This window comes from Evansella vedderi, assembly GCF_030813435.1.
Classification (GTDB): Bacteria; Bacillota; Bacilli; order Bacillales; family Salisediminibacteriaceae; genus Evansella; species Evansella vedderi.
Genome location: NZ_JAUSUG010000020.1, coordinates 1 through 57,671 on the forward strand (window position 1 = coordinate 1; position 57,671 = coordinate 57,671).

A 57,671-nucleotide genomic window follows, 5' to 3' on the forward strand; every position below is an offset into this window, starting at 1 on the left:
CACCCGTTCCCATGCCGAACACGGTAGTTAAGCTCTCCAGCGCCGATGGTAGTTGGGGGTTTCCCCCTGTGAGAGTAGGACGTTGCTGGGCTTTTTCTATGCGACATCATTGATGTCGCATATATGGGGCCTTAGCTCAGCTACGAGCTAAGCTTCCCAGAAAATACTACGAGTTGTTTCGACGCACGCATAAGTATCATTGAATAAGCTTGTAGAGGAAGAAACAGGGGCTTCGGAGGGAAGCATCGTCCGTAAGCTTCATGAAATTTCATCATTGAGTATACTTCGGGGCCTTAGCTCAGCTGGGAGAGCGCCTGCCTTGCACGCAGGAGGTCAGCGGTTCGATCCCGCTAGGCTCCACCATATATCTATTTAATATCTATAATTTAATTTTTGGCGGTGTAGCTCAGCTGGCTAGAGCGTACGGTTCATACCCGTGAGGTCGGGGGTTCGATCCCCTCCGCCGCTACCAAAGTTTTTAATGGACCCTTAGCTCAGTTGGTTAGAGCAATGAGCGAAACTTCACCGAGTATGCTACGAATTGTCCCGACGGATATAGCATCGAAGCGAAGCTAGAAGAGGAAGGGACAACAGGTTGCAACTTAATTAGAATACAGTAAAAAATGTATAAATTAAAATAATTTGGACCCTTAGCTCAGTTGGTTAGAGCAACCGGCTCATAACCGGTTGGTCGTAGGTTCGAGTCCTACAGGGTCCACCATAGAGAAATGCGGAGGAATACCCAAGTCCGGCTGAAGGGATCGGTCTTGAAAACCGACAGGGGTGTCAAAGCCCGCGGGGGTTCGAATCCCTCTTCCTCCGCCATTATATAAATATAATGATATGTAATAGACCTATTATGGAGGAGTAGCTCAGCTACGAGCATAACTTCGTCGAATAAACTACGAGTTGTTTCGACGCATTGACATCGAAGCTAAGCTAGAAGAGGAAGAAACAGGGACTTCTTCGAATAATCTTCACCAACACATCGGAGGATTAGCTCAGCTGGGAGAGCACCTGCCTTACAAGCAGGGGGTCGGCGGTTCGAGCCCGTCATCCTCCACCATCAGTTAAATATCGTCGCGGGGTGGAGCAGTCTGGTAGCTCGTCGGGCTCATAACCCGAAGGTCGGTGGTTCAAATCCGCCCCCCGCAACCAAACCGTAAACATCCTCGAGTAATCTTCAGTGTAGGTTTTGCGACGAGGAGCTACTGCACCGCAGGAGCAAATTCAAAGTAAGAATCAGAAAACATTCTTTATAATGGCTCGGTAGCTCAGTCGGTAGAGCAATGGACTGAAAATCCATGTGTCGGCGGTTCGATTCCGTCCCGAGCCACCATTGATTTAGCGAGTGGAGGGGTAGCGAAGTGGCTAAACGCGGCGGACTGTAAATCCGCTCCCTCAGGGTTCGGCGGTTCGAATCCGTCCCCCTCCACCATTTCTAACTAATATGGCGGTTGTGGCGAAGTGGTTAACGCACCGGATTGTGGTTCCGGCATTCGTGGGTTCGATTCCCATCAGCCGCCCCATAAAAAATTGGGCTATAGCCAAGCGGTAAGGCAACGGATTTTGATTCCGTCATGCGTAGGTTCGAATCCTACTAGCCCAGCCATTATGCGGGAGTAGTTCAGTGGTAGAACACCACCTTGCCAAGGTGGGGGTCGCGAGTTCGAATCTCGTCTTCCGCTCCAGAAAAGAAAAGACTTGGCGGCATAGCCAAGTGGTAAGGCAAGGGTCTGCAAAACCCTCATTCCCCGGTTCAAATCCGGGTGCCGCCTCCAATAGAATATTTATTAAAGTCCTTTATACCCTTGCCGGGGTGGTGGAATTGGCAGACACACAGGACTTAAAATCCTGCGGTAGGTGACTACCGTGCCGGTTCAAGTCCGGCCCTCGGCACCAAAACAACATCCTGAAAATACTTCTTCGCAGTTTTGTGACGAATAATCACAGGAGCACTATTGCGACGAGTAATCGCAGGAGCACTATTGCGACGAGTAATCGCAGGAGCACTAATAAATAATTGCGCCCGTAGCTCAATTGGATAGAGCGTTTGACTACGGATCAAGAGGTTAGGGGTTCGACTCCTCTCGGGCGCGCCATATAACGGGAAGTGGCTCAGCTTGGTAGAGCACCTGGTTTGGGACCAGGGGGTCGCAGGTTCAAATCCTGTCTTCCCGACCATCTTTTAAAGTAATATGCGGGTGTAGTTTAGTGGTAAAACCTCAGCCACGAGCGTTACATCTTGAGTTGGCTTCGAGTTGTCTCGACGGATACACTACGAAGGAAAGCTAGTAGAGGAAGAGACATGTAAGGTTCAAAGTTGAAATTTAAAACAAAGTTTGAATTATAATCGTATGCGGGTGTAGTTTAGTGGTAAAACCTCAGCCTTCCAAGCTGATGTCGTGAGTTCGATTCTCATCACCCGCTCCATCCATTCAATAGAATGGACAAGCCATTTATGAAAGAATCATAGATGGGCCTGTAGCTCAGCTGGTTAGAGCGCACGCCTGATAAGCGTGAGGTCGGTGGTTCGAGTCCACTCAGGCCCACCAGTAATATTCCACAGTAGCTCAGTTGGTAGAGCAATCGGCTGTTAACCGATCGGTCGCAGGTTCGAGTCCTGCCTGTGGAGCCATAAATGGCCCGTTGGTCAAGTGGTTAAGACACCGCCCTTTCACGGCGGTAACACGGGTTCGAATCCCGTACGGGTCACCAACAACGGAGGATTAGCTCAGCTGGGAGAGCACCTGCCTTACAAGCAGGGGGTCGGCGGTTCGAGCCCGTCATCCTCCACCATATGCTGGCCTAGCTCAATTGGTAGAGCAACTGACTTGTAATCAGTAGGTTGGGGGTTCAAGTCCTCTGGCCAGCACCAAAGCTACATCACTGAGATTCTTCTTTGCAGCTTTGCGACGAGTAAACGAAGTGACGCAGGAGCATAACTACATGAATAATCATCGTAGAATTAACTACGAGCCATTAGCTCAGTTGGTAGAGCATCTGACTTTTAATCAGAGGGTCGAAGGTTCGAGTCCTTCATGGCTCACCATTATATGCGGGTGTGGCGGAATTGGCAGACGCGCTAGACTTAGGATCTAGTGTCTTATGACGTGGGGGTTCGACTCCCTTCACCCGCACCAATTCTTTGAAATAAAAACACCAAGAAACTGCATCAATGAATCAGCCTCGTGCGCCCTTAGCTCAGTAGGATAGAGCAACAGTTTCCTAAACTGTAGGTCGGAGGTTCGAATCCTCTAGGGTGCGCCAGTTTTTTAGAATGTAAAGGTTTGGAAAAATACATATTTTACATCTAAGATCAATATAAATATTGGTCTTTTTTTGTTATATATAAACAAAGTAAGGAAGTTGCGTAGAATTTGACTTAGGGCATAAAAAAAGTTATAATTTATTTAATAAAGGGGTGATAGTTTTGAAAAATCATCATGCTGATTCGCTTCAGTTGCTAGACTCTTTCGAAAGTTATCTCCGTAACAAAGGAAGATCGGAGAATACAATTAAAACCTACTATGGTGTTCTCCAATCATTTTTTTCTTGGATAGAAAAGGAAGGAAAAGCTTTAGATTCTCTTAGTAATCAAGAGGTGGAGAGTTATATTCATTACCTAGAGAATGAAAACAAGAGTACTTCTACCATAAAGAAAGTTATAAATACTATAAATACATTTGCTAAATTCCTGGGTATGCCTGAATTAATGAATGGTATTCAGGTCAAAGAAGAGAAGACTACTTCTTTTCAACCGGATTATTTAGTTGATGATGAGGTAAATGACTTTTTGAAAAAAATAGAGGATAGTGGTAACAAACGTAATATCGCTATTGCTTATACTATATTGAATACAGGGATACGTGTTTCAGAACTTTGTTCCCTAAATAAAAATAATGTGGTGTTAAACAGTAATCATCAAACGGGGCAGTTGGTGGTGGGGGATAGAACGATTCCCGTACCAATGTCCTTAGCGGTTCATTTGAAAAATTATTTAAAGGTTAGGTCTGATAAGGAGGATGCTCTATTTGTCTCTAATTATCAAAAGCGTATTTCCCCACGTACTGTCCAGCATATGTTACAGCAGTATGGAGTTCACCCACATAAATTGAGGCATACTTTTTGTTATCAATTAATTAAAAAAGGGTTAGACCCCTCCGTAGTTGCACAGCTGGCAGGTTATTCAGATATTAATATGATAAAACAATTTATTAAGTTTGAAGCAGTTAAGAATCAGGAAGGTCAACAGGGAGAGTATGCGTAGGAAAAAAGGAAAGGTGCGATTGCACCTTTCCTTTTTTGACTTTTAAAATAGTACCAAAGCACTTATTGTTGCGACTATTAGACCTGCAATTACTGGTAGAAAGCTTTTTCGAACTAGTTCTAATACAGAAATTTTGGCAAACCCGGCAATAGCAATAATTGGTGACCATGCAACAAGTGTACCGCCACCAACCCATATGGCTCCAATCTGTCCAATAGAAGCAAGTGTAGCTGGATCCACCCCTACGGAGGAAGCTAAGGCTTCTGATAACGAGCCAATTAAAGGAAGGGCCGAAAACCCTGAACCATCAAGCCCGGAAATCATCCCTAATATTAAGATACCGAAGGCTGTGATTAAAGCGTTATCTGGAATAGCTCCTTGACTAGCTTCTACTAGATCAAATAAGAAGGCTGGGGCGTACTCTGGATCTGTTCCAAAGACTTGGGCTGACAATTCTCCACTTCCAACAAAGAAAAAGCCTGCAACAGGAATAACTAATCCCATCACTTTAAAGGCGAAAACGAAACCATTAACAATATGGTCACTAACTTCCTGCAACGTTTTTCGATAATTCTGGAAGACCGAAATGGTGAGTATGAGGATAATGGCCGTTCCTCCAACTAACGAAGCCCCTGCCCCATCCTCAATCGCAGGAATGAAATTGGAAAAAGTCGCAACTACCACATAAGTGACGATAACTAAAAAGACGGAAGGTACAAGAAAAGCGAAAAGCTGACTAAATCTTCCTTTCTTTACTTCAAGGTCATCGGCATTTATTTTTAAGTCTTTTCCACCACTGTTTTCCCAATCTACTAAGTTTTTCTGAGCAGGTACCTTAATGGACTTTCTAACCATAAAATAGGCGATGGTTAAGGAGACCATACCTGCAATAAGGGATAATATTAATGTTTGTTCTCCAATAACACTGGCTTCTAATCCACTACTAGAAGCTGTTAAACCTGGTGCTACTCCCAATATAAAATCGGATGAAAGTGCCATACCGTGTCCGGCAAGGGAAATAGCAATTGCTGATCCAATTGGTGGCAGACCAGCTTTAATAGCTACTGGAATTAAGAGTGCACCTATAAGTGGAACAGCAGGTGCTGGCCAAAAGAATAGAGATAAGAAGTAGGTGATAAACACTAGGATCCAAAAGGATAAATGGCCATTCTTCATAACCTTTTGGAATGGTAATACCATTTGTTCATCAGCACCTATAGACTTAATAGACCGGAGGAGGGCAGTCATTATGGCGATGATTAAAAAGATGTCAAACAGCTCGGTGGCTGCAGTTAAACTTGCATTAAATATAGCATGGACCCCACCCAGGAATGACCCTGTATAGGCCAATGCTACAAAAAAACTCATAACTAACGCTGGAACTACCACATTCTGTCTAAGTAACATAGTCAAAATAATGAGGGAAATTCCAACTAAATATAACCAGTGGGCTAACGTAAGTTCCATTATTCTAACTCCTTTTGCAAGAAATGTAGAAATCAATAAGCATCGTATGCGAATGGCTAGGCCAACGTGTAAATGAACTAGTACGATTGATGATGGAAGTTTTTTTAAATAAAATAAGGCTGTTTTTGTAAGCTTTGTTGCTTATTTTAAAGCTTGGAGAAGCGGAAAGCGTCCGTCTGTAGCGTATCCAAGCAATAGTTTAGTCTTCTAATAAACAATTTTTAAAAAGACAAGTAAAAAACGAACCAATCAACAAAATGATTGGTTCGTTATTATTTAAATTACTTTTTGCAGATAACGATCTGCTGCAGAAATATTCAATTCATGAATGGTGATCTCCGGTCTGCTGCCGACTCTTATATTAATTCCCGTTTGACCTAGTCCTTCGTTAATATAGAACACTTTACCTTCGTAACGGATAAGACCTTTAATTAAATTTAGTTTGACAAGCTTACCAAATTTCTTTAAATGGTAAGGTTTAGGATAGCAGATTTGCCCTCCGTGAAAATGACCGGATAACAAGTAATCAAAATCATAATCTTTCATTTGAAGAACGATATTTGGGTCGTGTGTGAGTACTAAACGAAAATGTTGATTATTGACCCCTTCATACGCTTTTTTAATATCATGTTTCTTCGAATGGTGATCATCGATACCAATTAGTTGAAGAGAGTAACCATGAATATCCACTAATGTGTTTTCATTCATCATTGTTGTAACACCATACTTCTCTAAAGTTTCCTTCAATCTTTCGAAAGGTTCTTTACGAAGTTTATAATCATGATTCCCAAATACGGCATATGTTCCATGGGTAGGATTTAGTTGTTGCAATACTTTTAAATATGGAATTAATTTACCAATTGTTTTGGGACGGTCAAGGAAATCTCCCGTTAAAGCTATTAGGTCAATTTTTTCATTCCTTAAAGTGTTATAAAGGTCGGCAGGAGTTATGGAAATATGCTCTAAGTGCAAATCGGATAATTGTAAGACACGAAGTGGGGGAGTTTGTGAATTGTCTGTAGCCTCTATTGGTAATGGTGTGATGGTATTTATGCTAATCTGACGAGTATTTCGGTTTGCTATATATATAAAGTAGTAAATAAATACTGCTATAATAAGCAAGAAATAAAGTATCATTATATTCGCCTCCTTTATGGCACTTATTTAGTATAAAGCCTATAGTAGTGGTGTGTAAAATGTAAATTATGGTGCTAATACTAAGGGGGACAAGATTTAAAAATCAGGGGCTAGCTAGGAGAGGTAGAGGATGTGGGAATTACTTATCGTAATGCTGGAGCGATTGGGTATTATCGTTGCCGTTGCGTTTATCATGACACGGTTTAAATTCATTCGCCATTTGATTGATAAGCGTGAAATTACTCGAGCACATAAGCTAAGTGTGATTATCATGTTTGGTTTATTTGGGATCCTCGGTACTTATACAGGGTTAACTGTAAATACGGAGCATGCTACGTATAGCAGGTGGGTTCTTGAATTGGGAGAAGGAGAGGCAATTGCTAATTCACGTGTGATAGGCATTGTCGTTGCAGGTCTTTTAGGAGGTTGGACCGTTGGACTTGGTGCAGGACTCATTGCAGGGGTTCACCGTTATTTACTAGGTGGTTTCACTGGTTTTTCTTGTGGACTTGCTGCAATAATTGCTGGATTGATAGCAGGCTATTTTTATAAAAGGAATCAAAATAATCGAATCATATCCTGGAAAACGGCTTTAGCAGTGGGAATGATTGCAGAGGCAGTGCAAATGATTATTATCCTTTTGATTGCCCGACCATTTGATCAGGCATTAACTCTTGTTCAAAACATTGGAGTACCAATGGTTATTGCAAATGGAATTGGTACAGCCATTTTTATTTTAATTATTAGAAATATTTTTTATGAAGAAGAGAAAATGGGTTCCATTCAAGCACAAAAGGCATTAAAGCTAGCAGATTTAACATTAAAATATTTGCGCAAAGGCTTAACGGAACAATCCGCTAAAGCAACTTGTGATATTTTGTTAAAAGAGACAAGGGTGGATGCTGTATCCTTAACGAATAGAGAAAGGATATTAGCTTTCAGTGGAATTGGTATGGGACATCATTTTGTGGACGAAGAAATTAAAACAGAGGCCACTAGAAGGGTACTGAAGCAAGGTGAACTTGTCATTGCAGAAGAAGGGGAAATTTTCTGTGGAACAAAAGAATGCCCTTTAAGTGCTGCAATTATTGCTCCGTTAAAAATCAAGGACGAGACCATCGGTACATTAAAGTTTTACTTTCAATCTGAAGAAGATATGACACAAACGACCATTGAGCTTAGTAAGGGGTTATCTACAATACTAAGTCATCAACTGGAGTTGTCAGAAGTAGACAAACATTTAGAATTGGCAAAGCAAGCAGAAATTAAAGCATTGCAGGCACAAGTTAGTCCGCACTTTTTATTTAATGCATTAAATACAATCGTAGCTTTAATTCGTACGGATCCCATGAAAGCTAGAAAATTACTTATTTCCCTTTCCCATTATTTTAGACAAAATTTAGCGGGGACAAATACAACGGAAACATCGCTTGAGGAAGAACTGAAGCATGTTCAGGCCTACTTACAAATTGAACAGGCACGTTTTTCAGATAAATTATCTGTAGAATATCTGGTAGAGGAAGAGGCTCTGCAGGCGAAGATTCCCCCTATGACATTACAGCCTATTGTTGAAAATGCCGTCAAGCATGGTATGAAACAATTACAAACAGACAGTGTTATCTCTATTAAAATTGAACGGGAAGGGGAGTCTGTTCACATTTCCATATCCGATAATGGTAAGGGAATGTCTAAAGAACGCCTGAAAGAACTTGGTAAAGAAAAAGTGAAGTCTGAGACTGGAACAGGGATTGGTTTATCCAATGTAATCCGTCGTCTACAAATGATGTATGGTGAGGATAGACAAATTAAAATAGAAAGTAAAGAAGGGGAAGGGACTACCATTTCCTTTTCCATCCCCTTGTAATAGAGGTGCAAACATAATGGAAACAAAAATTAGGACAGTGATAGTAGACGACGAACCACATGGTCGGGATGAGCTTAAGTTTTTACTTTCCGAATATAGAGAAATGGAGATAGTTGGTGAAGCAGAGTCAGGTGAAAAAGGGCTTGAGGTTATTATAAAAAAGGAACCAGATGTGGTATTCCTTGATATTGAAATGCCACAAATGTCTGGTATGGAGCTGGCTCAGTCTTTAAAAAATATGAAGAAGGTGCCCCTTATCATTTTTGCTACTGCTTACCCAGATTATGCTACTAAAGCCTTTCGGGTCCAAGCTTTAGATTATATTTTAAAGCCCTTTGACGAGGACCAATTAAAAGAAACAGTGGAGGTAGTAAAGGCAAGGTTAAATATTCAGGGAGCAGCTGGAAGGAGCGTAAGGAGAGGATCCAAGCTTGCTGTAGAGGATGATGGAAGAATCATCTATCTATCACCTAATGAAATAACCTATTTATTTCGTGAAGAGAGGGAAACCATTATCTGTACGAAAGACCGTCAATATAGGGCAAAGTTACCTATAAAGGATTTGGAAGTAAAATTAAATGGATATCCCTTTTTCAGGACACATAAAAGCTACTTAGTCAATCTTGAAAAGGTAGAGGAGCTTATTCCTTGGTTTAATGGTGCTTATCAAGTGAAGGTGGAAGGAAAAAAGGAAGAAATACCTGTGAGCAGAAACTATGTTAAAGAGCTTCGAGAACGTATGGAGTTATAAATCTTCATCTCATCCCCCTAAAATGTAGAGGAAAAAGCACAACATCTTAAACGAAAATACTGACATGTTAGGGGGATCTAACTACATGTTGTCACAGAATGGACACAATTAAGTACTTTAAATGTTAAAATGAAAGCGTGTTCAAAAAGTACTTTATGTAGAAAGAGGTGCACTTACTATGATTACATTTTTACTATCTATCGCACTATTAATTGTAGCATATTTCACTTATGGAAAACTTATTGAAAAGATTTTTGGAGTTAAAGAGGCTAGGCCTACACCGGCATATAGTATGAAGGACGGTGTAGACTATATTCCAATGGGAACAAATAGAAACTCTTTAATCCAGTTATTAAATATAGCAGGGGTTGGACCCATTTTCGGTCCGATCATGGGGGCACTTTATGGTCCTGTAGCATTTATATGGATTGTAGTAGGATGTATTTTTGCTGGAGCAGTTCATGATTATTTAACAGGTATGATTTCTATCCGCAATAAAGGGGCACACTTGCCTCAATTAGCTGGTAAGTTTTTAGGTAAAACGATGAAGCATATGGTAAATGCCATTGCCGTTCTTCTTTTACTCCTAGTTGGAACCGTTTTCGTAACGGCACCTGCTGGATTACTATTTAACTTAATGAATGGCTGGGTGGCATTAGGGGTTATTACAGGAGCAATTTTCGTTTACTATATCTTTGCAACATTACTTCCTGTTGACAAAATTATTGGAAGAGTTTACCCAATTTTAGGGGCACTATTAGTAATTAGTGCAATTGGTGTTGGTGTAATGCTGGTTGGTACAGGAGCTCCGATTCCTGAATTAACATTACAAAACATGCACCCTGCTGGAGCAGCAATTTTCCCATTATTGATGATTACCATTGCATGTGGTGCCATTTCCGGGTTTCATGCAACGCAATCACCAATTATCTCTAGAACCATGCAAAATGAGAGAAATGGTCGTAAAGTGTTTTACGGTATGATGATTGTAGAAGGTATTATCGCTATGATTTGGGCAGCAGCAGCTATGAGTCTTTTCTATGGAACAGATTTAAGCGAATTAATCGCAACTGGTGGTGCTGGTCTTGTTGTAAGTGAAGTTGCCTTTACTTTACTAGGTGCAATCGGTGGAACATTAGCGGTACTTGGGGTAATCGTTCTTCCAATTACTTCTGGTGACACTGCATTCCGATCCGCTCGAATGATCATTGCTGATTATATAAAATTACCACAATTGAAAGTAGCTAGTCGTTTATGGATTGCATTACCATTATTCGCGATTTCCTTTGTGTTAACAAATATGGACTTTACACTTCTTTGGAGATATTTCGGAGTGACAAATGCAGCTATTAGTGCCATTGCTTTATTCGTGGGAGCCATGTACTTGGCAATACAATATAAGTTTCACTGGGTGGCCTCTATTCCAGCGACATTTATGACAATGGTTTCCCTAACATTTATTCTTAATGCGCCGATTGGATTTGGTTTACCAATGATAACGTCTTACATTGGTGCAGCAGTTGGGACGATCATTATCCTTGTATTGTTTGCATATAAGGTAAAACTAAATCGTGCAGAAACTAATTTTAAAATTGATGAGGATGTTTCTAAAGCAGCGTAATAATTATTACGAGAATAACTATGGCTTGGTTCCGCTACTGGCGGACGCTCTCCGCTTCTCCAAGCTTTAAAAAAAGCATTAAAGTTAACGAAAACAGCCTAATAAAAAAAGGAGCCTGTGCCCAGATTGGGTGCAGGTTTTTTTGGAATAGTTACAAAAAATACCGCTTTCCTAAATAAGATAAAGTAGCCAACCTGTGTTACAATGAATATATTATAAATAATTCATTAATTATAGATGGATATGGCCGATATTTTCTACATTTATTTTTACATTTTCATGAACATTTTTTGAAAAAAAACTACTTATATTGGCATGTTCTCATATATAATTAAATCTATAACACTGAATTTGTAGTTCCAAGGGGTGATTAAACTGAGTAGTTATTATATTATCCTGCTTGCTTATATAATTGGGTCTATACCATTTGCATTGATTGTTGGTAAATTAAAGTACGGTGCAGACGTCCGGAACTTTGGTAGTGGTAATCTTGGTGCTTCCAACAGTGCCCTTGTTTTAGGAAAAAAAGCCGGTGCTCTCGTGTTATTTGGGGATGTGAGTAAAGGGGCATTAGCCATGTCACTTCCCATCATTTTTCAAGCGGAAGTAAATCCAGCTCTTTTAGGAATGGCAGTTGTATTAGGGCATTGTTTCCCAATCTTTGCTGGTTTTCGAGGTGGTAAAGCGGTTGCTCCAACGGCAGGAGCTCTTATTTTTTACAGTCCTTTACTGTTTCTGGTTGGATATTTGACATTCTTTTTCGTAATCTTATTAACAAAATACGTATTTATGGGATCTCTTTCCATTGGAGTGGTCCTAACGGCATATACAGCCTACACAGGTGAAATGGCCGTGGCGTTATTATTTGCAGCATTTTCATTATTTATGGTTTATTTACATCGAAAAAATATTATAAACTATTTTGCGAACAAAGAAGTGAAAATAACAGATAAAAGAATTAAAGATTACCAGGAAAAGATAAAAGAAGAGCTTTCAAGAGATATTGTAAAACAAGATTCAGGTGCTTAAAATAAACTTTTTACAGAGGGTGATTTCAAAGGATATGTTTTTTTCTTTGGAGTCACCCTCTTGTATTAATATATAATTTAACTTGAGGGGGAGATAATATGGGACAAGATCGAATTGCCGTACTATTGTATGGAACTCATCATTGGCGAAAGGGAATTTTGATAAAAGCCTTAGGTATGCTAGATACTAGGTTTTCTTATTTTAAAGATGTGCCAATAGATTGGATATCTAAGCTAAGTAATGAGGAAATACCAGTAATACATATTGAAAACCTAAGTGAAATAAACGAAATAGGAGAGAAATTACCTTATAAAGTAATAAGGGTTTTTATATGGGAGCCAATAGAGGTATTGGAAAAGAGATTGGATAAGCTTTATCCAGATGACCCAGAAGTAGTAAAGCATCATATGGAAAAGGCAAAAGAGGAATTACTACATTTAAGTCAAGAAAATATAAGCAATCTTTTTGATCAAGTAGTACAAGATGATAAGTCACCAGTGGATACTGGACTGGAATTAATTTACAACCTAGAGGAGCGTTCAGGCTTTCAAGACGACTTAATAACATTTAACGCTTATATCCACAGGTTATAGAATCAGTTTTATAGTTATGTTAAGACATGGAAATGACCTTGCCTTTTATACAACTAGAAACGGACTAGTGTGTAATTATTCTTCAAAATACGAATAGTCAAGGGAGAGGGTGAAATGAAAGGAAAAGGGCTTTCTATTATACTCTTTTTTATTATCGTGTTAGGTTGTACCCCCGATGATCAAGATACTGTGAAAAATATTATTGAAGGGAAAAATATAGGAGCTAGCTATTCTATGAATCTCTTAACCATCTTTGTAGAAGATAATGTAGCTGGTGACAACTTAATTAGAGTTAATCCAATCCGTTTTGACGCGTCTGAATACGAAGTAGAAGCTTATAAAATAATTGTCACAAAGGAAACAAAGATTATTCTGGATGAAACTGGGGAGGAAATTTCATTTACTGATTCCAATTTAGCTTCTAAGCGTGTAAATTCCGTAGAAGTTAAGGTAGAGGAGGATTTTACAAGGGAGGTTTCTCATAATCGGCATAACTACATTACGTTTGATAGGGGATTCCTCCCAATCTATCGAGCGAAAGAAATACGTATTTTACCAAACCCTGTCGAAAATTTTCTGTATTTTATGACAACTTTTATTCCTTACCCACATGAAGATGGGTACGCTGTTTTTCTTGCTGGTGATCCTAATAGTGAGGAAGTGCAATTCTTTGATTTTTATCAAGCAAATCAAGCCTTAAATACTTTCCAAACATCCTCCAGAAGGATTAGTTTAATTAATAGTAATCAATATATGATACACAGCAATGATCTTGGCAGAGGGGCTACATTACAATATTTAATTGATGAGTTTGAGCTTCCGGAGGAATATTCTGCACAGCATTTATATTTTGTATTTAACCATGGTGGTTTAGTAACTCATACGACGGATTGGGAGGAAGTGCTTCAGTACTTTCAAGCTAAGTACATATATAATTAATATTAATAGCGATTTTTATCCCCCTTTTCCGTCCTTACTCCCTGAATCTGTTATAATTAATCGGGAGTAGTAAAGGGGGATATTATATGACAACTAGATTTTCCCTACAAGAAGTTATCCTAATTTTTACCGTAACCATAGCTTGTCTAATGGTTGCTATTTCTTTTGATTGGCCTCTTTTTCTTGCAATGATTCCAGGACTTCTTTTACTTTCCTACACAGGAATGAAACATGGATATAAAGGAAGGGACTTTCTCCAATCTTCAATGGAGGGATTAAGGAGAAACAGGAACGTTGCATGGTTATTATTTTACATTGGAATACTGCTGCCAACCTGGCATTTCTCCAATACGATAAATGATGTAAATGCCCTTTTCCTTTCTTTCATATCTCCCGCGTTCTTTTTTACAATAGCGTTTCTAATTGCTGTGATGATGTCTATGATTGTTGGTTCTGCTATTGCTACATTAAGTATCGTTGGAGTTCCAATGATGGCAGCAGGGGAACAGCTGGGGTTACCAGTTGCAGTGGTTGCAGGTGCTCTAGTATCAGGTGGATTTGTTGGAGATCGTTCCTCACCTATTTCCAGCTCCTTTCAGCTTTTACGAATGTCCACGGAAATAGACACCCGCACTCATTTTCGAACGATAGCTCCAACGATGATAGCTGGGATTATTATTACATCTACGCTATTTCTTGTTTTAGACTTTATCATTCCAAAAAGTAATTCCGCCCCTATTACTACGTTCCCTTCTCAAGATTTACAGTTTGGATCTATATTAATATCCTTGTTGCCACCACTAGTGCTTCTATTAATGATCCTTTTAGGGCAAGAAATGAAGTTATCCTTTACGCTGGGCATCGGAACAGGGGTTATTATTCTATTGGTACGTGGGATTGGAATAAGTGAATGGTTGGAAGGTCTTATTTATGGAGTTGCCTCCTTAAATGGTGTTCTAGATATGCTTCCATTTGTATTTTTTATCTTAATTGTTGGGGCCTATTGCCAGATCATGGAGGATACAAGAATGGCTCAACCTTACATAGAAAAGATTTTCACAAACAGGAATTCTTTAAAGAAAAATACAGCAAAATCCATAGGTGTAGCAGCGGGAATATCTTTGATTTCACCAAATCAATCGTTCCCAATCATTTTAACTGCCAGAACCCTTCTTCCTTTTTGGAATTTACACTTTTCGAAACAGCATTTGTCCCGGATCCTAGCAGATTCTACTGTAATGTTTGCTGGGCTAGTTCCATGGAGCTTATTGGCCATCCTTTGCAGTACAATTCTAGGGGTACCAGTACTTAGCTATGGGCCATTTGCCATTTTTCTTCTTGCTATGCCACTCATTACGTGGATTTATTCCACTGTTGTGACGGAGCGGGAGCCAATGAAAAAAGCAGGATAAATCAACGAGGAGAGATATTTATGGAAATAAAACATATTTTGATTGTCAGTCCCATGCACAAGGAGATAGAGGCCTTATTAAAAACAAAGAATGTACCGATGGATAAGGAATTTCGTTTCCACACGGAGGAAACAGTGACAGAACAAGACTATGATTGGGCTGATACCTTTGTTTCTTTCAAACGTCCAGCAAATTTTAGGTTCGGAAATATTAAGTGGGTTCACTCCTTTGGTGCTGGAGTAGATAAAATAATGAAGAATATTCAGTGGAAAGAAGATGTATTGTTAACAAGGACGATCTGTTCCTTCGGGGAAAAAATAAGTGAATACGCCTTAAGTCATTTATTAAGGGATCTTCAGAATCATGATAAATATACGGATATGCAAGAAAATAAAATATGGAAAGAAGTAGCTCCAATACCAATGAAGGAAAAAAAGGTCGTTGTTTTTGGTACAGGTGTGATTGGTCAAGAGGTTGCCAGAAGCCTTTCCTTTTTTGGTGTAAACGTGTATGGAGTATCCTTAAGTGGTAAACAAAAGGAGTATTTTAAAGAAGTTTATTCGTCTGAAGGGGAGGGTTATTATCAAGCGATATCCGCTGCTGACTATGTAATAAATACCATGCCTTTAACGAAAATAACGGAAGGTATCTTTAATCGAGCTTTCTTTAACGCTTTAGAAAATGCTTTTTTTATTAATGTAGGCCGTGGGGAATCGGTTGATAATGGGGCCCTTCTTGAAGCCTTGGACAAAGGGCGTGTAAGAAAGGCTGTTTTAGATGTATTTCCTGAGGAACCATTACCAAAAGAGGATGTCTTTTGGACTCACCCTAAAGTGATGGTGACACCACATATCTCTGCTCTCACAACAGCAGAAGATGGATTAGATTGCTTCTTAGATACATTAACAAATATAGAAAATGATAATGAAATTCCAAATTTAGTTGATTTAAAGAAGGGATTTTAATTTTACTAAAAGGGGAACGCTGCTTAAGCAGCGTTCCCCTTAGTGTTGTAATTATAGGATAAATAGCACTAACTACTTTTTAGATTCTAAAAATAAAGTTACAAACCATTAATCTTTTGTTTTTTATCAATAGGACTTATTTTGGGAGCATATATTTTAAAAAATATTTTAAACCTTTTTCAAAGAAGAGGTGATTATGTTGAATACCAAACCACTCTTTGACGTTATTGTTGTCGGTGCTGGTCCTGCAGGTAGTACTTTGTCAGCCCAATTAGGTAAAAAAGGTTTTAAAGTTCTTCTTTTAGATAAAGCAGAGTTCCCTAGGTATAAAGTTTGTGGAGGGGGGATAACGTTACGAGCAGCAAGTATGCTTCGTTTAGATGTAAAGTCTGTCATCCGTGATAAAATCACACAAATAGAATTTAAACATGATGGTAAGGACTCGCATTGTCATAAAAGTGATTTTCCATTTATTTATACAGTTATGAGAGACGAATTTGATAATTTACTTGTTAACGAGGCAATTAAAGCAGGAGTTCAATTCCTTCCGTCTACTCTTGTTCGTAAAGTGGAGCTTTTTAATGAAAAAGTATGCGTGTCCACTAATAAGGAAAGTTATTATGGTAAATTTGTTGTGGGTTCCGATGGTGTTAATAGCGTGGTTGCTAAACAACTAAATTTAATGAATGAACGTGAGGCTTTTCTGGCACTAGAATATGAGTTATTGACGAAACCGGAAGCTCTACAAAAGCATAAAGGAAAAATTTCTATTGATTATGGAATTGTTCCAGATGGTTATTCATGGATTTTTCCAAAAAATGAACATTTATCTGTTGGTATTATTGGAAATTCCAAGGATGGAAAGCTTTTGCAAAGAAAATTATCCGAATATATGGAAAGAGAACAACTTTCAGGATCGTTTTTAAGTCAAAAAGGTTTTTTCGTTTCAAAGGGAGGGAATAGTTTACAAATTACAAAAGGACGAGGGGCTTTGGTTGGTGATGCGGCAGGATTGGTTGACCCTCTTGCTGGAGAGGGGATTTATTATGCAATATGGAGCGCAAAAATCTTAGGTGAAGTCTTACAAATCAACTTGAAACATAATGAAAAAAATCTATTATTTTATCAAGAAAGAGTGGAACAAGAAATTAATGTTGAATTAAAATTACTACAAAGAATTTCTAAGCTTTTTTATTCCAATTCGTACTTCCTTCATAGACAGTTTGTAAAACGACCTGTATTCTTTAAACAATTTGTTCGTGTAACAGCTAATGAAATATCTTACTTGGATTATTATAAAAAATACCGGAAAAGAATTTGGTATTGGGAGACTATATCTCGGTTTATCTCACGGTTGAATCGATAAATGTTACTTTCTTTTTTCTTAGGCGGAACAACTAACTAATTGTGTTAGCTGTTCCGTCTATTTTTTTGGGATTTATGTACTTATTGTAATTTACAAAATCATAATTATTTATCTTGTGTAAATAATAACTTTATTAAAAAGATGTTAGGGGATGAGTGTTTTGGAGGTAAGTAAAATTGATTTTACAGCTGCGGAAATGGGCTACTTGTGGCATATATACCGTGCACAAGGGATGAATTACTGTATATTAACATATTTTGATTCTATTTGTGAGGATAATGAAATAAAGGAATTAATTAGAAGTAATATGGAGGTAAGCGAAAAGTATTTGAGGGAGATAGAGACCATTTTTAGCAAGAATGACTTCCCAATTCCTATTGGTTTTACTGTTGAATCAGATGTGAACTTTACGGGAGAACGTTTATATACTGATCCATTAATATTATTTTATCAGTGGTTTGTTGCAAAGGGGAACCTAAACTTTGGTTCTATTGCCATAAATACGATAGCTAGAGATGATGTGTTTTACTTTTTTGATGGCTATATATCCGATTCACTGAAGTTTCTTAATCATTCTCGAAGGTTATTACTTGAAAAAGGATTATGGATAAGAGCACCATATATTCCACAACCAACTAAAGTTGAATTTGTGAAAAAAGAAAGCTTTTTAAATGGCTGGTTTGGGGATACAAGACCATTGATAGGTGTTGAGATAGCTAGTCTCTTTTATAATATAATTACTAATACCCTTGGAGAAAGTTTTTTGACTAGTTTTATTCAAGTTACCGATAGGACAGATGTTAAAAATTATTTTATCAGGGGTAAGGAAATAGCAATGAAACATATGGAAATATTATCTAAGACCCTTAAGGAAGAGGAACTCCCAGCACCTTCCACATGGAATTCTGGAATTACAGCTTCCACAGCTGCTCCCTTTTCTGAAAAACTGATGTTAAGCTTAGTTACCTTTTTAAACTCGCAAGGTTTGAGTAATTATGGAATAGCAGCTTCCACGTCTGCAAGGACTGATATAGGAATCAACTTTAACCGTTTGGCAGCAGAGGTCGCCAAGTTTGCAGAAGATGGAACCTCTTTGTTGATAGAGAATGGATGGATGGAAGCCCCACCACATGCTCCGAAACGTAGAAAATAACTATATATAGCTAGGTTAAACCGTATTATATTTAACTCTTAGTAGGAGAAATATATACGGTTTTTTCCAGTGATGTTCTGAAGTGTGTTCATCCTGTGTTCATATTCTCATGTTAATTTTGTTGTAGATCCCTATGTAATTAAAATTTACACCATGGAGCATGAAAATATTAGTCTGCATTGGAATGAGTGAAGGTCCGTGAGGTTAACTGTCTCTTCCTCTGCAAGATTGTACTTTATAAAAGGATGAGGTTCGAAGGTTGGATGATAAAAATGTATTTATGTTTCTTAAAAAGTAATAAGAAGGGAGTGATACCTTTGACAAGAGTAAATGGAAAAAGAAAAGAAGGTGTTAAGGAAATAGTTAATAACCTTCAAAAGGAAGGGATCGATGCGGAAGTTTGTACTAGAATGGAGTCCGAGGAAGAGCAGGTGGAATCATGAAATCAATAAAAGTTCTAGTTATAGAGGATGATCCAAATATTTGTGATTTATTACAGCTGTATCTTTACAAAGAGGGCTACTCTGTTGTTACAGCATTAGATGGTGAAGAGGGACTGGCTCAGTACTATGATGAAAATCCAGATTTTATTATATTAGACATTATGCTTCCAAAGATGGATGGTTGGGAAGTGTGTAAAGAAATTAGAAAGGATCGTAACATTCCTATAATTATGATAACAGGAAAAGGGGAGAGTTACGATCGAATTAAGGGCCTTGATCTTGGGGCAGATGATTATATTGTTAAACCTTTTGACCCGAAAGAAGTTATTGCAAGAATGAAAGCCGTTTTGCGAAGGACAAACCTCAGCCATGATGGAATGGAAACAATTGAATTACAGAAGCTTGTTATTAATATGAAGGAATATAAGATCTATCGTAATGGAAATGAAATTACCCTTCCTCCTAAGGAATTGGAACTCTTACATTATCTAGTCTCACAGCCCAATCAAGTGTTTACTCGTCAACAATTGTTAGATCAAATTTGGGGATACGATTATGATGGAGACTATCGAACAATAGACGTTCATATAAAGAGAATTCGGGAAAAAATTGGGGAAGAATCTCCTTATTGGTCGTTAAAAACCATTAGAGGTGTTGGGTATAAATTTGAGGTGAATGTAAGTGCGTAAGCTTCAATTTCGTAGTCTTTTTAGTAAATTATTTTCTACCTATCTCGTTATTCTTTTTATTTCCTTTATAGTTATTGGTGTTGTAGTAAATACCTTAGTACAAAATGAACTCATTAATCGAAATCATAATGCATTTGATCATCAGAGGGAGCAGTTGATGCAATATTTTGAATTAGCGTCACTGGAGGATTGGGATGAAGATATATTTCTGTCTTCACTAGAACTTAGTATGAACCAAGAGGATAGGATGATCTTCTTGTTCAATGAGGAAGGGCAAATTAAATATAATACAGACTTATTCCAACAATACGCTCCTGAAAGGCATATTTTTGAAAATGCATTAAGTGGTGATGAATTTTCAAGAAGGTTAAACTACAATGATCAAATTATTTACGTTATGGCAGCGCCAATTGAATTAGCGACAGAAGAGAATGAAACTCATACGATGCTAATGATTTTCAATGAATTCGATACGCAATCAAAGAAGCTTACTTTTATTATTAATATGACCATTCTAATAGCAATCATTATTGCAGGTATTATCATCTATTTTACATCAAAGAAAATAACGTCTCCGTTAAGGGAGATGAATGACAGTGCCCTTCAATTTGCGAAGGGAGACTTTGAGAATCGGGTTCAAATAAAAACAAGAGATGAAATTGGCCAACTAGGTAAGACATTTAATTATATGGCAAAAGAATTGGGGAGCATTGATCAAATGAGAAAGGATTTTGTAGCTAACGTTTCTCATGACTTACGTTCTCCTTTAACGTCAATTCGAGGTTTTTTAGGGGCTTTAATGGATGGAACAATCCCTAAGGAGCAACAATCAAAATACTTTTCGATTATGAAAAATGAGACGGAACGACTTATGAAGCTTGTAGAAGACTTATTAGATATGGCAAAACTTGAGGGTGGGCAAATAGAAATAATGCCAGTACCATATAACCTAACAGAACAAATTCGTTTAGTTATTGCTCGAATGGAACCTACCCTCTCCAGTAAATGTATTGATATTGAACTATTGTCAGTAGAAGGGGACGTAATGGTAAAGGCGGATCCGAACCGAATTGATCAAGTCCTTGTTAATTTACTTCAAAATGCCATTCAGTTTTCTGAGAAGAATAGCAAAGTTGAAGTAATGATTGAAAAGGAGTCGAACCTAGCTAAAATTAGTATTCGAGATTTCGGTTTAGGAATGAGTGAAGAAGATCTGAAATATGTTTGGGAACGATTTTATAAAAAAGAAAAGGCAAGGTCGAATAAAGGTGGTACTGGAATAGGTTTATCAATTGTAAAGCATATTATCGATTTGCATGATACCTCCATTGAGGTGGAGAGTAAGCTAAATAAAGGTACAACGATTATTTTTACATTACCACTTGAATAACCCCATTAATAAGGGACATCCATTTATTTTTAAGGTTGTTTTGAGGATATATTGGCTTGGATACGCTACTAAGAAATACAGCCAACGTATAAAATGGAAGTCCCCTTCTTCATCTTCTGTTCATATTCCCATGTTATCTTTTTTAAGAAACTTAATTATTAATTATATGAATAGTTAAGAATATTAAGTGTTAATATTCTTAACTATTTTATATTGATAGGGAGGCGGGGTGTTATGGAAAGAGACAACATCATGAAGGAGCTAGAGGATATTCTTCTAGATATTAACCTACTTTTGAGAAATAAATTAGGAAATCAAGTAACTGCTGAGTTTGAAGAGAAATTGTTTACCCTTTCCCCAAATCAACAAACACTTTTATTTTTAGTAGGGGAAAAAGGGATTAAACATGTGAAGGACTTATCCAGTTTCTTAAATGTTTCCGCTAGTGCCATCAGTCAGATGGTAGCTAAGCTGGAAGGGATGGGAATTTTAAAACGAACCATCGATGTACAAAATCGTAGAAGCACCATTATAGAAGTAGGTCCAAAGGGAGAAGAGCTACTAGCTGAAATGAATAAAATTAAATCAACCATTTTCAGTAAATATTTATCAAAAATGGAGGAACAAGATTTAATTGCTTTTAAAGATAGTCTTACTAAGTTTTTTCATATTATTGTTACGGAAAGCAAGGAGGATCCTGAGTGAACATAACGAAGTTTTCCATTAAAAGACCTGTTTTTACGATGGTTACCATGATTTTATTTCTTTTACTTGGTACTATTTCCTTAACCAATATTCCATTAAAGTTAATGCCGGATATCGATCCACCTATTGGGGCTGTTGTAACGAGTTATCCAAATGCCGGACCGGAGGAAGTGCTGGATAAAGTTTCACGTCCCTTGGAAAATAGCTTAGCTACAGTTCCAGGGTTAAATAATATAAGTTCCATCTCTATGGAGGGGGCCTCCATGACCATTCTGGAGTTTTCCTGGGCTACGTCTATTGATGATGTGGAAAATGATATTATAAGTCGGATGAATCAAGCGCCCCTTCCTTCAGAGGCGAACTCTCCACAATTTCTAAAATTTGATCCATCACAGTTCCCGATTATTCAATTGACCTTATCGTCCGATGAAGAGAATTTTAATGAGTTGGTAGCAGATTTAGAAAATGAATTATTGAAAATTAATGGAATTGCCTCTATCGATATTACTGGGCAAGCAGTGGATGAAATTGTTGTAAAGCTTGATCAATATGCCCTTGAAGACTATGGACTAGATCAATCCGATGTTGTAAATATGATTCAAGCACACAATGTTACCTCTCCTGGTGGTATTGTTCAGAGTGGTCATTTGCAGTATACCACACGAGTTTTATTTGAAATGACGGGTATCGAGGATATAGAATCCATTGTATTAACTATCGATCCAGCAACAGGGGATGAAATCACCGTTGCAGATATTGCAAGTGTAGAGCTGGTACCGGAAAGTTCAGCGGCCATTACGAGAACGAACCAAGAACCGTCTATAATGATGAGTGTTCAGCAGCAATCAGACGCTAACTTAGCACAGGTCTCTACAGCGTTTAATGAAAGATTGGATGAATTACTTACTCAAAATAAATATAGGGATATAGAAGCGGCTGTATTATTTGACCAAGGGGAATATGTACAGGAAGCAATTTCAAGTGTTTCCACGGCGTTAATTCTAGGTGGACTATTTGCCATTCTTGTTTTATTCGCATTCTTAAGAAGCTTTAAAACGCCGTTTATTATTGGTATTGCCATACCGTTTTCCGTTATTGTAACGTTTGTACTGTTATACTTCACGAATCTTTCACTAAATATCATGACATTAGGGGGACTTGCCTTAGGAATAGGGATGTTGGTGGATAACTCCATTGTTGTTATTGAAAACATCTATCGTCACTTGTCCATGAGAAAGGATCCGAAGAAAGCAGCTTTTGATGGAACAAAAGAGGTTGGGGGAGCTATTACTGCCTCTACTTTAACCACCATTTCTGTTTTCTTACCTGTGGTCTTTATCTCAGGTATCGTCGGAGATATTTTTATGGAGTTTGCACTAACGGTATCCTTTAGTTTACTAGCATCTTTAGCAGTGGCGTTAACCGTGGTACCAATGATAGCAAGCCGTATTTTAAAGACTCCAAAAGAAAATATCGAGGAGAAACGTCAAAAAGGTGCATTTATCAAAACAATCAGCTCTGCCATTAAGTGGTCATTGAAGCACCGCTTAAGTGTACTATTCATTACTTTCCTCCTCCTTGTGGCCGGAGCGGTTGGTGTTTCTCAAGTAGGAATGGAATTTATTCCTGATACGGATGAAGGATTTTTCCAAATTGAAATCGAGATGGAACGTGGAACGCCAATGGAGGAAACTCTGGCAGCGGTAGAAAGTATTGAGGATGTATTAGACGGAGAAAGGGATATCCTCCACTATGTAAGTACAGTGGGATCTAATGGGGCAGAAGGTGCCATTTTCGGAGGCTCCAGTTCCCATGAAGCAACTATTTTCATTGCTATGGTACCGTTAGGGGAAAGGAATATATCGACTTTAGACTTCGGTGATTCCATACGAAGAAGTGTGGAGCGAGCAGCACCAGATGCGGAAGTGTCCATTCAGCAGCAAGCGATGATGGGTGGCGCACCGAATACAATTACCTTTAATGTTCTTGATTCAGATCCAACAAGAATTGAAGAAGTGGTAACGGAAATTACGGAAGAATTTGAAGACATGAGTGAATTTCATGAGGTTACAAATGATTTAACGGATACCGTTACGGAAATTCAATTCCTTGTGGATGAAGAAGCAGCTAGGGATTATGGATTTGCGCCTGCGCAAATTGCACAAATGCTTAATCAAAAAATGAATGGAGCCTTTGCAACACAAATTGTTACGGATCAGGATTATGTATATGAAGTACATGTCCGTTATGGAGAGGAATTTGTTTCTACTATTGAAGCTGTGGAAGACTTATTACTGAGAACCCCTACGGGTGATTATGTGACGTTAAGTGAAGTGGTGGATGTAGTAGAAGGTCAAGGACCAGTTACCATCAACCGTATTAACCAAGAGGCGGCAGTACAATTTACCCTTCATTATGGAAATCAATATAACTTAGGAGAAATGTCACAGTTAGTTCAGAACACGATTGATGACTTAGATATTCCAAGCGAAACAATCATTTCATATACAGGGGATCAGGAATTAATGGCGGATGCTATGAGTGATCTAACGTTAGCTCTTATTTTGGCCCTTGTGTTTGTTTATTTAGTTCTAGCTGCCCAATTTGAGTCATTTAAGTATCCATTTGTCATTATGTTCAGTGTGCCATTAGTTATTATCGGAGTAGCACTAGGGTTAACAGTAACTTTAACACCTCTTAGTGTTATGGCGTTTATCGGGTTAATTGTTCTCGCTGGTATTGTAGTTAATAACGCTATCGTGCTAGTGGATTATATTAATAAAAAGAAAGAGGGTGGAATGCGCAGCTACGATGCTATTGTCGAAGGGGTAAAGGATCGTGCCCGTCCAATCCTGATGACATCTGTCACAACGATTTTAGGTCTTGTCCCATTAGCACTTGGTATGGGGGAAGGTGCTGAAATTCAGCAGCCTATGGCCATCACTGTAATCGGTGGATTAATTAGTTCTACCTTCCTAACGTTGATCTTTATTCCAGTAATCTATAGTTATTTTGATAAGGAAACTCGCCGTTTAAATAGAAAATATGTGACACCAGATGGACAATTAATTCCAGCTTATTTAATCGATGAGAGTTATTCTAGAAGGGAGACAAGAAAGGAAGGACAATATATTCTCCCTCCGAGAAGTGAAAGAGCCTATGAGGAAAAACAACTCGATAGTTCTGAGTTTTATCGGAAAGTAACAGAGGATGGAGATGAAAATGAACACAAAGAGAACGGTTTTGTAGAAAATGAAATAGTGGATGAAGAATATGATAAGGATCCAATCAATCAGCGGTTCTTGTATGATGAAGAAAATCCACCGTCCCTACCTCCAAGAAGAGAGCGAAAAAAGCGAAATAATATTTCTAGAGATGAATTATTAGATCTTCTTGAGGATGTTATTGAACGAGACAGAGATCGTCGAAAAGGCGACGAAAATAAATAACGATAAACGGATGAGGCTGGGACATAACTAAATTGTCTAATCGGAAATACGAACAATGCACTACTTTAGCGAGGTATATTTCCGAAGCGGGTAGATTGCACCTACATCTAGTTTGTTCGGATTTCTTATTAGTAAAAATACTTTTGTCCCAGCCTCAATTATTCGTCGCGTGAAAGAGAGTTGTTACTTTTCCCGCTGGAGTCACCGTCTTTCGCTTCTCCAAGCTTTTTTAAAAAAGGCAACAAAGTTTGCGCAAACAACCTTTATAAAAACATTCATTTTAAACTAATAACGATGGGATTTGACAATTATTGCACAGGAAATATTTTAGAAGGAAACATATAGAATTAGTAGAAGAAATAATAAAAGAGTAAAAGGGGAGAAGTTTTAATGGGGAGCAATAATAAAGATACTTATTTTCAAAAAAGGGACAGATTAATTAAAAGTCTTCCAGAACCAGAGAGGTCTGTGTATGGCTATTTTCGGCAAGTGGAAAAAGCAAATTTAGAGGAACATGGTAAGCTAGTCGTAAATGGAAAGACACCGATGGATTTAACAGCCGAACACTTTAATATGGAATTACAAGAAACAAAACAATGCTGCCTTAGGGCTGTGAACATTTTAAAGGAATGGACAAAATTATAAGGGAAATAGAAAGTGAGACTGGGACAAAAGTGTTTTTATCAATAAGAAATCCGAACGAAATAGAGATTATAGTTGATGCATATAAAAATCGCTTCGGAAATATACTTCCCTAAGGTAGTACATTGTTCGTATTTCAAGTTAAACACTTTAGTTATGTCCCAGCCTCATTATTTTTCATCTAACTTAAATTTAAATGTACATCGTCCTTCCTTCAGTACATACTCCTCATGTTCAACTTCGAACTTTGGATTGAATCCTTTAGCTACTGCGGGATCGATCATTTCACAATAAAGGATGCCGTATTCATGCATACCATCTTTTGCCCATTGTTCACCAAAAGGACATTTGGTGAAAGTTTGTTCGATTACATTTTCTTTAAAAATGTTTTCAAATTCAAACAGTTCACTGCGCCCCATATCATAATTTGAAAGGTAGTTATCAATGGTATTTTTCTCCCCCATATGTGCTGCTCTATGGGCAATTCCATTTCCACGTTCTTCTCCGAAGGTTCTTACCCCTTCTCTTATTGCATCTTTTCCCTTTTCTCCATAAACATCAACAACAGCTTTCGTTACTTGGGCAAAAAGCTTTGCCATTAAGCTATAGATTGTAAGCCCCTCATATTTATCAATGGAATCATATGAGTCTGGAATGTAATTATCTAATACATGATCTTCTCCTTCTGCGGTTGCCTGTTCCGCAATAGCTTGAGCCTCTTTAAACCCAAATCTTTCAAGCCCTTTTTCTAGTAATCTCTTACCCTCCGCTCCAAAAGAGAGAGTAATAGAACGTTCCATATGTGTAAACAATTTTGTTGTTATTCTATACATAGATAATGGTGGTAAAGGTGTAGTATTGTTTGTCATCATAAACCTCCAGTCATAATTTCGACCTACATATGATTATATCATTTTCTTTGATATTTGTATTTTACGCAGATGAAATAGTATCTATTTCAAAATGATCTTTTTGACTGATGATAGCATTATTGTTATAAAACCAAAAGGGCACGTTCCCCATCAGGGGGCTGTACCTCTTTATTATTGTTATCTTTAACCTTCCACCCATCCTAAATATCGGATTTCTTCCCCACTTACAAAAGCAATATAGATAAGGGCCTGGTCTGTCTCATAGATTTTTGTTCCGACTGGAAGTACAGTTGCCGTCCCGCTTTCAAATTTACTTGCCTCAGTCGTTTGTTTTGTGATTTCTAGGACTTCCTCACCTATGGTAAGAGTGGTGTTCATGACCCAACTTACATCTTCTGCTTGTACATAAACGACATCATCCATTAAAAATAAATCCTCGTCTTTATTTGCAGATAAGACTTCTTCTACAGTTGGATTTTTAATTGTAAATACTTCTTCTAATGTTTCGTTGTTATTGGCAGGGTCACTGTCTAGTCCATTGGTTGAGCATCCTGCTAATAAAGCAAGACAAAGAGTTAATAACATAATATATTTCATGGTAAATCCCCTCCTTTTCTTCATTTGACGGTAAGGGTTAGGAAAAGTCTCAATGTAGAGGATTTTTACAGTTTTTGTAAAAAGAAGTAAATGAAATTACCTGAAACTCGGAAGTTTTTTTAGTTAATGTCCTATTTTAAAAGTAAGTTGTAAGTAAACCTGTAAGATTAATAGTATAATAAGTTTACAAAATGGAAAATTATAGTACTAAGCATTGAGAGTGCACGAAAAGAGAGGAAAAGATAACTTTATTTTTGGAAGGGTTTCATCACGTTGCTATTATATCCGATAAACGGGCCCGGGATGGTACCCCTTATGTTATTCACAATAGTTATCCCTTCGCTTCGGAAGTAAAGTTAACTTCCTTCCGTACACCAATTGCCGGACATTATCGCTGGAACTACTAACTTAGTTAAAAAAGGACGTATATAAATGACCAATCAGAAGAAACAAATCATTCAAGAACCTAAAATTCCACCTGTTCTCCAGGAAATAGAGATAAATACTTTATTACATCAGGAATATTATATTCAAGCTTATCAGATTCATGATTGCACCATTGATGTTGAGATAGAGGAAACTGTTTTCTTTGACAAAATTATTTTTAAGAATGTAACATTTGGTGTAAACAATTTTAGGAACGTAGAGTTTACAGATGTTATTCTGGAAAATTGTGATTTATCCAATGTGGATTTCAGCGATGCTATTTTTCATAGGGTTAAGTTTCTTAACTGTAAACTGATAGGGGCAAATTTATCGGGAGCAACTCTGCGTAATGTTGTTATGGAAGAATGTGTTGGAAAATATTTGTCTTTTGGTTATTCAGACTGCAAGCAAGTAAGATTTCAACATTGTTTACTAGATCATGCGGATTTTTATGAGGGAAAGTTAGTGAAAATGGAATTTGCCACATGCAGCTTAAACGAAGCTAACTTTGCTGGGATAGAGCTAAATGGATTAGATATAAGTAGTTGTTCATTCGACCGAATAGATATCTCTATTGAAAAAATACAAGGTTGCATTGTTTCGAAAGAACAAGCTGTTGGGTTCGCCAAAGCCCTTGGCTTAGTAATCAATGATTAATAAAAATAAGTCCAAAAAGTAGATGCTACTTCTCGGGCTTATTTTTATTACATATTACTTGAGCAATAATAAGAAGGATAATTAAAATACTAATTCCGATCGTTCATGCCCATGCTTCTGGATAATCCTTATAAGTTGGCACCTTTTCCTTTTCCCTTGTTTTAATTTCATCGGAATTTTCACTGTTCTCTTCGGAGCTGGGAGCTTCACTAGTCCTATTTATTGTCTCACCCTTATCTAAAGCAGTTCTTCCTTCAAACTTCTTATTTAGCTTTTCTAAAAGTTCAATAATTTCAGCTAAGGCAACAAAAAATAAGGCAGCAACAAATCCATAAAACCAGTAGCTTAAAACAGTAGGCCACACTAGCGTTTGTGGAGACCTAAACTGAGCTTTTTGAACACCTTTTATAACAGTAACGTTAAATATTTCCACTGATTTTACCCACATCTGGGGAAGGTAATTTAGTCCGTATTATCTTACTACCCTTTCTCAAGAAATAAAAAGCAATCAAGAAGCTTCCTGCTGCTCCGTAAAACAAGGAAGGGTGAGAAAATAAATCCATCAGTAAACCTAAGAAGCCAGGGGCAACGATGGAGGAGGCCATGGAAAATAAGTAATACAGTCCAGTAAAAAATCCTATCCGACTTTTGCCTCCTAAATCAGCCACTAACGGATAAGCTTGAACATTAATGAGGGCCCACGCTACACCACCAATGAAAAGGACAATCTGTAATAAAACTACTTGATTTAATCCTGGTAGGTAGCTACTCAATAGAGGCAGCGAGGGGATACTTATGAAAATTAACGGAAGTAAGACTAACCCCACTAGCATAATCGGTGCTTTACCTACCTTACTCCCTAATAGTCCCTGCAGGAATGGCAAACAGGACGAATGCCAGACTAAAGAACCCAAGTGTAAAACCTGCTGTACTTTCTTCCATATTCAAATATTCCACTGCATAAACGGTAAATTGTGCTTCCACCCCCGAATAGCCAATAAAATAAAGAAAGATAGCAATAAGGATAAATAAATGCCCTCTAAACTCCGGTTTCTTTAGTTTACTTAGCCCTTGAAAAAATGATTTAGTTGCTTGCGTTTCCTCTAAATCATCTTCTGCTTTTCCAACATAAGGTGGATGACGGTCAACGGTAAAGTAGAGAAGTAAGAAAGACAAGAGCAATAATAACCCTGCAACAACAAATGGGTAGGCCCTATCGATACCATAAAGTAAAGATAGGCCAAACAGAGCAATAATAGCACCGATGCCACCCATAAGGTTTATGATTCCATTAGCTGTTGAACGTTTTTCCGGAGGAGTATGATCCGGCATAAGAGCAATCACTGGAGCCCTATAGATAGTCATTGCCAAGAGAAAAATAATGTCTACCACAAGGAGTACCCATAAAGTAACTGCGGCACCGTATGGTATTAAGATTAAGAATACTGCGGCAATGGGCATACCAACAACGATAAATGGGAGCCTATTTCCAAGACGGCTGTCTATTTTGTCTGACCATGCACCAATAACGGGAATAAGTAACACGGCTAATAAATTATCAACTCCCATTAGGGCACCTCGGATAGCACGGCTTTCAATATAATCTCCGAGAATAAGGGGCATATAAGCATTATAAAATGTCCAAACGAGGGTCAATGCGAAAAAGCCACTACCGATAACAAAAATTTTCCCATACGAAAATGATTGCTCCTGCTTCATAAGTTCTCCCCCTTGTAATCTATTTCACCTATGTATTAGACAACGCCTTTCTTATTTGAACTGCTTTCTCTGGCCAATCTGTAATAATGGCGGAAGCTTCCCCTTTTATAAGGGAGGTTATATGAGACTCTTCGTTTACGGTGAATGGTCTAACAGGCATGCCTGCTTTCCTTGCTCCCATGAGAAGCTCTGGAACAGCCACTGGTATGTAACAGTGCAATCCATGTGCACCAATTCTTTTTGCATAATCCCAAGGCTCGTAAATTCCTTCCATGAAAATAATTGCCGTTTCTATTTCGGGATCTAATTGATGAATTTCTACAACACTGTAGTGGTTAAAGGAGGAAAGAATGACCCGATCCTTCAAATTGTATTTGTATAAAAGGTCCAAGATAATTTTTTCTATCCCTTGGTATCGGACAACGCCACTCTTTAATTCAATGTTTAGAAGTAATCTGGTTGGAGCAGCCCATTGTAAGACTTCCTCTAAGCTTGGAATAGAAGCACCTTTGAAGGATGGAGCAAACCAGCTTCCTGCATCTAACTCCTGAAGCTCCAGGTATGTGAGGTCCTTGATCCACCCAGTTCCGTTAGTGGTTCTATCTACCGTTTCGTCATGCAAAATGACTGGAACAAGATCCTTTGTTAGGTGTACATCAAATTCAATTCCTTCCGCCCCCGCATCTAATGCTGCTTGAAAGGATTCCATCGTATTCTCTGGATGCGTTCCTGCCGAACCCCTATGGCCAAAAACTAATGTGTTAATGGTCAACAAAATCACCTCAATATTTAGGAATATTTATACTTATTCGCTAACTATTGGTCCTTTTCCTTTAAAATAAGGCTCTGTTAAAGGATATTAATGATATTTAAAAAATTGATTGAAGCGGAAAGCGAGTATCTGAAGCGAAAATCAACATCAATTTTTAACAGAGCTTAAAATAAAAAAGAGGCTGGGACATAACTAAAGTGTTTAATCGGAAATACGAACAATACACTACCTTAGGGAAGTATATTTCCGAAGCGGGTAGATTACACCTACATCAAGTTTGTTCGGATTTCTTATTAGTAAAAATACTTTTGTCCCAGCCTCTAAAATTATTCTATTATTGACAAGATACTAGCAGCAGATCTTTATTCCTTTCTAAAAATTATAGGTTAACGCGTATTTCTTCTGGTTGTTTATTTGGTGCACTAGGTACTTGTCGTGGCTCGTAATTAATAACATCAGAGGAATAAACAGCAATAAAAACCTGTCCTTCATAAGCCTTTGCCCTAATAAGAATGGGCTGGTTATGTATATTTTCGAATGTAAAATCTGGTCCGTACCAGCTAACGGTTGCATCTCTTCCCGGAGGGACATAAGGTACTCGGCGACTATGGGAATAGCGCTGAATGATATTCACTCCAGCTTTGTCTACAGCATTAAATAAAGTGGAGGACACCTGGCAAATACCTCCGCCAATACCCTCGTACAGTTCTCCTTTTACAATAACTGGCGCTGGCAAGTAACCTTTTTCCAACGTTCGTTCTCCAACAACTTCATTAAAGGAAAATATTTCACCTGGAAATACCACATGATTATCTAGTGCTTCGGCGGCAAGGGCTATATTATGGGATCGTTCCTTATTTCTTTTATTGAAGTAAGTAACGTAAGAACCTATTTGCTGTATACGAATATCAGCTAATAATTCACTGTCTACCTTTGGGTGAAGAATAAGCTTCGGAAGTTCGATTCTACCAGGTCCATTATTAAAAAAATATCCATAAAATTCCTCAGTAAATTCTACCCTATCTAATTTATAGCCAAGCCTTCCAGGAATAATTTCTCCTTGATCATTAATTGCAGCATTCTCTGGCGCAGTATACAGTTGTTTATCTAATTTTTCAACAAACTCTTCATATATTTTTTCATCCAATATAGGTTCACCAAGAAAACTAGAAGTAAAGGCATCCCTATTTAAACTTGCAAGGGTATTCCCCTCGTGAATGAGCAGTAAATTGTCGGTATCATTAAAAGGCACAATATGTAAAAGGACTAGCAAGGGAAATAAAAATCTCATATTTAAAAAAACCTCCTTGTTGTTATTATCAGTAAAAATTAAATTTTAATGAGATTTTTTATGTAAATATTGCATTTTTTCTATAAAATAAGTTCACGAAATTTTTTTATAACTTATACTAGTACATAGGATGACTTTAAGGTTAAAGGGGGAGAAATGGATTGAAACCAAAAGTGTATATTACAAGGAAAATTCCCAATGAGGTTTTTGAATATGTAAGTAAATATTGTCAAGTTCGTATGTGGCCGGAAGAAGACACACCTGTACCTAGGCATGTTTTGGAAAAGGAAATAAGGGATGTGGAAGGCATATACTGTCTTCTAACAGAATCTATTGATCAGGATCTTATGGATAAAGGAGAAAATTTAAAGGTAATAAGTAATATGGCAGTGGGCTACAACAATATTGATATAGACAATGCAACCAAAAAAGGAATTGCCGTAACAAACACTCCGGGGGTTTTAACAGAAACGACAGCAGACTTAACCTTTGCTTTGTTAATGGCTACGGCAAGAAGAATTGTGGAGTCAGAACTTTATTTAAGAGAGGGAAAGTGGCAGACTTGGTCACCCATGCTATTGACAGGTCAGGATATTCACGGGGCAACTATTGGTATCATTGGCTTAGGAAGAATAGGAGAAGCATTAGTAAGAAGAGCTAAGGGATTTAATATGAAAGTAATTTATCATAATCGAACACCGAAACCAATAGTAGAGAAGGAGCTTGGAGCAGAATACAGGGAGCTTGATGAACTATTAAAGGAATCTGATTATGTGTGTGTGATGACACCATACACACCGGAAACAAAAAATCTCATTAGTTTTGAACAGTTCTCCTTGATGAAAAAGAATGCTATTTTAATAAACACTTCCCGTGGCGGGATTGTTAATGAGAATGCCCTCTTTGAAGCGTTAAAGTCAAAGAAAATCTGGGGGGCAGGCTTAGATGTTTTTGAGGAGGAGCCATTACCAGTGGATCACCCTTTATTAACATTCCCCAATGTGGTCGTTACCCCCCATATCGGAAGTGCAAGTATTAACACACGTTTAAAAATGGCACAACTAGCAGCGGAAAACCTTGTTGGAATACTTAATGGTGAGGAAGTCAATTACATAGTAAACAAAAATGACTTGAATTAATCCGTCAGTATTCGTTTTATGGGTTCCGTCTTATTCTTTGTTATTTATGAGGGATATATTGTATTAGGAGGAGGGATTTTTAGGTGAAAATTGTTTTGGCTCCTGATTCTTTTAAAGGAGCATTATCAGCAAAAGATATTTGTCATTCATTAGAAGATGGTATAAAGAGTATCATTCCGAATGCAATTGTAACTAGTGTCCCTATGGCTGATGGGGGAGAAGGTACAATGGAAAATATGGTACTTGGAACTAATGGAACGTTCGTTAAAAAAGAAGTAACAGGCCCACTTAAAGAAAAGCTGTCTGCATCTTACGGAATACTTGGGGATAAGGAGACCGTAGTTATTGAAGTAGCAGAAGCCTCAGGTCTCCCTTTAGTTCCTGAAGAAAAACGCAATCCATTATTAACTACCAGCTATGGTACGGGAGAACTAATAAAGGACGCTTTGGACAAAGGTTTTCGAAGATTTATTATTGGTTTAGGTGGAAGTGCAACCAATGATGCAGGTGTTGGTATTCTTAAAGCATTAGGGATGAAGTTCTACAACCAAAAAAATGAGCTGTTGGATGATGGGGGTGGTTCTTTAGGAGAACTCAGTTATATGGATGAGTCCCAATTTGATTCAAGAATAAAGGAATCTACTTTTCTAGTGGCTTGTGATGTAAACAATCCATTATGCGGTAGGAATGGGGCTAGTGCCGTTTTTGGCCCCCAAAAGGGTGCTACAGAAGAAATGATTGAAATACTAGATAATAATTTGAATAGATTTGCGGAAGTAGTATTAGAGGAAAAAGGAAAAGAAATTCGTCAAATCCCAGGTGGAGGAGCAGCGGGTGGAATTGGAGCCTCTTTAGTAACCTTCTTTGGAGCAACCTTACAATCCGGAATTGATTTAGTTATGAAAGAAGTAGAATTTGAAAAACACGTTGCCGGAGCAAATTTAATTATCACTGGGGAAGGGAAATTGGACAGTCAGACCCTTTCAGGGAAAGTAATTATGGGGGTTACGAAAGTCGCAAAAAGAAGGGAAGTACCTGTAATTGCACTTTGTGGCCAATTAGATATAACAAGAAAAGAAATAGATAAGTTAGGACTATTAGGGGCCTTTTCTATTATGAAAAAGCCATGTGACTTAGAAGAGGCCTTCCACCAAACACCGATTTGGACGAGAGATATAATAGAAAATATCATGAGTATCTGGTTATTTTTAGCACGGAACACTAATTTGGGAGAGTGATTCCAACCTTTATTATAAATGATGGTGAAAGGGTAATGTACCAAGAAATAAGGCAATCAGATATTGCAACCAGTACATACTGCATTACCATTTGTCATATAATCAAATGGAATTAGTTATGGCGTTGGAAAGCAAAAACTTATTTATAGAAGTATAGTCAAAATAATACAAGGAGGGATTTACACCATGGAAGAAATCCTTTTTAAACAACTGCAATTCGTCAGAGATAACACCTTAAAAACTTTAGAAACGATCACAGAGGACCACGCAGACCAAATACCTGAGGGCTTCCATAATAATATTCGCTGGAACCTTGGTCATATTTATTTTGTTTTAGAAGTATTCGCTTTTGAGCGAAATGAATTACCAACAAAGCTTCCGCAGGAATTTTATGCACTTTTTGCACCTGGAACTTCGCCAGCTGAATGGAAAAATGCTCCTACACCAACATTAAGTGAGTTAACACTTCTTCTTCAAGAGCAACAAGGTCGTATTAAGACCACTTTAGAAGGAAGACTCCACGAAAAAGCGAAAAACCCTCTCATTACAAAAAGTGGATTAAATCTTGAAACTGTAGGTGAATTCCTAAACTTCAATTTATTCCATGAAGGGGTTCACTTTAGTACAATCCAACTTTACAAACGATTATTACAAAAATAAAAAAATGGAAACATACTAATAGACAAGAAGGAGGCGGTCCTTCTTGTCTATTCATTTGATGAAAAAATGTCGAATAGTGATCTATATCACAGAAATATGTTCTTAGAATTGTTAAGGTAATTACATATTCACAGTGTAAACGTTGTTATTAAAACATCGTTTTTAGAGTTTTCATTCAAAAATATAAGGAGTGTCATGGATGGGAGAACAAGCGCTTTACGAAAAAATTGGTGGCGAAGAAGCTGTAGCAAAAGTCGTAGACTATTTTTACACGGAGTTAGTATTAAAGGACCCAACTGTTAGTCATTTTTTTGAAAATACGGATATGGAAAAACAACGTAAGCATCAAACGAAATTTATAAGCTTTGCCCTAGGGGGACCCAATCAATATACCGGTTCTTCCATGGAAAAAGCACATGAAGGTATGAATATTCAACCTGAGCATTTCAACGCCATTGCCAAACACCTTACGGATGCATTAGCCCATTTTGGCGTAAGTAATGAAGATATTGATCAAGTCATCACGAAAGTAGCGTCTTTAAGGGAAGATATTCTCTATAAATAGCAAAAAAACGTTCCTCCTTTAACCGCGGGGGAACGTTTTTTTCACCTCTTCTAGCATCTGCTTATGGTTTTAGTATAATAGTATTGTCAATTATGAAACCATTAATAATAAAGGAATGAAACAAATGTATTTAACCATAAAGGAAACGGCGGAGTTTCTTGAAGTATCCGAAGAATACATAGAAACCTTAATACACCAAAGAAAAATACGTGCTGTCCATAATGGCGAACAGTTCCTCATTAATAAAGAGCAGTTTAATACCCATGTGGATCAAATGGAAAAATACAGAGAACTTGTACAGGAAATTCTTAATGAGCCAATTCCTGAAGACCCAGATGTGAAGGATGAAGATTAATCAGCCTTATTCCTGCAAAGGGCTCATGTTAATGGGGGCTATATTGTTTTCGGTATTCAGCAGGAGATACCTTTTTCCTTTCTCGGAAAACCCTTGAAAAGGTTTTATATGATCCAAATCCCGATTCTAGTGCAATTTCTGAGATATTTAAATCAGTGGACACAAGCAAGCTGCTGGCATACCTGATACGAATATCATGAAGAAAATCCACAAAATTCTGTCCTATCTGCTTTTTAAACAAATCACTTAAAGAGGAGACGCTCATATTAAAATGCTGTGAGAGCATCGGGAGGGATAATTTTTGTCTGTAATGTTTGTGAATATATTGGATAACATCCCAGATCATCACCTTTTCACGCTTGTTCCATGATGGAAGCGTACCTTCACTTGACAGTTGTTCCCTTCGACAGCGATCAAAAAGAATTAACACCTCTACTAGCTTGGCTAAAATGAGCTCATTTTTCCAGATATTTGCACTTTGGTATTCTAGCAACATATCTGTGAGCACTTCCCTGAACTTTTCGTAAACATTTCCCTCAAATTGAATATAAGATGCTAAACTGTCTTCCGAATCAAATAGCAAGTTATTTATGCCCAGATTTCGACTGGTGTTTATTAATATCCCCATCCCAAAATTACAATTAATTAAACGTAAGGAGTGGCCAGGATCAGTAATTATCTCATGTATTTGGTAGGGCATAACAAACGTAAAGGTACCCGGCTTCATTTCGTGAACAACATCATTAATAATTTCGCGCCCGCTCCCCTCAATAACTAAAGAAAATTCAAAGAATTCGTGCCTATGAGCTTCAAAACCAGCGGGGAGCGTATTTATAGAAATATGAAAGGGGAAGTCTTCATTAGTGGCTGGAAACTCTGTTAAGGATCTAGGTAAGGAAGTCATGCAACAGCACCCCTTGTAAAAAATGAGATATATTTAAAAAAAAATGACAAGACTTTACGTATGTATTTATTTTATCATAAGGTCGATAAGGAATAATATCTCAAACTATCGGAGGGAACAAATGAGCGCAAAAATTAGAATTGGCGTTATTGGAGCAGGTAATATTGGAAACGTTCACATGGAGAACTTTAGTCAATTAACAGATGACGTGGAATTGAAAGCAATAACAGATGTTTATCTTCCATTAGCGGAGAAACGTGCAGAGGAATATGGAATTTCAACCGTTTACGAGACAGCAGAAGATGTGATTAATGATGATTTAGATGCAGTTATTGTAGCTGTACCAAATAAATATCATGCACCCCTTGCCATCCAAGCACTTAAAGCAGGAAAGCATGTCCTTTTAGAAAAGCCAATGGCTATTAACGAGGCGGATGCGAAGGAAATTTACCTTACACAGCAAAGCACGGGTAAAATGGTGATGATTCCTCACCAAATGCGCTGGGAGTCCGTTCCAATGCAAGTAAAGGAGCAGGTGGAAAGAGGAGAGTTAGGTGAAATTTACCATGCAAAAGCAGGTTGGTTCCGTCGTAAAGGAATTCCTGGATGGGGAACTTGGTTTACACAAAAAGCGGAATCAGGCGGGGGACCTTTAATTGATATTGGCGTTCACTTGTTAGACCTTTCTTTATACCTAATGGGGAACAAAAAACCGGTAGCAGTTACAGGGTCCACTTATGCTGAATTTGGTCCGAAAAGAAAAGGAATCGGTACATGGGGAACACCAAACTGGGAAGGATCTTACGATGTGGAAGATATCGCATCTGCCTTTATTCGTATGGAAGACGGAAGTACGTTAACCCTTGATGTGAGCTGGGCGGTACATATGGATACGGACAATCAACCATTTGTTCATCTTCTTGGTTCCGAGGGGGGAGCTTCCATTCGTGGGAATGAAGGCAAGTTTTTAACAGAACGTTTCGATAAGCCAATGGAAATTGCTCTAACAAAGCCAGAAAATGATGAGGGAGAAAGACTAAGACTGAGCCGTCATTTTGTAGAATGCATTCAACAAGGGAAAGAGCCAATTACTTCCGCATTGACTGGGTATACAAATAACCTAATTTTAGAGGCGATTTATGAATCCTCCCGTACCGGTAAAGAAGTAGTATTAAACTGGGACGCTGTCGAAGGGAAGCAATAAAAAATGTTAAAAGGATTAACTAGAGCAGGGCTAGGACAAATTGGTGGAGTGAAAGAATTTATCCAATTAGCTTCTGAATATGGTTTTGAAGCCATCGATACAGATGGTAAGTCCCTCGAAGACTTTATTGCAGCGGAAGGTCTAGAGGGGGCAAAGGCATTTTTACAAGATTATAACGTCCAAATTGGTACCATTGGTTTATCTGTGGAGTGGAGAGGTACGGATGAGGAATACCGGAGTGGTTTACAGCGGCTCGTTGCCGATGGGGAAGCAGCTTCCGCCCTTGGTTGTACTTCTTGTACAACGTATATCCTTCCATCAACAGACTACAATGCTGCACAATTGATGGCAAAGGCTACCACTCGCTTAAGAACGTGCGCGAAAATATTAGGAAGCTTTGGAATAAGCTTAGGATTAGAGTTTGTCGGTCCACACCACTTGAGAACTCGCTGGAAAAATCAGTTTATTTGGGACTTAGCTCAAACGTTAGATTTTATCGATGCAATCGGTGAAAAGAATGTTGGACTACTTGTGGATGCCTATCACTGCTATACTACTGGGCTAAGCAATGAAGAGTTGGCTCAATTGGATACAAGTCAAATTGTTCACGTTCATATAAACGACGCAAAAGATATTCCAGTGGAGGACGTATTAGATAACGATCGTCTATATCCTGGAGAAGGGGTTATTGATCTTGTAGGCTTTCTAAAAGCAGTGAAGGCAACAGGTTATCAAGGTCCTGTAGCACAAGAAATCTTAACACAACAACCGCCTACAGAATCTACAGACATCCTTTTGAAAAAAACACAAGAGGCCTACGCTAAGCTTTATAAAGCAGCAGGTTTAGAATAAGAGCAGTAAGTAAAAAAGTCCTGATGAGATATTCGAATCTCTCAGGACTTTTCATTTAAAGTAACTATTTTACTTTATATTTGGAAACCCTTGCTGTCTTAGTGCTTCATACACAAGAATAGCTGCCGTATTGGACAGGTTAAGGGAACGGACCTTATCTGTTTGGGGAATTCGAAAGCATCGATCACGATTTGCTTCTGTTAAGCTTGCTGGAAGACCTTTTGTTTCTTTTCCAAAAACAAAGAAATAATCCGTTTCAAGATCACTATAGTCAAAGTCATGGTAATATTTTTCACCAATGGTTTCAATGTAAAAGAACTCCCCATTCGGATATTTCGCAAATAATTCTTCTATGGAATCATGATGATGCACCTTCACATCAGGCCAGTAATCACAACCTGCCCTTTTTAACATTCGGTCATCGGTAGAAAAACCTAGTGGGTGGATTAAATGAAGATATGTATTGGTTCCAGCACATGTTCGTGCGATGTTCCCAGTATTCGCCGGAATTTCCGGTTCATGAAGTACAACATGTATTGCCACGAATTCTCACCTCATAAATATCATAAGAAATATATCCTTGTAATCATATCATGTCCAAAAAATAAAAGGAAGGAGAGGCTCCTTCTAAATTTTTGAGAAATAAAATGCAGTCTTATAACAACAACAAATAAGCAACATACAAAACTAATCCTATCAATGCTGCTAAATTTAGTTTTCCAAATAATCTACCCTGTGACCATATTTTATTAATTATTTCAGAATGTTTATCCGTATCGTTGTAACAAGACGCTGCAATGAAAAAAGAGACAAGTGATCTTGAAAGGCCGTATAGGAACCCGATGCTAAGTCCAACAATAGGTGTCATGAAAAATCCCATATAAAGATATAGGATAAAGAATATTGCATATGGATTATACGTAAAAAATCCTGATCCAAGGATAACTCCCCAAATAACCATATTTTTCAATGGAGAATTGTTTACCCAAGAGGTAGGAATTTGCCACTTCATCTGGGGAGTTGGAAGATTAATAAATTTTAGTTCCTTTAAGATGTAAGAAACAAGAAGCAACAGAATAACCGATAATTTTATGGAGGTGGGAACCCATGATATTAAATACTGAATGGTTGCAACAATGAATAAGCCAAACAAAGCTCCAGAGAGTGAAGCGGAAAGAATATAGACAATAGATTTATAAACAAAGGAATTCCACTTTTCCCCTTCACCGAAGGGGGAGACTGCTAGAGTCACATTAATTCCTCAAGCAGATTTGACGGTAATCGTCCCAGAAACCATTGCCAGTAAAGCAATAAGTATGAATTCCATGATTCCGCGCCCCCTATTGATCAAGAAAGTGCATACAACCGCAATCAGCAGTCGATGGGGAATATGGGGAATTGGTAATAGGTGTACAATCGCAACAGACAACACTTCTCCCTTGGTAGGTGTCACACCAACAGCCAGTTATTCGGAAGCCCCAAGCGTGTGATGGTTGAAATCCTTGTGGACATCTCGTTGTTAACCCATATCCACTCCTACACTCTTCCGAGCAGAATAGTCCATTTGGCTGTTGGCAATAGCCTAAATTTTTCTGGATCTCACACCAAGAGCTTGAGGCTCTGCTTCCACCAAAAGGACTCCTGAAAAAGTGCATCATTGAGTAAAACAAATCGTTAAAGTATATATCCACATAAGCGCTCTTCCGCAAGTATTTTGCTATTTTCTCTGAGAATAGTTTACTTTTATAGCTCAATGTACCATACATAGAAAGTATCCCTCCCTAATTTTTATTGACTTTGACAGAATCTAGGTATAATTCCAGTTGTTCCTTCCTGCCACATAACCCTTTATCTTTAACGCCCCCATATTCGTCTACAACAAACGCAAATGGTGTGACACGTACTTTAAAGAGGTAAAAGAGCTCTTTGTTTTTATCCCAAAGAATTTCTCCGCCAATAACATTTTTATTTAACATGGATCGGAGTTTTTTTTCCTCTCCCACAATGATAGTAATAAAATTAATCCTTCCTTTGTACTCTGCTTCTGTATAATTCCAATCTGTGATCATTTCTTGACATGGCTTACAATTAGGAGAAAGAAACAAAATAACGGATGGCTTCGTTACTAACTCCTCCAATGACACTTCTTTCTTTTGACTTATGGAAAAAACAGTATACTTAGGAATGGAATCTTCAATTGCCAGTCCATCCCTGGAAATACCATCACCAGAGCTTAAATATACCTCTCCAAATTGCCTAAACAGCAGAAGTAATAAAAAAGAATGGAATAATGTAAGTACCCAAAGAAGGATTACAGAATAAAAGATAAAGGATTCCATTTAAGAAAAACGCTCCTTATTTTTTAGTTGTCTCATTGTTTCTTTATACACTTGCCATACTTTATGTGCCGCAAGTGTGAGTAGTGTTAAAAATAATCCAATTCCAATATTGGCGGAAGAGTACACTAGCCCATTTAAATACAAAAGAAGAATGAAAACGGTCAAGCCAAGTAGATAGATTACTTTGCCTAAAGTGAAGTAATCCACCTTTGTATCCATCCATTTACCGTAACAGTTGCAATTAGTCTTTTTTCCAGATTTTAAGATACGTAGGATCCCATAGGAAAAACTTATCAGTAGAGAAAGGATAATAGCCAGCCCATACATTCTAGTTGGATCAAATAGTAAGAAAACAGCTCCAAGGATTTCAAGGAAAGGAATTAAACTGGCATATAACAGGGAAAGGCGTTTAGGTAACACTTCAAAATTTATAATGTGATGAACGAAATCTTTCAAGGAAAGTAGCTTACCCATACCTGAAAAGATAAAAAGACTAACGAGATGAAACATAATTATGCTGTAAAGTGAGAGGATCATTATTCCACCTCATTTTATGTTTTTTATACCTTATGTTTTTATAAAGAAAACTGTGCTGTTGTTAAACAATATTGAGCGGCCCGTAAGTTATAGCTAAAGATGGTATTTGCTTCACTCGTCGCAAATACTTCGAGGGTGACACAAAAGGTATGTATTTAACCTTTTGTGTCACCCTCTTTTCTAAAATCTCCCTGATTTAAAAATGGCGTAAAACAGCCAAATTAGCATTATTGCCGCTACACCAAATCCGATTTCTATTGCAGGAATCTCCCATATGATTGTAGATTGTCTTCCAAATGAAGACCCAATGATTAGACCAGTCATAATAATACTAAAGGCCAACAATACAATACTAAAGGATAGCCGATTACTGATATGATCTAATTTACTTAATACTCGCTCTAAATCGGGAAGGCTAAATTCCATTCGTAATTTCCCTTTTTTTATCATGGTTGTCATATCGTCCACACTTCGGGGTAAATCCTTGAGCATTTCCCCATATTCTATTGTATTTCTTAAAAATTTCTCTGCGATATTTTTCGGATGATAGCGTTCCTTCAATAATCTTTTTCCAAATGGTTCCGCTACCTTCACAATACTTATTTCAGGATCTAGTTTCTCCGTAATTCCTTCGGCAGTAAGTAATGTCTTCCCTAATAGGGTTAAGTCAGTTGGAATACGAATATCATGCTCAAAGGCGACCGAAAATAGGTCATTTACTGCCTCACCAAGACTAATTTGACTAAATGGGACATCATAATATTTATCTTGAAGGTCCTCTAAGTCAGCCCTTAATAGATCTTTGTTAACTTCATCTGGAATGACACCCATTTGGGTAATGGCTTTAATAAGTCCATCTATGTTTCTTCCCATCATGGAGATAATAAGAGAGGCAATATGGTCCTTCATCCTTGGTGTAAGACGACCTACCATCCCGAAATCCATAAAGGCAACTACATTGTCAGGTAAAACGAATATATTACCTGGATGTGGATCACCATGGAAAAAGCCTTCCATCAAAATTTGATGGAAGATAGCATGAACAAAACGATCTGCTACTATTTTTCGGTTAAATCCATTTTCTTTTGTTAAGGCTCTGTCGCTTAATTTCATTCCTTTTATATATTCCATCGTTAATATTTTCTCTGAGGAATACTCCCGAAAAACTTTAGGAATAAAAATTCCCTTGTTATCTTCAAATTGCTTCGAGATTTTCTCTGCATTTCGCCCTTCATTTAAGTAGTCTAATTCCATTCGCAAGGACTTGGAAAACTCATTGATGATTTCCTGTATGCCATATCTTCTTCCCCACTCGGTTCTACTATCTGCGAGTATAGCGATATGCTGCAAAATTTCTAAGTCTGTTTTCACTAAATCACTAATCTCTGGACGTTGTATTTTAATAGCAACGGACTCTCCACTATGTAAAACAGCATAGTGAACTTGTCCTATGGAGGCCGTTGCTAACGGAGTTTCATGAAAGCTTTGAAAGAGTGTCTCAATAGGGGCATTTAATTCTAGTTCCAACACTTGTTTTATTTCTTCGAAAGGTAAAGGAGTGACTTGGTCTTGAAGTTTTTCTAGCTCTTCAATCGTGTCTGGAGGAAAGATGTCAGGTCGAGTACTTGCTAATTGCCCCATTTTTATAAAAGTAGGTCCTAGATCTTCTAAAAATAAGCGGATTCGTTCCCCGGTCGTTTTAGAGTGAACCTCTCTCGTATCTTTAATTAATAACCTTTTTGGTATATTAAGCATTTCAATAAGGCCTAATTCCTTAGCGATAAATCCAAAACCATTCCGTGCAAAGGCTTTGCCAATATCTCGATATCTTTGAATATGTCTAATTCGACGTCCCAAGTTCCTCACCACCTCACACAAATAGTCACCTATTATTATGAATTCTTTGGGAAAATAATACAACTTATAATATGCTGGATTAACTCGAAGGAGTGAAAGGCGGCGACTCCCGCGGGAGCCATGGTGGCGACATTGATCCGCCTGTAACGAATTCGAGTGATATTTTAACCTAACACATAGTTGAAAAAACCATGATCAAAAATACGATCATGGTTTTTAATTTATTTATTTGTACTGTGCTGTTTATTAGGTAGCTTTTTACTCGCGTGTCTATGACCTTGACGGTTTTTATTCTGTTCGTCCTTTCTCTGCTTTTCCTGCAGATCTTGTACGAATTCGTGTGTGTTATCCATAACAAAGTTCCTCCTTCTTTCGTAACCTCAACGATACTTTAACCTTTTACTTTAAGAAAAATTCACTTAATGGTAATACATATCTTACCAGATTTTTTCATGAAGAGATGGATATAATCTCCTCTAGAAAAAACTTTACTATCCCAATTGCCAAAGTTGATTCTTTATGAAGGCTGAAGCGTTGCCCACCGGAACCAGGACGGTGACATTACGCCTGTAGCTTATCCAAGCCTCAATAATGTGGGAAACAATAATCGTTTAGAAAACAACCTAGTAAGGAAAATTGGATAACATTACCTGAATATATTTTTTTATTATCTTAAACACTATGACTACACTGATTTCATAATCAGAATCCAATTTTCGAAAGGAGAAATGTTGACATGGCACGTTCAAACAATAACAATCAATTGTTAGTACCTGGAGTTCAACAAGCATTGGATCAAATGAAGTATGAAATTGCACAGGAATTTGGAGTACAGTTAGGAGCAGACACTACTTCCAGAGCTAACGGTTCTGTAGGTGGAGAAATCACTAAGCGCCTTGTTCAAATGGCGGAGCAACAACTAGGTGGATCTCGTTAATTGAAATAGAAGGCAAAATACCCCCGTAGTAATTTCTACGGGGGTATTTTTTCATAAATTTTTCTGTAAAATTAAAGAAAAATTCCGACATAATGTTCCCTTTTCCCCCCATTTTATAAGATAATATAATTAAAGAGCCAATGTTAGGGGGGACCATGTATTGATAAACCAACATTCACTGAAAATGGAAGAGCAAATTATGTACATGCATGCCTTTCAAAATACGACAGTAGGTATGGCAATGGTATCGTTAGATGGTAGGGTAATTAAATGCAATAAGGCCGTTAGTACGATTCTTGGTTATACAGAAGAAGAGTTAACCAATATTAGTTTTTCCAACTATACCCACAAGGAAGACATACAGAGAAGTTATAAAGTTATAAATGAATCCTTGGAAGGACTTCGAGATTCTTATCAAATTGAAAAAAGGTTTATACATAAAAACGGCGAGATTGTTTGGGGATTATTAAACGTTACATTAATAAGGGATGCAGAGGGAGATCCCCTTTATTTTTTATCACAATTAAATGATATAAGTGACAAAAAGGAAACAGAAGAAAAACTAAGGGAGATGGGAAAACAGTTTCAGTTAATTACAGATAATTCCTTAGATAAAATATCTAAACATGCCCTAAACGGGGATTATACCTATGTTTCTCCTGCTTGTGTGAATTTATTAGGCTATACACAAGATGAGCTTATTGGAGTTTCTCCCCTCGACCTATGTCATCCAGATGATATTGCCGTATTGGAAAAACATTTAACAATAGTTCTCAACCAAGGAGAGTTTCATAAATTAACCTTCCGAATGAAACTTAAATCAGGGGAGTATCGATGGTTTGAATCAGCCGGTAAAGGAATTATAGGAGAAAATGGTCAAGTAACGGAGATCCTAACTTTTACTCGAGATATCACCCATAGAAAATCCGTGGAAGAACGTTTAAGGCTGAATGAAAAAAGGTACAAATCTCTTTTTGAAAATAATCCAGACATGTGCTTTATAGTAGATTTACAAGGAAATTATACTTCTATTAATAAAAGCTTTGAGAAGATTACTGGCTATACCTATAAAGAGATTGTTCAGGATGGTATAAATTTTCGTTTCCTTATAGAAAAGGAAGATTTAAAAAAGGTTGAGAAGCATTTTGCTGGTGCGGTAGCAGGGAATGTTCAACGTTATGAGGCTTCTGGGATTAATAAACAGGGGAGAGCAATTATACTCGATGTAGTGAATGCACCGATCATGATTAACAATGAAGTGGTTGGGGTATATGGTATAGCTAAGGATATTTCAAAGCAAAAAGCGGCAGAGGCAGCTTTAAAGCAAGCAAAGACGCAATTAGAGTCTTTTATTGATAATAATGTGGACCCTATCCTCATTTTTAATAAAAATGGAAAGTTACTTAAAGTAAATGAAGCTTTTGAAACTACATATGGTTGGTCCAGAGAAGAGATAATTGGACAAGATCACCTGCATTTAGAATTAATTCCTGAGAAGTATACAGAAAAGGTGAAAATCAATCTTGACACCCTTAAAAGTGGGGCAAAGTTTAAAGGGATTAAATCGAAAAGAAAAACGCGGGACGGGGATATATTAGATGTGGATATTTCTGGTTTTCCAACGGAGGATGAAAAGGGCGAACTAAATGGCTGGGCAATCACCTTGAGGGATGTTACAGAGGCTAAGCTTGCTGAAGAAGTGTTGAGAAACTCAGAGAAATTGTCTGTTGCAGGACAGCTTGCCGCAGGAATTGCCCATGAAATCCGGAATCCAATGACAGCTATTAAAGGATTTATTCAGCTAATGAACCGAGATAAGGAATTTTCCTCGAGATTAAAATATTTTGATATTATTTTAAAGGAGATTAGCAGAATCGAGCTTATTATTAGTGAATTACTTATTTTAGCGAAACCACAAGATGTCAGGGTTACTCAAGCGGATATTACTTCCTTAATAGAAGAGGTAGCGGTTTTATTACAAACTCAAGCTATTTTAAATAACGTAACCATCGAGACGGAATTTGAAAATAATGCACAACTTATTTTTTGCGAAAAAAATCAAATTAAACAAGTATGTATTAATTTTATAAAAAACGCTATTGAGGCAATGCCAAAAGGGGGATTACTACGTATCAAAGTTTCCAATGTAAATGACAAAGGCATTAATATACAATTTATAGATCAAGGATTCGGTATTCCAAGTAACCTGTTAAAAAAATTAGGAGAACCATTTTATACAACAAAAGAAAAAGGGACAGGTTTAGGGTTTATGGTTAGTAAGAAGATTATAGAAAACCATGGCGGGTCATTAACCGTTCAAAGTGAAGAGAACAAGGGAACTACAGTAGAGGTATTTCTTCCACTCCAAAGAAGCAGTGAAGTGGATACGAACACCCATAACTTAATGGAGAACTGAGTGTGGTAGAGTGCTTAAAGGAAACCCTATTTACGTAGAAACAAAAATAAACGGACCGTTGGAAACGATTTGGAAATATACACAAGAACCGAAGCTTCATGAACGTTGGGATTTGCGATTTTCGAGCATTACCTATTTACCTAAGGAAGGAAGTATACAACCATTTCTATATAAAACTAACATAGGTTTTGGTATATCCATTGTTGGTGAAGGACGGAGCAGGGGGAAGAAAGAGTTAAGTGACGGCAGCCGAGTGTCTTCTTTAGAGTTCGGTACAGAGCAGAAGCTTTCGTTAATAAAAAAAGGAAGTGGCTTTTGGAAGTATGAACCTGAAGAGGGAGGAATTCGTTTTTATACTAAATACGATTATTCCACTAGGTTTGGGGCATTAGGAACCATTATAGATCGTTTGATCTTTCGTCCCATGATAGGCTGGGCAACAGCGTGGAGCTTCGATGCCATGAAGCTTTGGATTGAAAAACAAATTCCCCCAGAACAATCCTTCCGACGGCTTCTAACTCATATTTTTATTTGTTTTGCCCTCGCCTTTATTTGGATTTATCAGGGGCTAGTTCCGAAAATTCTTTTTCCGGAAACGGGGGAATTAGCTCTCATAGAACAAACAGGCTTCTTTCCTGGATTCGAAAGGGAAGTTGTTTTCAGTATTGGAATACTTGAAATAATAGTGGGTCTGCTATTTTTATTCCCAATACGTAAAGTGGGCTTGTTTTTAGTCTCTAGTATGGCTGTAGCATTATTAGGGCTGGGAGCCTTGTTCACCAATCCATACCTATTTCTTGAACCATTTAATCCAGCAACGCTAAATATCGGAATGATTTTACTTGGAATAGTTGGATGGCTTAATTTACGTGACCTTCCACAAGCGAGAAACTGTTGGAGGAGGCCGTCGAAATGAAATCCATTTATGAACGGGTATTAGGGGATAACTTTCATCAGCTTCATCCATTACTGCAACGTAAGTTTTCTTTACATAGTGAATCAGAGGAAATAGCAATAGGAGAAGGGACAATGACCTATATTCAAGGGGGGAAGTCGTGGATGAGGCCGTTATTTTCCCTTGGTGCGGCGCGACATCTTTTTTTTCCAGAGCGAGGGACGAATATTCCTTTTAAAATAGAAAATGCAGCCTATAAAGATCCCTTTGGCCGGGAAACGGTGGCTTGGATCCGACGGTTTTATTTTCCTAAAATAACAAGAGCCTTTGATGCCACTATGATCTACAGTGAACAAAAGCACGGAATCATTGACTTCTTAGGTAATAAACAACGCCTTATCTCTCCATTAAATTTCTATGTGACCGAAACAGGGGGACTGAATATTGTCTCGGAAATTCCCTATTTGTGGCTAGGGGGAATGCGCGTACATTCACCGAAATGGGCTGGGCCAACAGCACAAATCAAAGAAGAAGTAATAGAAGGAAGCGAGGTTTCTATACATGTAGAAGTGAGGCACCCGTTATTCGGTTTGCTTATTGAATATAGTGGGTCCTTTCACCTATCCTTTATATCCACAAGAAATCTAAAGGAACGGAAAGATTTTTTTCCAGGAAGATATGAAAAGCGGGAGTAGATAACAGTGGAAAAAATAATGAAAATTCAAGCTTGTTTAGGAGCCGCCACCTGGGCTGCTCTTTCTCTTTTGTATTCCATGGGAAACATTGAAATACTCCTATCCTTTGCCTTTCTAGTACTGGTTCCCCTTACTTTGCTTTTAACCAATACAGTTACAGTGGAAGGAAAACCTTTTAAATCACTGAAGCTCGTTAGTATTTGTCATTACCCCTTTGCCGTTTTAGGTACATTCAGTGTCATTTATGAACCTGGAATGTTAGCCGGGTTTCTAGCTGTAGGTTGGTTCTTGTACACTTTCATGCTGGCCGGATATGGAGTGGTTCGACTTTTGGCAAGGGGATGGAAACCTTTAGATGAGGCCCTCATTGATATTGCCTTTATTTATGTCGTTTTAGGAGGTGTGTGGCTTGTCCTCCACCGTTTTGACGTGGAAGGACTCCCCTTTCCGTCAGTAATCGTACTTCTTACGGCCATTCACTTTCATTACTCCGCCTTCCTTGTCCCCATTTTCACAGGCATGCTAGGGCGGTATCTTTATACGGAAAAAATAAAGTGGCCGGGCTTTCCTATTGTGGCAATTGGCGTTATTTCAGGTCCGATGGTTGTGGCTGCTGGAATTAATTTTGGCGGAGTCCTAGAGTATATGGCAGTTGTCTTATACGTGCTAGTCCTATATTGGTTAGGAATTGGAACGATAATAGTTATGCTTAAAGGGAAAGGAGCTAGCTTTGGAAGGTTAGCTGTGATCATATCATCATTGGCTTTATTAGGAACCATGAGCCTTTCTTATTTGTACAGCTATGGAAACACCTTTGGACCTGTAATATTGACTATCCCCGATATGGTTATTTTTCATGGAGTGGGCAATGCCTTTGGGTATGGATTATTGGGTGTATTAGGCTGGATTTTCCTTGCCCCCCCGTCTCGGGATAATTACTATAGTTTCCCTGTGAGTAAGTTAAGGGGGAAAAAGTACGTTGGTTCCTCCTATATGGATAAATATAAAGTAAGGGAGAATCCCCCTGCTGTAAGGGGCCTTGTGGATAGCTTTGCCATGTTTGAGAATGACAAGTTTCATCCACAAAAGGTAGATTTCCGTATCCGTAGATTTTATGAAGACACTCAGCCGTTTAGGTTGATCGCAAAAACAAGCTGGAGGCGAGGATTTCGGTTTTTATCACGTGTTTATCATGAATTAACAGGTAGGTTTGGTCAGCTTCATCTCGAACCACACAGAGATGTGGTTAGGAAACAAGAAATGGTAGGGGCAGTTTTTCCCATTTTAGACGTAGCCGATGGGCGAGAGGCACCAAGAGTATGGCTTCGGGAAGATAAGGAAACAGGAGAAACTATTTTTGTGGCCGTCTATTCCTATCATGTATACAATGGGAAAAGGTATATGAATATAGCTTTGCCACTACCATGGTCTGTCATGACAGGAATTCTCCGCCCTGATAACGATGAAGAAAATGGACTATTATTAACTAGTGAAAAAATTGCTGATGAAAAGGGTCATGAAGGAATATATCTCACCGTGGGACAAGGGATAACAGTAAGGCTTCCCATTTCTGAGACATTTCACATTCAAGTGGTGGATGGAAGTTCTGGAAGGCTTCGAGCAACCCACAAAATGAAAATCTGTGGGATCCCCTGTCTGGAATTAGAGTATGAAATTTTTGAACAAAGATAGGATCGTAAAGTGATTCTGAAAACATGAGCAACGAAAAAACAAGGCTGGGACAAAAGCGTTTTGTCAATGAGAATTCCGAACGAAGCATTTAAATCGCTTCGGAAATATACTTCGCTTTCCGCGGGTGGCTGGTGAGCCCCCTCGTGCTTACGCACGTGTGGTCTCACCTTTGCCTTTGCTCCCGCAGGAGTCTACGTATATTTCCTCCGCTATGATAATACACTGTTCGTATTTTCATCTAAACACTTTAGTTATGTCCCAGCCTCTTTCCTATTTAACTCCTAAAACTCTCCATCAACGAAGACTTTCCATTAACACAACTAACAAATTTTTCAAAAAAAATCGTATTACTATATTTACAATATTAACACTGTACTGGTATACTTTATAACCGTAATACATAAAACTTAGTAAACAGCTAAGGATTATCAGAATAATAGTAGAAAAGGGGTTGTACACATGTTGCGTAAATTATTTTTTAGCGTCACATTCGTTTTTTTCTTACTTACCCTAGTGGCTTGTGGAACGGATGAAACCTCTCAGGAAGAGGGACCTGCGGAAGAACCTGCAACAGAAGAGGAAACCGATTCCGATGCTGAGGGTACAGAGGAAGATGCAGAGGAGGATGGATCTGCAGTAGAAGAAACGCCAGAAGTAAGCTACGAAGTCTGGATTGCAGACCAAGGTTTAAATGAAATTCACATTATCGATGGTGCTACACATGAAATCGTTGAAACGATCGATTTTGCGGATGTTGGGGATAAACCTCATATGCTCGTCTTTGACGAAGAAGGGGAATATGCTTATGTCGCCAACATGGGGTCTGGGACCATGTCCGTCATTCGTGCTTCTGATAGACAAGTAGTTACAACTTTAGAAACGGATGAAGGGGCACACGCGGCCATCCCCAGTCCAGATGGAAAGCGGGTGCTTGTTGCCAACACTCCAGGTCAATCCATGACAGAGGTTTTAATAGATAAAGAGAATGAAGAGTTCACTGTTGGTAGACACATAGATTTAACGGAAGTAGAATTGCTGCAAGACGAAGAAGCTTTCCCTAATAATCGACCAATCTGCCTGCAATATACGGCTGACGGAAGCAAAGCATATGTTACCCTTGGTGGTGGCGGTTTATTTGTTTTTGATGTAGAGAACTTTGAAGTAATCAAAGCATTTGATAAAACTCAGGTAGGTACACATGGATGTGGAACGATTTTATCGCCAGACGGTAAGTACATGTTTGCTAACTCAGGTTCTACAGAACTAGCAGAATATTATGTGATTGACGTAGAGACAGATGAGATCATTTTTACTGGTGAAACTGGTGGAATTGATGCACATGGTGTGGCATTCACTCCAGATGACCAATTCCTATGGATGCTTAATCGTGTGACGGATGATGCTGCAATTATCGATCCAACAACATTTGAGGTTGTGGATCATATTGAATTCGTTGGAGATGCTCCAGACCTAATGGTATTTAGTCCAGATGGTAAGTACGCCTATATTTCTCTACGTGGACCGGAACCTGCTACAGGTACACACGACATGGCAGGGGATACTCCAGGTGTATCGATCATTGATGTAGAAACAAAAACAAAGGTAAAGCTAATTGAACTGGATTTAGCTGGTGATCCACACGGAGTTGATTTAAGAATCGTATCTGAATAATAATGTAAACAACCCCTGAAATCCTAGTTAGATTCAGGGGTCTTTTCTTTATAATTGTTTATATGCCTTTCTATTTTCCTTGTAGCTCTTTAAAATCAACTGGTGGCACGAGCCCTTCCTCTGCGGCTCTGTCCAATAATGCTTTAATGGCACCGTACCCATCTTTCCCTAGTTCGGCAGTAAACTCGTTTACATATAAATCAATATGGGCTTCAGCCACTTCAGGAGACATTTCCTGAGCGTGCGCCATGACGTAGTCTCGGGAAGCTTCTGGATGCTCCCACGCATATTCAACGGAAGCCCGAATCCATTTTGCTATTTCATCTACATTCAAGGAGCGCTTCGCGATAATCGCTCCTAATGGGATGGGGAGTCCTGTATCTTCTTCCCACCAATCTCCAAGGTCCCTTAATAGGTTCAACCCGTAAGATGGATAAGTGAAACGGGCTTCATGGATAACGAGCCCCCCGTCAATTTTTCCGTCCCGGACTGCCGGCATAATTTCATGGAATGGCATGACGACAATTTCACCAACTCCACCAGGCACCTGCTGGGCTGCCCATAATCGAAACAGTAAATAAGCAGTGGAGCGTTCACTTGGGACAGCGATACGCTTACCTGTTAAAGCAAAAGCATCCCCTGCTTCTTTTGTTAAAACCAGTGGACCGCAGCCTCTCCCTAGGGCACCACCGCAAGGGATGAGTACATAATCTGAATGAATATATGGTAAGGCTGCGTAGGATATTTTCATAATATCTGCTTTATCTGCTTCTACAGCTAGATTATTTGTAATATTAATATCTGCGTACTCTACATCAAACTTTGGCGTCCCAGGAATTAATCCATGGACTAACGCATGGAAAACAAATGTATCGTTTGGGCAGGGGGAAAATATGATTTTCATGTCAACACCTCCGGTAATACTGAACATGCCTTTCTTAATGATTGTAATGCTTCTTTAATGCGCCAAGCCTCCCTATCCCTAGGTCCAATGGGATTAGAAATGGCGCGTATTTCTAAAATGGGAATCTCCCGGTCCTTAGCAGCTGTGGCCACCCCAAACCCCTCCATTGCTTCTGCCGCAGCGTCCGGGAACCTAGCTTGCAATTGTAAAGCCGTTTCTAGCGTACCAGTAACGGTAGATAAAGTTAGAATAGATCCATTATTAACGGAAAGCTCCGTTCCTTCCATGGCCTTGGTAACCTTCTCCACTAATCTAGAATCGACAGCAATCTTAGAAGACCCAAAGCCTAGTTCCTCTACACTGGAGAAACCTTCTCCAGTTTCGGCACCGAGATCAGCGGCAATAATTTCTTTTGCAACTACTATGGATTCCAAAGGAGCTTTTCCTGCAAAGCCACCTCCAATGCCAGCGCTAATTACCAGGTCATAGTCTTCCGTAGCTAATTGAGATGCTGTTCTTGCAGCTGCTGAGGCCGGTCCTACCCCTGCTATGGCAACTTCAAAACTATTATTAGCTTCAAGACCTACCAATACAGCCTCCCTTTCCACTTCTACAGCAGTCATGATTAGGATACGTTTATATTTTTTTACCATCTAAACATCCCCTTATGTATTGAAATTAAGGATGACATCATATGAGTATCATTCCCCCATTTGTCTCCTTTAAAGGTATCCCTCTTGTCCCTTAATTGTAAAGGGAAAAGGACGATATTTCCAATGGGGAGATATTTCTGAATTATCGTGACTTTAATGAAAGATTCTAGTATACTTTATTTTAAAATTCCTTGTGAAAAATTAATTGATTTTATTTTTATACAGGTATGCGGAAAGGAAGTAGGGTTTATGAAGGTTGTAAAGTTTGGCGGTAGCTCACTAGCCAGTGCCCAGCAGTTTCAAAAGGTAGGAAAAATTATTACAGATGATTCAGACAGACGAATTGTTATCGTATCAGCACCGGGGAAACGTTATGATGATGATATTAAAATGACTGATTTACTCATCAGTCTTGCCAAAAGTGTCACGGAAGAGACCTATAATCCTAGATCGCTTCAATTAGTGATGGACCGGTATGAGGAGATTATCTCAGAACTGAATCTTGATAAATCTCTTGTGGAAACAATCCGTGATGGATTAATTGACTTGATTGAGGAGTACCAGCAGGATGAAGACCGGCTAATGGATGCCCTTAAGGCGAGTGGTGAGAATAATAATGCGAAGGTTATGGCCGCATATTTAAGCTCACTAGGGATGGAAGCTTCATATGTCTCCCCGAAAGAGGCAGGGATGGTCGTGACAAACGAGCCAGGGAATGCGAGAATTCTTCCAGAGGCTTATGAAAAAATTGCTTCCTTAAGAGACCGTGAAGGTATTTTAGTTATTCCAGGCTTTTTTGGCTATTCAAAACAGGGGCATATCGTAACCTTCCCAAGGGGTGGGTCGGATATTACTGGCTCCATTATAGCAGCAGGTGTAGAAGCGGATGAATACGAGAATTTCACAGATGTGGATTCCATTTATAGTGTGAATCCTAACCTAGTTAACAATCCTCGGGAAATTAAGGAGCTCACCTATCGTGAAATGCGAGAGCTGGCCTACTCAGGCTTTTCCGTCTTCCATGATGAAGCACTTCAGCCAGTGGTAAGTAAAGGAGTTCCTGTTTGTGTAAAAAACACGAACCACCCGGAAGCACCTGGAACTCGAATAGTGGGAAGCAGAACAGTAAACGGATATCCAGTTGTTGGAATTGCCAGTGATAAAGGTTTCTGCAGTATTAATATTACAAAATACTTGATGAACAGAGAAGTTGGCTTTGGCCGCCATTTATTAGAAATTTTGGAGGATGAACATATTTCTTATGAACACACTCCTTCAGGGATAGATAATATGTCTGTTATTGTACGGGAAAACCAATTGGAGAACGGGAATGAAGAGAAAATCCTCCAACGCATTCGTAATGAACTCCTAGTGGATGATGTTCAAGTGGAAAAGGACCTTGCCATGGTGATGGTTGTAGGCGAAGGAATGGCGAAAACGGTTGGAATCGCCTCAAAAGCAACAACGGCTTTAATGGAGGCTGGAATAAATATTAAGATGATCAACCAAGGCTCATCTGAGGTTAGTATGATGTTTGGTGTAGATGCGGACCAAGTAGATCAAGCCGTCACAAGCCTGTATCACGCATTCTTCTAATAGAGACTGTTCAAAAAGTTCGGTTTTTGAGCTTTTTGAACAGTCTCTCTATTTTTTAAAATAATTCACAATTTTTTCATTTTGAAGCGGTTTCAAGTAAAATAGATTTTGTAGTATTCTTCATTACTATCTAATCCGAGATTAAGAGGGAGGCCGTTTGGAATGAAATACAGAAGGTTAGGAAGAACAGGTTTGAAGGTTAGTGAAATCAGTTTAGGAAGCTGGTTAACGTACGGAAAGACTGTAGAAGACAACATCGCAGAAAGAACGATACATAAAGCGTACGAATTAGGAATTAATTTCTTCGACTCTGCCAACGTTTACGAGAGAGGCGAAGGGGAACGGGTAATGGCCCAAGCGTTAAAGGAATATCCACGGGAATCATATGTGATTACTACAAAAGCCTTTTGGCCGATGGGGGAAGGTCCAAACGATCGTGGGTTATCTAGAAAGCATGTGACAGAGCAGTTGCATGCAAGCTTAAAGAGAATGAATTTAGACTATGTGGACATTTTTTACTGTCATCGCTATGACCCAGAAACACCAGTGGAAGAAACTTTACGTACGATTGATGACCTTATTCGTCAAGGAAAAATTCTCTATGCCGGAGTTAGTGAATGGAGTGCTGCACAAATTGAAGAGGCTATGCGAGTAGCGGATAAATTTCTATTAGATCGAATTGTCGTAAATCAGCCAGTTTATAATATGCTAAATCGCTATATTGAAAAGGAAGTTATACCTGTCAGCGAAAAATATGGTGTTGGTCAGGTAGTATTCTCTCCATTAGCTCAAGGTGTGTTAACAGGTAAGTATAAAGGTGGCCAGGTTCCACAGGGTAGCCGAGCATCCAATGAATCTATTAATAATTTCATTACAGGAATGCTAAATGAAGATGTGTTTACGAAAGTAGGTCAACTAGAACAAATAGCCAGCGAATTAGAAATTACATTACCTGAACTAGCTTTAGCTTGGATTTTACGACAGCCAAATGTAGCCAGCGCATTGATAGGTGCCAGCAAACCGGAGCAAGTAGAACAAAATGTAAAAGCAATCGATGTTTCCCTATCAGCAGAAGTTCAAGCTAAAATAGAGGAAATTCTAGGATAACTTTCTTCTAGCCAAAAATGGAGTTGATAACCGAATGTAACAGGCATTCGGCTCAACTCCATTTTTTTATAAGAACAAAGTTAAGTACTTTGTCGAATCTGGCATCTGCGTTTATGAAGCAGGTAAGGGAAGAGGGAAGGAAGTTACCTGTCTCATAAAGCAAGTTATGGAACAGGTAAAGGGGGAGGGAAGGTTGATACCTGTTTCATAATACGTTCATGGAACGGGAAAGGGGGAGGGAAGGGTAATACCTGTTTCATAATGCATTTATGGAACGGGAAAGGGGAGAAGAAAGAGAGTTACCTGTTTCATAAGGAGTTTATGAAACAGGTAAAGGAATTGAAGCAAGCATACCTGTTCCATGAAGACAGTTAAAGACACCTAGCTATGTACTAATTAGGTGTCTAAAATGATAGTTAATTAATTTATTGTCCTACAACTATCTCAATTGCTATTATCACTGGGATGTAGGAGACGCCTCAAATGTAACCACTCTCGGAGGTTCTTGAAAGAAATCCTTTGCTATCTCCCCAAATTCCTTAAAGTGCGAGGTTGCATTGTGAAAGTGAATAGATTCCATATCCTTCCACTCTTCTACCATAACAAAGGTATTTGGCTCATTAGTATGCTCATAAAGCTCATAACTAATATTTCCTTCTTCCCCTTGTGATCCACGGATCAGTGCTTGTACATGAGTTAGAAATTGCTCCCGATATTCTGGTCTTATCTTTAAATGTGCGTGAATAATATTCAAGTTTCCTTCCTCCTATGTAAAAAATAATAAGGTTAACTTTTCAACAGAGCCTATTATATTTTTGTAAAATCATCTGCTAAAGATACATTAATAGCCTTTTTTATAATCCACTACATTAATGGATGGTGTCTTTCCTGCTAAATAATCTTTTAAATTTGGTATAAATATTTCTTCGAATAACCTTTTTGCATAATGTTCTGTGGATCCAGCGGTATGGGGGGTAATAATAACATTATCCAGTTCCCATAAAACACTGCTTTCTGGCAATGGCTCTTTCTCAAATACATCCAGTCCAGCTCCGCCGATTTGCTCATTCACTAAAGCATAGGTAAGGGCCTCTTCATTCACAATTTCTCCCCTGCCAATATTTATGAAAAAAGCAGCGTCTTTCATTAATTGAAATTGTTCTGAGTCAAATAAATGGAAGGTATCCTTTGTTAATGGCAATGTAACCACCACATAGTCACATCGTGGGAGAACCT

55 protein-coding genes, 24 tRNA genes and 1 rRNA gene (1 of these 80 running past the window's edge) are annotated in these 57,671 nt (G+C 38.3%); 59 read left to right on the forward strand and 21 right to left on the reverse strand.

Annotated features, from left to right (window positions below; genetic code table 11):
* The 26 genes from rrf to J2S74_RS20655 form a co-directional block, all read left to right on the forward strand.
* Positions 1-91 (forward strand): 5S ribosomal RNA (rrf, locus tag J2S74_RS20530); the annotation flags it as partial.
* A 196-nt stretch (positions 92-287) separates the two neighbouring features.
* Positions 288-363 (forward strand) — tRNA-Ala (locus J2S74_RS20535).
* A gap of 32 nt (positions 364-395) precedes the next feature.
* Positions 396-472: transfer RNA gene (locus J2S74_RS20540), tRNA-Met, on the forward strand.
* Positions 473-644: 172 nt separating this feature from the next.
* Positions 645-721, forward strand: a tRNA-Ile gene (locus J2S74_RS20545).
* A gap of 11 nt (positions 722-732) precedes the next feature.
* Positions 733-825, forward strand: a tRNA-Ser gene (locus J2S74_RS20550).
* A 165-nt stretch (positions 826-990) separates the two neighbouring features.
* Positions 991-1,066: transfer RNA gene (locus J2S74_RS20555), tRNA-Val, on the forward strand.
* A 15-nt stretch (positions 1,067-1,081) separates the two neighbouring features.
* Positions 1,082-1,158 (forward strand) — tRNA-Met (locus J2S74_RS20560).
* Positions 1,159-1,263: 105 nt separating this feature from the next.
* Positions 1,264-1,339, forward strand: a tRNA-Phe gene (locus tag J2S74_RS20565).
* Positions 1,340-1,353: 14 nt separating this feature from the next.
* Positions 1,354-1,438, forward strand: a tRNA-Tyr gene (locus J2S74_RS20570).
* A 15-nt stretch (positions 1,439-1,453) separates the two neighbouring features.
* Positions 1,454-1,529 (forward strand) — tRNA-His (locus J2S74_RS20575).
* An 8-nt stretch (positions 1,530-1,537) separates the two neighbouring features.
* Positions 1,538-1,612: transfer RNA gene (locus tag J2S74_RS20580), tRNA-Gln, on the forward strand.
* A 4-nt stretch (positions 1,613-1,616) separates the two neighbouring features.
* Positions 1,617-1,691: transfer RNA gene (locus J2S74_RS20585), tRNA-Gly, on the forward strand.
* A 15-nt stretch (positions 1,692-1,706) separates the two neighbouring features.
* Positions 1,707-1,781, forward strand: a tRNA-Cys gene (locus J2S74_RS20590).
* Positions 1,782-1,813: 32 nt separating this feature from the next.
* Positions 1,814-1,902: transfer RNA gene (locus J2S74_RS20595), tRNA-Leu, on the forward strand.
* Between the two features lie 123 nt (positions 1,903-2,025).
* A tRNA-Arg gene (locus tag J2S74_RS20600) sits at positions 2,026-2,102 on the forward strand.
* A gap of 5 nt (positions 2,103-2,107) precedes the next feature.
* A tRNA-Pro gene (locus tag J2S74_RS20605) sits at positions 2,108-2,184 on the forward strand.
* A 175-nt stretch (positions 2,185-2,359) separates the two neighbouring features.
* Positions 2,360-2,433, forward strand: a tRNA-Gly gene (locus J2S74_RS20610).
* A 45-nt stretch (positions 2,434-2,478) separates the two neighbouring features.
* Positions 2,479-2,555 (forward strand) — tRNA-Ile (locus tag J2S74_RS20615).
* 7 nt (positions 2,556-2,562) lie between these two features.
* Positions 2,563-2,638: transfer RNA gene (locus tag J2S74_RS20620), tRNA-Asn, on the forward strand.
* 5 nt (positions 2,639-2,643) lie between these two features.
* Positions 2,644-2,718, forward strand: a tRNA-Glu gene (locus J2S74_RS20625).
* A gap of 5 nt (positions 2,719-2,723) precedes the next feature.
* Positions 2,724-2,799 (forward strand) — tRNA-Val (locus J2S74_RS20630).
* Between the two features lie 3 nt (positions 2,800-2,802).
* Positions 2,803-2,878, forward strand: a tRNA-Thr gene (locus tag J2S74_RS20635).
* Between the two features lie 98 nt (positions 2,879-2,976).
* Positions 2,977-3,052: transfer RNA gene (locus J2S74_RS20640), tRNA-Lys, on the forward strand.
* Positions 3,053-3,058: 6 nt separating this feature from the next.
* A tRNA-Leu gene (locus J2S74_RS20645) sits at positions 3,059-3,143 on the forward strand.
* 50 nt (positions 3,144-3,193) lie between these two features.
* Positions 3,194-3,270: transfer RNA gene (locus J2S74_RS20650), tRNA-Arg, on the forward strand.
* A 163-nt stretch (positions 3,271-3,433) separates the two neighbouring features.
* Complete coding sequence (locus J2S74_RS20655) at positions 3,434-4,270, forward strand: tyrosine-type recombinase/integrase (protein ID WP_307329485.1); 837 nt, start codon at positions 3,434-3,436, stop codon at positions 4,268-4,270.
* Positions 4,271-4,312: 42 nt separating this feature from the next.
* Here the strand turns inward: J2S74_RS20655 and J2S74_RS20660 are convergent, their stop codons facing one another.
* Both J2S74_RS20660 and J2S74_RS20665 read right to left on the reverse strand, forming a co-directional pair.
* Positions 4,313-5,737: a hypothetical protein gene (locus J2S74_RS20660; protein WP_307329487.1), complete on the reverse strand. Its 1,425-nt coding sequence runs from the start codon at positions 5,735-5,737 to the stop codon at positions 4,313-4,315.
* 276 nt (positions 5,738-6,013) lie between these two features.
* Positions 6,014-6,874 carry a metallophosphoesterase gene (locus J2S74_RS20665; protein ID WP_307329488.1) on the reverse strand — a complete coding sequence of 287 codons (861 nt, stop codon included), beginning with the start codon at positions 6,872-6,874 and terminating at the stop codon, positions 6,014-6,016.
* A gap of 130 nt (positions 6,875-7,004) precedes the next feature.
* Between J2S74_RS20665 and J2S74_RS20670 the strand changes: the two genes are divergently transcribed.
* From J2S74_RS20670 to J2S74_RS20745, 16 genes are all read left to right on the forward strand, one after another.
* The gene (locus J2S74_RS20670; RefSeq protein ID WP_307329490.1) at positions 7,005-8,738 is read left to right on the forward strand and encodes a sensor histidine kinase; all 1,734 of its coding nucleotides are present in this window, start codon (positions 7,005-7,007) and stop codon (positions 8,736-8,738) included.
* 16 nt (positions 8,739-8,754) lie between these two features.
* Complete coding sequence (locus tag J2S74_RS20675) at positions 8,755-9,489, forward strand: LytR/AlgR family response regulator transcription factor (RefSeq protein WP_307329492.1); 735 nt, start codon at positions 8,755-8,757, stop codon at positions 9,487-9,489.
* A gap of 178 nt (positions 9,490-9,667) precedes the next feature.
* Entirely contained in the window at positions 9,668-11,110 is a 1,443-nt protein-coding gene (locus J2S74_RS20680) for a carbon starvation CstA family protein (protein WP_307329494.1), read from the forward strand.
* A 366-nt stretch (positions 11,111-11,476) separates the two neighbouring features.
* The gene (gene plsY, locus J2S74_RS20685; RefSeq protein ID WP_307329495.1) at positions 11,477-12,139 is read left to right on the forward strand and encodes a glycerol-3-phosphate 1-O-acyltransferase PlsY; all 663 of its coding nucleotides are present in this window, start codon (positions 11,477-11,479) and stop codon (positions 12,137-12,139) included.
* A 98-nt stretch (positions 12,140-12,237) separates the two neighbouring features.
* Positions 12,238-12,732 (forward strand): hypothetical protein, encoded by a 495-nt coding sequence (locus J2S74_RS20690; RefSeq protein ID WP_307329497.1) that lies wholly within the window; start codon positions 12,238-12,240, stop codon positions 12,730-12,732.
* 114 nt (positions 12,733-12,846) lie between these two features.
* Positions 12,847-13,671, forward strand: a complete 825-nt coding sequence (locus tag J2S74_RS20695; protein WP_307329499.1) for a hypothetical protein — start codon at positions 12,847-12,849, stop codon at positions 13,669-13,671.
* A gap of 86 nt (positions 13,672-13,757) precedes the next feature.
* Positions 13,758-15,083: a Na+/H+ antiporter NhaC family protein gene (locus J2S74_RS20700; RefSeq protein WP_307329501.1), complete on the forward strand. Its 1,326-nt coding sequence runs from the start codon at positions 13,758-13,760 to the stop codon at positions 15,081-15,083.
* 20 nt (positions 15,084-15,103) lie between these two features.
* Positions 15,104-16,048 carry a D-2-hydroxyacid dehydrogenase gene (locus J2S74_RS20705; protein ID WP_307329503.1) on the forward strand — a complete coding sequence of 315 codons (945 nt, stop codon included), beginning with the start codon at positions 15,104-15,106 and terminating at the stop codon, positions 16,046-16,048.
* A gap of 199 nt (positions 16,049-16,247) precedes the next feature.
* Positions 16,248-17,414, forward strand: a complete 1,167-nt coding sequence (locus tag J2S74_RS20710) for an NAD(P)/FAD-dependent oxidoreductase (RefSeq protein WP_307329504.1) — start codon at positions 16,248-16,250, stop codon at positions 17,412-17,414.
* A gap of 160 nt (positions 17,415-17,574) precedes the next feature.
* Positions 17,575-18,567 carry a DUF3231 family protein gene (locus J2S74_RS20715; RefSeq protein ID WP_307329505.1) on the forward strand — a complete coding sequence of 331 codons (993 nt, stop codon included), beginning with the start codon at positions 17,575-17,577 and terminating at the stop codon, positions 18,565-18,567.
* 317 nt (positions 18,568-18,884) lie between these two features.
* Positions 18,885-19,010: a hypothetical protein gene (locus J2S74_RS20720; protein ID WP_307329506.1), complete on the forward strand. Its 126-nt coding sequence runs from the start codon at positions 18,885-18,887 to the stop codon at positions 19,008-19,010.
* Positions 19,007-19,699: a response regulator transcription factor gene (locus tag J2S74_RS20725; protein WP_307329508.1), complete on the forward strand. Its 693-nt coding sequence runs from the start codon at positions 19,007-19,009 to the stop codon at positions 19,697-19,699. Before J2S74_RS20720 ends, J2S74_RS20725 begins: the two co-directional genes overlap by 4 nt.
* A complete protein-coding gene (locus J2S74_RS20730) occupies positions 19,692-21,089 on the forward strand; it encodes a sensor histidine kinase (protein ID WP_307329511.1) in 1,398 nt (465 codons plus the stop codon). The genes J2S74_RS20725 and J2S74_RS20730 overlap by 8 nt, the downstream gene beginning before the upstream one ends.
* Before the next feature lie 234 nt (positions 21,090-21,323).
* Positions 21,324-21,794 carry a MarR family winged helix-turn-helix transcriptional regulator gene (locus tag J2S74_RS20735; protein WP_307329512.1) on the forward strand — a complete coding sequence of 157 codons (471 nt, stop codon included), beginning with the start codon at positions 21,324-21,326 and terminating at the stop codon, positions 21,792-21,794.
* Positions 21,791-25,243: an efflux RND transporter permease subunit gene (locus J2S74_RS20740; protein WP_307329513.1), complete on the forward strand. Its 3,453-nt coding sequence runs from the start codon at positions 21,791-21,793 to the stop codon at positions 25,241-25,243. Before J2S74_RS20735 ends, J2S74_RS20740 begins: the two co-directional genes overlap by 4 nt.
* A 390-nt stretch (positions 25,244-25,633) precedes the next feature.
* On the forward strand, positions 25,634-25,888 hold the full coding sequence (locus J2S74_RS20745; RefSeq protein WP_307329515.1) for a hypothetical protein: 255 nt from the start codon (positions 25,634-25,636) through the stop codon (positions 25,886-25,888).
* Between the two features lie 167 nt (positions 25,889-26,055).
* Here the strand turns inward: J2S74_RS20745 and J2S74_RS20750 are convergent, their stop codons facing one another.
* Both J2S74_RS20750 and J2S74_RS20755 read right to left on the reverse strand, forming a co-directional pair.
* Positions 26,056-26,754 (reverse strand): L-2-amino-thiazoline-4-carboxylic acid hydrolase, encoded by a 699-nt coding sequence (locus J2S74_RS20750; RefSeq protein WP_307329517.1) that lies wholly within the window; start codon positions 26,752-26,754, stop codon positions 26,056-26,058.
* A gap of 186 nt (positions 26,755-26,940) precedes the next feature.
* Positions 26,941-27,354, reverse strand: a complete 414-nt coding sequence (locus J2S74_RS20755; RefSeq protein WP_307329519.1) for a hypothetical protein — start codon at positions 27,352-27,354, stop codon at positions 26,941-26,943.
* Between the two features lie 254 nt (positions 27,355-27,608).
* Here J2S74_RS20755 and J2S74_RS20760 point away from each other — a divergent pair, with 254 nt between their 5' ends.
* A complete protein-coding gene (locus J2S74_RS20760; RefSeq protein ID WP_307329521.1) occupies positions 27,609-27,761 on the forward strand; it encodes a DUF1287 domain-containing protein in 153 nt (50 codons plus the stop codon).
* A gap of 25 nt (positions 27,762-27,786) precedes the next feature.
* Entirely contained in the window at positions 27,787-28,437 is a 651-nt protein-coding gene (locus J2S74_RS20765; protein WP_307329524.1) for a pentapeptide repeat-containing protein, read from the forward strand.
* A 103-nt stretch (positions 28,438-28,540) separates the two neighbouring features.
* Here J2S74_RS20765 and J2S74_RS20770 read toward each other — a convergent pair whose 3' ends face one another.
* The 5 genes from J2S74_RS20770 to J2S74_RS20790 all read right to left on the reverse strand — a co-directional run bounded on the left by J2S74_RS20770 (position 28,541) and on the right by J2S74_RS20790 (position 32,219).
* Entirely contained in the window at positions 28,541-28,870 is a 330-nt protein-coding gene (locus J2S74_RS20770) for a hypothetical protein (protein WP_307329527.1), read from the reverse strand.
* Entirely contained in the window at positions 28,857-29,270 is a 414-nt protein-coding gene (locus tag J2S74_RS20775) for a hypothetical protein (protein WP_307329528.1), read from the reverse strand. The genes J2S74_RS20770 and J2S74_RS20775 overlap by 14 nt, the downstream gene beginning before the upstream one ends.
* A 19-nt stretch (positions 29,271-29,289) precedes the next feature.
* Positions 29,290-30,156, reverse strand: coding sequence for an MFS transporter (locus J2S74_RS20780; protein ID WP_307329531.1), 867 nt, complete (start codon positions 30,154-30,156; stop codon positions 29,290-29,292).
* A gap of 28 nt (positions 30,157-30,184) precedes the next feature.
* A complete protein-coding gene (locus J2S74_RS20785; RefSeq protein ID WP_370876046.1) occupies positions 30,185-30,928 on the reverse strand; it encodes a glycerophosphodiester phosphodiesterase in 744 nt (247 codons plus the stop codon).
* 379 nt (positions 30,929-31,307) lie between these two features.
* Positions 31,308-32,219 (reverse strand): VanW family protein, encoded by a 912-nt coding sequence (locus J2S74_RS20790; RefSeq protein WP_307329537.1) that lies wholly within the window; start codon positions 32,217-32,219, stop codon positions 31,308-31,310.
* A gap of 161 nt (positions 32,220-32,380) precedes the next feature.
* Here J2S74_RS20790 and J2S74_RS20795 point away from each other — a divergent pair, with 161 nt between their 5' ends.
* The 5 genes from J2S74_RS20795 (at position 32,381) to J2S74_RS20815 (ending at position 36,176) form a co-directional block, all read left to right on the forward strand.
* Positions 32,381-33,358, forward strand: coding sequence for a 2-hydroxyacid dehydrogenase (locus tag J2S74_RS20795; RefSeq protein ID WP_307329540.1), 978 nt, complete (start codon positions 32,381-32,383; stop codon positions 33,356-33,358).
* 83 nt (positions 33,359-33,441) lie between these two features.
* Positions 33,442-34,596: a glycerate kinase gene (locus J2S74_RS20800; RefSeq protein WP_307329541.1), complete on the forward strand. Its 1,155-nt coding sequence runs from the start codon at positions 33,442-33,444 to the stop codon at positions 34,594-34,596.
* A gap of 186 nt (positions 34,597-34,782) precedes the next feature.
* Complete coding sequence (locus J2S74_RS20805; protein ID WP_307329544.1) at positions 34,783-35,256, forward strand: DinB family protein; 474 nt, start codon at positions 34,783-34,785, stop codon at positions 35,254-35,256.
* Positions 35,257-35,455: 199 nt separating this feature from the next.
* A complete protein-coding gene (locus J2S74_RS20810; RefSeq protein WP_307329545.1) occupies positions 35,456-35,821 on the forward strand; it encodes a group I truncated hemoglobin in 366 nt (121 codons plus the stop codon).
* Positions 35,822-35,945: 124 nt separating this feature from the next.
* A complete protein-coding gene (locus J2S74_RS20815; protein ID WP_307329751.1) occupies positions 35,946-36,176 on the forward strand; it encodes an excisionase family DNA-binding protein in 231 nt (76 codons plus the stop codon).
* Between the two features lie 28 nt (positions 36,177-36,204).
* On the opposite strand, the gene J2S74_RS20820 is transcribed toward J2S74_RS20815, so the two are convergent.
* Positions 36,205-37,080: an AraC family transcriptional regulator gene (locus J2S74_RS20820; RefSeq protein WP_307329548.1), complete on the reverse strand. Its 876-nt coding sequence runs from the start codon at positions 37,078-37,080 to the stop codon at positions 36,205-36,207.
* A 121-nt stretch (positions 37,081-37,201) separates the two neighbouring features.
* Between J2S74_RS20820 and J2S74_RS20825 the strand changes: the two genes are divergently transcribed.
* Positions 37,202-38,284, forward strand: a complete 1,083-nt coding sequence (locus J2S74_RS20825) for a Gfo/Idh/MocA family protein (protein WP_307329549.1) — start codon at positions 37,202-37,204, stop codon at positions 38,282-38,284.
* A gap of 3 nt (positions 38,285-38,287) precedes the next feature.
* Positions 38,288-39,136 carry a sugar phosphate isomerase/epimerase family protein gene (locus tag J2S74_RS20830; RefSeq protein WP_307329551.1) on the forward strand — a complete coding sequence of 283 codons (849 nt, stop codon included), beginning with the start codon at positions 38,288-38,290 and terminating at the stop codon, positions 39,134-39,136.
* A 69-nt stretch (positions 39,137-39,205) separates the two neighbouring features.
* Here the strand turns inward: J2S74_RS20830 and trmL are convergent, their stop codons facing one another.
* From trmL to J2S74_RS20865, 7 genes are all read right to left on the reverse strand, one after another.
* Positions 39,206-39,679: a tRNA (uridine(34)/cytosine(34)/5-carboxymethylaminomethyluridine(34)-2'-O)-methyltransferase TrmL gene (trmL, locus tag J2S74_RS20835; RefSeq protein WP_307329553.1), complete on the reverse strand. Its 474-nt coding sequence runs from the start codon at positions 39,677-39,679 to the stop codon at positions 39,206-39,208.
* 112 nt (positions 39,680-39,791) lie between these two features.
* Positions 39,792-40,388 (reverse strand): hypothetical protein, encoded by a 597-nt coding sequence (locus tag J2S74_RS20840; RefSeq protein WP_307329556.1) that lies wholly within the window; start codon positions 40,386-40,388, stop codon positions 39,792-39,794.
* A 9-nt stretch (positions 40,389-40,397) separates the two neighbouring features.
* Positions 40,398-40,589: a hypothetical protein gene (locus J2S74_RS20845; RefSeq protein ID WP_307329559.1), complete on the reverse strand. Its 192-nt coding sequence runs from the start codon at positions 40,587-40,589 to the stop codon at positions 40,398-40,400.
* A gap of 328 nt (positions 40,590-40,917) precedes the next feature.
* A complete protein-coding gene (locus J2S74_RS20850) occupies positions 40,918-41,475 on the reverse strand; it encodes a TlpA family protein disulfide reductase (protein ID WP_307329562.1) in 558 nt (185 codons plus the stop codon).
* A complete protein-coding gene (locus tag J2S74_RS20855; RefSeq protein ID WP_307329564.1) occupies positions 41,476-42,012 on the reverse strand; it encodes a MauE/DoxX family redox-associated membrane protein in 537 nt (178 codons plus the stop codon).
* A 180-nt stretch (positions 42,013-42,192) separates the two neighbouring features.
* A complete protein-coding gene (locus J2S74_RS20860) occupies positions 42,193-43,767 on the reverse strand; it encodes an ABC1 kinase family protein (protein ID WP_370876047.1) in 1,575 nt (524 codons plus the stop codon).
* A 323-nt stretch (positions 43,768-44,090) separates the two neighbouring features.
* Positions 44,091-44,222: a DUF4023 domain-containing protein gene (locus tag J2S74_RS20865; protein ID WP_307329570.1), complete on the reverse strand. Its 132-nt coding sequence runs from the start codon at positions 44,220-44,222 to the stop codon at positions 44,091-44,093.
* A gap of 383 nt (positions 44,223-44,605) precedes the next feature.
* On the opposite strand from J2S74_RS20865, the gene J2S74_RS20870 reads away from it, so the two are divergent.
* From J2S74_RS20870 to J2S74_RS20895, 6 genes are all read left to right on the forward strand, one after another.
* Complete coding sequence (locus tag J2S74_RS20870; RefSeq protein WP_307329573.1) at positions 44,606-44,806, forward strand: alpha/beta-type small acid-soluble spore protein; 201 nt, start codon at positions 44,606-44,608, stop codon at positions 44,804-44,806.
* A 160-nt stretch (positions 44,807-44,966) separates the two neighbouring features.
* Positions 44,967-47,222: a PAS domain-containing sensor histidine kinase gene (locus J2S74_RS20875; protein WP_307329578.1), complete on the forward strand. Its 2,256-nt coding sequence runs from the start codon at positions 44,967-44,969 to the stop codon at positions 47,220-47,222.
* A gap of 10 nt (positions 47,223-47,232) precedes the next feature.
* Positions 47,233-48,138: a DoxX-like family protein gene (locus J2S74_RS20880; RefSeq protein ID WP_307329583.1), complete on the forward strand. Its 906-nt coding sequence runs from the start codon at positions 47,233-47,235 to the stop codon at positions 48,136-48,138.
* Positions 48,135-48,812, forward strand: coding sequence for a DUF4166 domain-containing protein (locus J2S74_RS20885; RefSeq protein WP_307329586.1), 678 nt, complete (start codon positions 48,135-48,137; stop codon positions 48,810-48,812). The genes J2S74_RS20880 and J2S74_RS20885 overlap by 4 nt, the downstream gene beginning before the upstream one ends.
* 6 nt (positions 48,813-48,818) lie before the next feature.
* Positions 48,819-50,504, forward strand: a complete 1,686-nt coding sequence (locus J2S74_RS20890) for a YndJ family protein (protein WP_307329589.1) — start codon at positions 48,819-48,821, stop codon at positions 50,502-50,504.
* Positions 50,505-50,963: 459 nt separating this feature from the next.
* On the forward strand, positions 50,964-52,175 hold the full coding sequence (locus J2S74_RS20895; RefSeq protein WP_307329593.1) for a YncE family protein: 1,212 nt from the start codon (positions 50,964-50,966) through the stop codon (positions 52,173-52,175).
* 70 nt (positions 52,176-52,245) lie between these two features.
* On the opposite strand, the gene J2S74_RS20900 is transcribed toward J2S74_RS20895, so the two are convergent.
* Together J2S74_RS20900 and J2S74_RS20905 are read right to left on the reverse strand one after the other, a co-directional pair.
* The gene (locus tag J2S74_RS20900; RefSeq protein WP_307329595.1) at positions 52,246-53,079 is read right to left on the reverse strand and encodes a 1,4-dihydroxy-6-naphtoate synthase; all 834 of its coding nucleotides are present in this window, start codon (positions 53,077-53,079) and stop codon (positions 52,246-52,248) included.
* Positions 53,076-53,732, reverse strand: coding sequence for a futalosine hydrolase (locus J2S74_RS20905; protein WP_307329597.1), 657 nt, complete (start codon positions 53,730-53,732; stop codon positions 53,076-53,078). The genes J2S74_RS20900 and J2S74_RS20905 overlap by 4 nt, the downstream gene beginning before the upstream one ends.
* 249 nt (positions 53,733-53,981) lie before the next feature.
* Here J2S74_RS20905 and J2S74_RS20910 point away from each other — a divergent pair, with 249 nt between their 5' ends.
* Positions 53,982-55,328, forward strand: a complete 1,347-nt coding sequence (locus tag J2S74_RS20910) for an aspartate kinase (protein ID WP_307329600.1) — start codon at positions 53,982-53,984, stop codon at positions 55,326-55,328.
* A gap of 162 nt (positions 55,329-55,490) precedes the next feature.
* Positions 55,491-56,435, forward strand: coding sequence for an aldo/keto reductase family protein (locus J2S74_RS20915; protein WP_307329602.1), 945 nt, complete (start codon positions 55,491-55,493; stop codon positions 56,433-56,435).
* A 457-nt stretch (positions 56,436-56,892) separates the two neighbouring features.
* Here J2S74_RS20915 and J2S74_RS20920 read toward each other — a convergent pair whose 3' ends face one another.
* Both J2S74_RS20920 and J2S74_RS20925 read right to left on the reverse strand, forming a co-directional pair.
* Positions 56,893-57,189 (reverse strand): putative quinol monooxygenase, encoded by a 297-nt coding sequence (locus tag J2S74_RS20920; protein ID WP_307329605.1) that lies wholly within the window; start codon positions 57,187-57,189, stop codon positions 56,893-56,895.
* 87 nt (positions 57,190-57,276) lie between these two features.
* Positions 57,277-57,671: the final stretch of a D-2-hydroxyacid dehydrogenase gene (locus tag J2S74_RS20925; protein ID WP_307329608.1), read on the reverse strand. The gene runs 568 nt beyond the window's last position; 395 of the gene's 963 nt are visible here — the last part of the coding sequence; the start codon falls outside the window, past its right edge — the gene reads right to left on this strand; the stop codon is at positions 57,277-57,279.

Bases quoted from the DNA above. Each gene is read 5' to 3' on its own strand.
- J2S74_RS20755 (WP_307329519.1), bottom strand. From the start codon at position 27,354: ATGAAATATATTATGTTATTAACTCTTTGTCTTGCTTTATTAGCAGGA.
- J2S74_RS20915 (WP_307329602.1), top strand. From the start codon at position 55,491: ATGAAATACAGAAGGTTAGGAAGAACAGGTTTGAAGGTTAGTGAAATC.
- J2S74_RS20725 (WP_307329508.1), top strand. From the start codon at position 19,007: ATGAAATCAATAAAAGTTCTAGTTATAGAGGATGATCCAAATATTTGT.
- J2S74_RS20670 (WP_307329490.1), top strand. From the start codon at position 7,005: ATGTGGGAATTACTTATCGTAATGCTGGAGCGATTGGGTATTATCGTT.
- J2S74_RS20700 (WP_307329501.1), top strand. From the start codon at position 13,758: ATGACAACTAGATTTTCCCTACAAGAAGTTATCCTAATTTTTACCGTA.
- J2S74_RS20695 (WP_307329499.1), top strand. From the start codon at position 12,847: ATGAAAGGAAAAGGGCTTTCTATTATACTCTTTTTTATTATCGTGTTA.
- J2S74_RS20690 (WP_307329497.1), top strand. From the start codon at position 12,238: ATGGGACAAGATCGAATTGCCGTACTATTGTATGGAACTCATCATTGG.
- J2S74_RS20810 (WP_307329545.1), top strand. From the start codon at position 35,456: ATGGGAGAACAAGCGCTTTACGAAAAAATTGGTGGCGAAGAAGCTGTA.
- J2S74_RS20910 (WP_307329600.1), top strand. From the start codon at position 53,982: ATGAAGGTTGTAAAGTTTGGCGGTAGCTCACTAGCCAGTGCCCAGCAG.
- J2S74_RS20805 (WP_307329544.1), top strand. From the start codon at position 34,783: ATGGAAGAAATCCTTTTTAAACAACTGCAATTCGTCAGAGATAACACC.
- J2S74_RS20660 (WP_307329487.1), bottom strand. From the start codon at position 5,737: ATGGAACTTACGTTAGCCCACTGGTTATATTTAGTTGGAATTTCCCTC.
- J2S74_RS20765 (WP_307329524.1), top strand. From the start codon at position 27,787: ATGACCAATCAGAAGAAACAAATCATTCAAGAACCTAAAATTCCACCT.
- J2S74_RS20820 (WP_307329548.1), bottom strand. From the start codon at position 37,080: ATGACTTCCTTACCTAGATCCTTAACAGAGTTTCCAGCCACTAATGAA.
- J2S74_RS20855 (WP_307329564.1), bottom strand. From the start codon at position 42,012: ATGATCCTCTCACTTTACAGCATAATTATGTTTCATCTCGTTAGTCTT.
- J2S74_RS20825 (WP_307329549.1), top strand. From the start codon at position 37,202: ATGAGCGCAAAAATTAGAATTGGCGTTATTGGAGCAGGTAATATTGGA.
- J2S74_RS20775 (WP_307329528.1), bottom strand. From the start codon at position 29,270: ATGCTAGTGGGGTTAGTCTTACTTCCGTTAATTTTCATAAGTATCCCC.
- J2S74_RS20850 (WP_307329562.1), bottom strand. From the start codon at position 41,475: ATGGAATCCTTTATCTTTTATTCTGTAATCCTTCTTTGGGTACTTACA.
- J2S74_RS20780 (WP_307329531.1), bottom strand. From the start codon at position 30,156: ATGAAGCAGGAGCAATCATTTTCGTATGGGAAAATTTTTGTTATCGGT.
- J2S74_RS20885 (WP_307329586.1), top strand. From the start codon at position 48,135: ATGAAATCCATTTATGAACGGGTATTAGGGGATAACTTTCATCAGCTT.
- J2S74_RS20870 (WP_307329573.1), top strand. From the start codon at position 44,606: ATGGCACGTTCAAACAATAACAATCAATTGTTAGTACCTGGAGTTCAA.
- J2S74_RS20790 (WP_307329537.1), bottom strand. From the start codon at position 32,219: ATGAGATTTTTATTTCCCTTGCTAGTCCTTTTACATATTGTGCCTTTT.
- J2S74_RS20705 (WP_307329503.1), top strand. From the start codon at position 15,104: ATGGAAATAAAACATATTTTGATTGTCAGTCCCATGCACAAGGAGATA.
- J2S74_RS20865 (WP_307329570.1), bottom strand. From the start codon at position 44,222: ATGGATAACACACACGAATTCGTACAAGATCTGCAGGAAAAGCAGAGA.
- J2S74_RS20675 (WP_307329492.1), top strand. From the start codon at position 8,755: ATGGAAACAAAAATTAGGACAGTGATAGTAGACGACGAACCACATGGT.
- J2S74_RS20750 (WP_307329517.1), bottom strand. From the start codon at position 26,754: ATGACAAACAATACTACACCTTTACCACCATTATCTATGTATAGAATA.
- J2S74_RS20895 (WP_307329593.1), top strand. From the start codon at position 50,964: ATGTTGCGTAAATTATTTTTTAGCGTCACATTCGTTTTTTTCTTACTT.
- J2S74_RS20860 (WP_370876047.1), bottom strand. From the start codon at position 43,767: ATGCTTAATATACCAAAAAGGTTATTAATTAAAGATACGAGAGAGGTT.
- J2S74_RS20815 (WP_307329751.1), top strand. From the start codon at position 35,946: ATGTATTTAACCATAAAGGAAACGGCGGAGTTTCTTGAAGTATCCGAA.
- J2S74_RS20900 (WP_307329595.1), bottom strand. From the start codon at position 53,079: ATGAAAATCATATTTTCCCCCTGCCCAAACGATACATTTGTTTTCCAT.
- J2S74_RS20665 (WP_307329488.1), bottom strand. From the start codon at position 6,874: ATGATACTTTATTTCTTGCTTATTATAGCAGTATTTATTTACTACTTT.
- J2S74_RS20830 (WP_307329551.1), top strand. From the start codon at position 38,288: ATGTTAAAAGGATTAACTAGAGCAGGGCTAGGACAAATTGGTGGAGTG.
- J2S74_RS20745 (WP_307329515.1), top strand. From the start codon at position 25,634: ATGGGGAGCAATAATAAAGATACTTATTTTCAAAAAAGGGACAGATTA.
- J2S74_RS20735 (WP_307329512.1), top strand. From the start codon at position 21,324: ATGGAAAGAGACAACATCATGAAGGAGCTAGAGGATATTCTTCTAGAT.
- J2S74_RS20905 (WP_307329597.1), bottom strand. From the start codon at position 53,732: ATGGTAAAAAAATATAAACGTATCCTAATCATGACTGCTGTAGAAGTG.
- J2S74_RS20680 (WP_307329494.1), top strand. From the start codon at position 9,668: ATGATTACATTTTTACTATCTATCGCACTATTAATTGTAGCATATTTC.